Raw genomic sequence first — 46,848 nt, forward strand, 5'->3', positions numbered from 1 at the left:
CCGCAGCTCAACTCGTGACCTCAACCCCCCCCCGGTGACCGGCCCGGGGGCGTTGCGGGCTTCCACGAGCAGCCCGCAACGCCCCCTATCCACACCCCGCCCCCCAAAGGGCCGCGAGGAACTGCGCGACCAGCGACAACGGCGCCACAGCCGAGAGACAACACAACGCGGCACCGCCCCAAAGGGGCGCGGGGAACTGCGCGACCAGCCACGACGACGCCGCAGCCGGCCGACGGCATGGCACGGCACCGCCCCAAAGGGGCGCGGGGAACTGCGCGACCAGCCACGACGAGGCCGCAGTCGGCGGACGGCATGGCACGGCCCCCTGCTCACCGCCCCGCCCCGAAGGTCTCGACCGTCCACGGCATCCACGGCGTCCGGCGTGGCCGCGCGTCCGGCGTGGCGGCCCGGGGACCGGGCCGGACGGCTGCTTCGTCATGCCGGGCACGCTGCCCCGAGCCCGGACACGCCTCGTCCACCCTCTCACCGAATCCCGTCCCCGAACCTCTCCGCCGGGCCCGAATGCCCCGTATATCCTGCGACGAGATCCACCGATCACGTGTGCTCACCCGAGCCACGCGGATCACCCAGCTCACGCCGATGCAGGCTCCACGGAGAGGCGGCCGCGATGTCCGAGCGACGCCCCAGCCCGGCCGCGAAGAACTCCGCGAACGGCAGGAACGGCCGCGGCACCAGAAGGTCGGTCTGGCGCCGCGCGCTGCCGGCGGAGCCGGACACCGCCGAGCCGCCGGAGCCGGGCTCCGCGTCGGCGGCGGAGACCGGCGAGCCGCCCAGCATCGTGGAGGCGGCGCTGTACAGCGACGGGGTGCGCGTGTCGACACCGGCGACGCTCGCCGAGACCTACCGCGCACTGCGCGACACGCCCTCGGGCATGGCGTGGATCGGCCTGGCCCGCCCCACCTCCGACGAACTCCTCTCCCTGGCCGCCGAGTTCGACCTGCATCCGCTCGCGGTCGAGGATGCGATGGAGGCTCACCAGCGCCCGAAGCTGGAACGGTACGGCGACACGCTCTTCGTGGTCCTGCGGGCCGCCCGCTACCTGGACGCGCCGGAGGAGGTCGACTTCGCCGAGCTGCACGTGTTCGTCGGCCCGGACTTCGTGATCACGGTCCGGCACGGCGCGGCCCCGGACCTCTCGGCGGTCCGCCGCCGCATGGAGGACTCCCCCGACCTGCTCAAGCTCGGCCCGGAGGCGGTCCTCTACGCGATACTCGACGCGGTGGTCGACGGCTACGCCCCGGTCGTCGAGGGCGTCCAGAACGACATCGACGAGATCGAGACCGAGGTCTTCCGCGGTGACCCGTCGGTGTCCCGCCGCATCTACGAACTCTCCCGCGAGATGGTCGAGTTCCAGCGCGCGACCCGTCCGCTCGTCGGCATGCTGCACGGTCTGATGGCCGGCTTCACCAAGTACGAGACCGACGAGGAGCTCCAGCGCTACCTCCGCGACGTCGCCGACCACGTCACCCACATCAGCGAACGCGTGGACGGCTTCCGCCAGGCCCTCACGGAGATCCTCACGGTCAACGCGACCCTGGTCACCCAGCAACAGAACGCCGAGATGCGCGCGCTGGCCGAGGCTGGCTTCGAACAGAACGAGGAGATCAAGAAGATCTCCTCCTGGGCGGCCATCCTCTTCGCCCCGACCCTGGTCGGCACGATCTACGGCATGAACTTCCGGGAGATGCCGGAGCTGCACTGGGCACTCGGATACCCCTTCGCCATCGTCCTGATGGCGATCGTCTGCACCAGTCTCTACCTCATCTTCAAGCGGAAGGACTGGCTCTGAGCAACCGGCCGACGAGGGGCTGCGCCAGGGGAGTCCGGGCAGAGGGCACAGCCTGCCGGTCGCTCGCGACCTGCCTGGCACCGTCTCCTACCGCGCTGCGGAACCGTCGGGGATGTGGGCGGAGCTGATCGTCATCGGGGTGCCGGTGACGGCGATGAGATAGCTGCCCGGCCCATGGCCACGGGAGATCGCCCGGAAACCGCCCTCGGGCGCCACGCGATACTCGGCGGAGGCGTGCGGCGCCAGCACGGCCGGTCCCGAGGTGATCGTCCACCAGTTGGAGGCGCCCTGGCCGGTACGGCTCGCGAAGTGCGGCTGCAGTGCCGTACCGGTGGTGTTGACGGCCCGGACGTCGATGGCGGAGACACCGGCACGCGAGCCGCGCTGGGTGAAGTGCGGCGCGAGGCTCATGCGCAGCGGCGGCGGACTCCCGGCGGCGATCGCGACACAGGCGAGGGCGGGGGCGAGCAGGCCGGCCGCGACGACGGCCTTGGCGCGCCGGCCGGTGAGGCGGGGCAGGCGTGGCTGCCAGGCGGTGGCGAACGCGGCGGCCGGGACGGTCGCGGCGGCCGCCAGCCACAGCGGGGTCATCATCAGGAAGTAGCCGTCCTGGGAGCGGGTGGCGAGGTAGAACGCGAGCCACGGCAGGACGGTGAGAGCCGGGCCGAGCCGCCGGATGAACAGCAGGGTGGCCGCGAGCAGGCCGAACAGCAGCAGCTGGCTGCCGTACGAGTAGAAGTCGAGGCGGCTGCTGCCGTCGGTGAAGTAGTAGGAGATGCCCATCACGCCCTGGCCGTGCAGGATCGCCTTCTGGTCCAGTGGCAGCAGGATGCCGTGCAGCCAGCCGGAGAAGTCCTGGACGGCGAAGTACGCGTTGGCCGCGGCCCAGGTGAGAGCGGCGGTGGCCGTGTAGCGGGCGGTGACCGCCAGGGCTCGCCGGGGGCCGAGTTCGCCTCGTCGGACGGCGTACAGGCCGATCAGGAGGAACGGGGCGAGGAACCAGGCGAGTTGCTGGGCGGCGCAGGCGGCACCCAGGCAGGCGGCCCGCAGGACGCCCCCTGCCCCGAGGTGGCCACCCTCGCCGGTGCCGGGCCAGCGGACCACGACGGCGACGAGCAGGGCGAGGGCCGTGACGGCCGGGTAGCCGGCGTAGGCATAGTGGGGCAGCAGGCCGAAGCCGAGGCAGACGGCCGTACCGGCGGATCGCCAGGGTGCCGGCAGCAGGAACCACAGCAGGACCGAGGAGGCGAGCAGCGCGACGGTGGGGACCAGGGTCGCGGCCGCCGTCGAGTGGAGGACGGCGTGCACCGGTGCAGCCAGCAGGGCGGTCAGCGGCGGATAGCCGTACGTGTAGTCGGCGCCGCCGGACATGGTCTTGGTGATCCCGACGTCGTGCATGTCGAACAACCACGGCCATGCCTGGCCGTAGACCGGACGGCCGTGCAGGATCTGGGCGGCGGCCTGGGAGGTCAGCGCGGCTTCGTCCGTGCCCGTGTGGTCGAGCAGGTAGCCGCAGACCACCAGTGCGACGGCGGTGACGAGTACCGCCGCGTCGACCCTGATCAGTGCCGGTCGGCGCCGTACGAGGAGGGCGAGGACGGAACAGACGAGGATCGAGGCGTAGCAGACGGAGATGACGGCGGCGACCGGCGGACGCGACGCCATCGCGGTCGTCCATGCGTCGCGCGTGCCGATGAACAGGCTGATCGCGGCCAGCAGGGTCATCCCGCGGTGCCACTGCTGGGGTCCGGCGTCCGCGACGCCGACGGCCGAGGCCCGGGTCGGGGACGATGCCGCCAGGTGCGTCGCCGTACGACGACGGATCTCGACGCCCGTTCCGCCGCGATGGGTGTCAGCCAAGAAGTGCCTCCTCTGCCTGGCTCCCGCCGGGCGGCACCACAGGTGGTGGGCCGGCCGGTTCCGCCGGGCCGGAGGCTCGTCCGACCGCCCCGGCACGGAGTTCACGCTCCCGCCGTTCAGGACAGGGACGAACGCACGCCCCGTGTCGATCATCCCCAATTCACCTGGACGTCTACAAGGACGTAGTCGGTAAGCGGTTCGCGTGAAACCGCTCACCGAAGGGTCACCCGTCTCTTACCGCGGGCACGCGGGCGTGAGCGGTCAGGCCCGTCCGGACGCATTCGGTGCTCGTAGGCGAGGATCACGGCGTCGGACACGCCGACGCTCACTCCCTGCGCACTGCCCTTGAGCGGGCTCAGTGCGCGGCGCGGTAGCGGTGCTCGGGGCGTCCGGTGGCTCCGTAGCGCAGTTCGAGGCGGACCATGCCCTCCTTGACCAGGTAGGAGAGGTAACGCTGGGCCGTGGCGCGGGAGACGCCGGTGCGTTCGGCGGCCTCCGCGGCCGACAGGGCGTCGGGCGTGGTGCGCAGGGTCTGGTGCAGCAGGGCGAGCGTCGGCGCGGAGTGGCCCTTGGCGGGGACGCGGGGCACGGCCGGCGGCCGGGCGGCACTGAACAGGGCGTCCACATCGGCCTGGTCGGTCTCCGGGACCGCTCCGAGAGCGTCCATGCGGTGCTGGAGCTCGCGGTAGACGGTGAGCCGCTCGGCGAGGTCGGGCGCTCCGAAGGGCTTCACCAGGTAGCCGACGGCGCCGAGTTTCATCGCGCTCCGCACCGAGGTGATGTCCCGGTCGGCGGTGATCATGATGGCGTCGGGACGGTCGCCGCCCTCGTCGCCGCTCAGCCGGCGCAGCACGTCGAGTCCGCTGCCGTCCGGCAGGAAGATGTCGAGCAGCAGCAGGTCCGGGTGGAGGTCGTGCACCGCGTCCAGCGCCGCGTCCACGGTAGCCGCCTGGCCGACCACCTCGAAGCCCCTCACGCGGGAGGCGTAGTCGCAGTGGATGCGGCTGACCCGGAAGTCGTCGTCCACCACCAGGGTCCGGATCACCAGCGGTCACCCCCCGGGATACCGCCCGGCGCGCCGACCGGCACCGGCGGAACCGCGGTGAACAGGGCGCCCTGCGGGGCCGGGGCGGTGTCGGGCACGGGCAGCGTCACGGTGAAGACCGCGCCCGGCCCCTCGCTGACCGTGATCGCGCCGCCGTGCCGCTGCACGAGCCGGTGGACGAGGGCGAGTCCGAGGCCGCGCCGGGCGGTGCCCCGGTCCGGGCGGGTCGACCAGCCGTCCTCGAAGATCGACTCGGTGGCGCCCGACGGAATGCCCGGCCCGGTGTCGGCCACCTCCACCCGCACCACGTCGACGGCCTCGATCAGCTGCAGCCGCACCTCACAGCCGCCCGGCCGCGCCGGTCCGGTCGTCGAGGCGTCGATCGCGTTGTCCAGCAGGTTGCCGACGATGGTCAGCAGCCGGCGCAGATGCGGCGGGTCCTCGCCCAGCGCGGAGTCGTCGCTGAGGACGATGCGCACCCCGCGTTCCGCGGCCACCGTGGTCTTGGCGACGATCAGTCCCACGAGCAGCGGGTTGCCGATCCGTTCCCGTACCGACTCGGTCAGCGCCTGCTCGGCGCCGGCCGTCTCGACGGCGAACTCGTAGGCGGCGTCGTGGTCGCCGATGTCCAGCAGGCCGGCCACCGTGTGCATCCGGTTGGTGAACTCGTGCTGCTGGGCGCGCAGCGCGTCGGTGAGCCCGCGCACCGAGTCCAGTTCGCGCAGCAGCCCGATGAGCTCGGTCCGGTCGCGCACGGTGACCACGGCGCCCAGTTCACGGCCGTGCAGAGCCACGGGCATCCGGTTGACGACCAGGCAGTGGTCGTCGGTGAGCACACTGATGTCACTCCCCGTCAGGGTGCCGTCCAGGGCGCGGCGCAGCCGCCCGTCCGGCAGGACCTCGGCCAGCGTTCTGCCGAGCGCGGTGCCGAGGCCGAGCAGGTCGCGGGCCTCGTCGTTGACCACCGTGATCCGGCCGTCGGGGTCGAAGGCGACGACCCCCTCACGGATGCCGTGGAGCATCGCCTCCCGGTCCTGCAGCAAACCGGCGATCTCCTCCAGCTCCAGCCCGAACGTCGTCCGCTTGAGCCGCCTGGCCAGCAGGAAGGCGGCCGCCGCGCCGAGCGCGACGGCGATGGCGCTGTACAGGCCGAAGGTGGGCAGCTCGCGCCACAGCTCCCCCAGCACATAGTGCTCGGGAATACCCGCGGAGACCTCGCCGACCAGCTTGCCCGTGGGCCCGTACAGCGGAGCCTTGCCGTTGGCCGACCGCCCGGTCGCGCCCTGGTCGGTACCGACGTGGGGCCTGCCGTCCAGCACCACGATCGGGTCGCCCGTCGGGTCGCCGATCAGCTCCGGGTCGGGATGGGAATGGCGGATGCCGCGCAGGTCGAGCACGACCACGTACGACGCCCCGGACGCCTCGCGGATCCGTTCGGCCACGGCCTGCACCACGGCGCCGCCGCCCCCGAACTCCATGGCGTCCCGGATCTGCGGATCGGCGGCCGTGGTCTGCGCGATGTCCAGCGCCCGCTGCTCGTAGGCGCGGTCGATCTCGCCCCGCTGCGCGAAGGCGAACAGCACGAAACCGATCAGCCCGGTCAGCGCCAGGATGGCCAGCTGGTTGGCCAGAATGCGCGCGGAAAGCCGCCCCTTCCCGCCACGTCCGACCGTGATACGGATGGGTTTCACCAGCGTCCCTCGCGTCTCTCGCCTGTCGTACGGCTATCGGGCCCGGCCCCTGCGCCGTACCCGTGGTGGCGTGATTGTGCCCCCACCTTCGGCTCTCTGCCCAGCCCCGGATCGCTGAGCAGAACGAGCAGAAGTCCGGCTAACACGGCTTACGCGGGATACGGCCGAAACAGCGACGTAACACTCGGCGGCCCCTAGCGTCTGCCTTCCTCGACCCCCGAGGTCAGACCCCCCGAGGTCAGGAAGGAGACAACTCAGATGGCTTTGCGCAACGATGCCGCAGCGAGTCCGGTCGCCGCGAAAGCCGGCCAGGACAGCGCGCGAGTCGAGATTTCCGGACTCACCAAACGATTCCTGACTCCCGCGGGCGAGGTGTTCACGGCACTGCGGGACGTGTCGTTCACCGTGGAGCCCGGCCAGTTCTGCGCGGTGGTGGGCCCGACCGGCTGTGGCAAGTCGACGACGCTGAGCATGGTGTCCGGGCTCGACCGGCCCAGCGAGGGCTCGGTCAGGGTCGGTGGCCGTGCGGTGGACGGCGTCACCGACGGCGTCAGCTTCATGTTCCAGGCCGACGCCCTGCTGCCCTGGAAGACCGTGCTCGGCAACGTGCTGATGGGCCCCGTCTTCCGCGGGGTGCCCAAACAGCAGGCCCAGGTCTCGGCACGCGACTGGCTGCGCCGGGTGGGCCTCACGGGGTTCGAGGACCGCTACCCGCACCAGCTCTCCGGCGGTATGCGCAAGCGCGTGGCGATGGCCGCGGCGCTGATCAACGAACCCCGGATCCTCATCATGGACGAGCCGTTCGGCGCCCTGGACGTGCAGACCAAGGCGATCATGTCGACCGAGCTGCTCGGCCTGTGGGAGCAGATCCGGCCGTCGGTCATCTTCATCACCCACGACCTCGACGAGGCCGTGGCGCTCGCCGACCGGGTCGTGGTCATGACGTCCAGCCCCGGGTCGGTCAAGGCGGTCTTCGACATCGACCTGCCCCGCCCGCGCGGCTCGGTGCAGGAGATCCGCTTCCAGCCCCGCTTCATCGAACTTCAGCACCAGATCTGGGACTCGCTGCGCGAGGAGGTGGAGCGCGCCTACGCACGCACCGCAGGAGGTACGGCATGAGCACGGCGTCCGCAGTTTCCCCCGCTCCCGTCGAGGACGGCGCACAGCTTTCGGCCGCGGCCGCCGCCAGACGCGCTCGCCGGCGTCGCGTCGCCCTGGTGTGGGCCGGCCGGATCGGGCTCGCGGTCCTCGTCGTCGGCGGCTGGCAGGCGTTCACCGCCTGGGGGCTCGTCGACCCGTTCTTCTTCGGGCAGCCCTCCGGCATCGCCAAGCGGCTGGTCGACCTCTTCCGGCACGGCACCGAGTTCGGATCCTTCTACGCGAACATCTGGACGACGATCCAGGAGGCACTCGTCGGCTTCGCCGTCGGGGCGGTCACCGGAGTCGTGTTCGGTGTCGCGCTGGGCCAGAGCCGCTTCCTCGCCGACGTCCTCGGCCCCTATATCAAGATGGTCAACGCGATCCCGCGGATCGTCCTCGGCTCGATCTTCATCGTCGCGTTCGGCATCGGCGTGCTGCCGAAGATCCTGCTCGCCGCGGTGCTGGTGTTCTTCATCGTCTTCTTCAACGCCTTCCAGGGCGTGCGGGAGGTCGACCGCAACATCCTCGCCAACGCCAAGGTGCTCGGCGCCTCCCAGCTGCAGATCATCCGGCACGTCACCGTGCCCTCCGCGCTCACCTGGATCATCGCCAGCCTGCACAGCGCCTTCGGCTTCGCCATCGTCGGCGCACTGGTCGGCGAGGTGCTCGGCGCGCAGAGCGGCCTCGGCCTGGTCATCAAGACCGCGCAGAACAACTTCGACCCCAACGGCGTGTTCGCCACGATGCTCGTCATCTCGGTCATCGTGCTCGGCGCCGAGTGGGTGATCGGCAAGCTCGAACACCGGCTGCTGTCCTGGCGACCGCCGGCCCCCTCCGAGGCGTCCAACGCCCTCTGACCCGGCCCCGCCCTCCCCTCCCCCGCTCTTCCCCGCCTCACCGTCCCACCTCACCGAAGGAATGTGGCCTGCCATGTCCAGACGACCCGCCACCGTTGCCGCGTCTCTCCTCGCCGTCCTCGCTCTCGGCGCGGTCAGCGCCTGTTCCGGCAACTCCGGCAGCACCACCGCGAGCAGCGGCTCCGGCTCCACACCGACGGTCAAGCTCATGGTCGGCGGCATCGACAAGCAGATCTACCTGCCCTACCAGCTCGCCCAGAACCTCGGCTTCTACAAGAAGTACGGCGTCGACGTCCAGCTCAGCACCGAGCAGGACGGCGGTGTCGGCGCCGAGGAAGCCATGGCCTCCGGGCAGGTCGACATGGCCGGCGCCTGGTACAACCACACGATCGAGTTCCAGGCCAAGGGCAAAGCGGTCGAGGACGTCGTCCAGCTCTCCGGTGCACCGGGCGAGCGGGAGATGTGCACCAAGAAGTCGGGGGTCACCTCGGGCGCCGACTTCAAGGGCAAGACCCTCGGCGTCACCGACCTGGGCTCGGGCACCGACACGCTCACCCAGTTCCTGGCTGCCAAGAAGGGCGTCAAGACGAGCCAGTTCCACCGGATAGGCGTCGGTGCGGGCTCCACCGCCATCGCCGCTCTGCAGAACGGCAAGGTCGACTGCGTGATGACGACGCAGCCGACGGTCGCCGCGATCGAGAAGAAGGGGGTCGGCACCTCCGCGATCGACCTGGCCACCACGCAGGGTGCCACGGCCGCGATGGGCGGCGCCTTCCCCGCGGCCAGTGTGCTCGCCCGCACGGACTGGGTGGACGCGCACAAGGACACGGTGCAGAAGGTCGTCGACGCGCTCGTCGCCACCATGCACTGGATCAGCACGCACAGCGCGGCCGACATAGCCGACAAGTTGCCGGCGTCGTTCGTGTCGAACCAGCTGGTGACCAAGGCCGACTACATCACCGCCCTGACCGAGGACAAGGGCCAGTTCCTCCCGGACGGCATCATGCCGGCCGGCGGTCCGAAGACCTCCCTGGCCACGGAGCAGCTCGTCGGAAACGTGAAGGGCTCGGTGGACCTCGGCAAGACGTTCACCAACGACTTCGCCCTGCAGGCCAACAAGACGGAGGGCTTCACGACCACCACCACCCCGGCCGGGCCGACCGGCTGACCGCCACCGCACGGGGCCGCCCAGGTGACAGCACCGGGGCGGCCCCCGGCATGTAACGCGTCCTGACCGCCGTGCCACGTCCGCCGCCCCCGCCTCCCGCGTCAGTGGCGGTCGGGCGGGAGACCGCCGGGCCGCGACGACGATCATCGACGCGCGCCGGCCACAGCACCCTCGCACCGACCGTGACCGCCTGGGCCACCTCGGCTCGGCCGTCCTCTTCGCCGTCGCGATCTGCGTGCCCGCCACGGCCCACCGGGGCGGCGCCCTGGGTGCCGTGCCCGCGTTCTGGACGTCCGCCATCGCCTGCTTCGTCGGCTACCTGGCGGTCTCCCGCAAGGACACCTCCTACAACAAGTAGGACAGAGGCGGGTAGCCTGTACGCGACGACGGCGAGGGAAGGCGGACGGCGAGGTGACGGAGCAAGGAGACGAGGAAGCCCACGAGGCGTCCGGGAGGCGGGCTCGCGGCCAACTGGAGAGCGACGTACTCGCCGCGCTCTGGGCGGCGGACGGTCCCCGGACCGCGCGGGAAGTCCGGGAACGGCTGCCGGGCGACCTCGCCTACACGACCGTGCTCACCATCCTGTCCCGGCTGTACGACAAGGGCATGCTGGTGCGGCACCGCGAGGGCCGTGGCTATGCCTACGAGCCGGCTCGTGACGAGGCGTCGCACACCGCCCGGCGCATGCACTCCCTGCTGACGGGTGGCTCCGACCGTCAGGCGGTGCTGGCCCGCTTCGTCTCGGAGCTGTCCGAACAGGACGAGCACCTGCTGCAGCAGCTGCTGTCCGGGCACGACGACGTACCCCCCGAGAGCCGGCGCTCGCCCGGGAGGCGGTGAGCCGGTGCTGATCAGCGTCTACATCCCGTTCCTCGTCACGGCGGCGCTCGCCGTGCTCGCACCGCCCGTCGCGCACCGGCTGCCCCCGCGCGTGGCGGCCCTGGCGCTGGCCTGCGCCGCGCTGGTGACCGCGGCCGGATGGGCGGGATCCCTCGCCCTGCTGGCTTTCACCGGAGTGGCGCAGATCCCGCAGATCGCCGAGGAGGGCCGCTGGTCCGTCTCCGCGCTGCGCTCCCAGGATCCCGTCTACGCCGTGGTCGCGGCCGTCAGCACGCTGGTGCTCGCGGTGTGTGTCGTCTCCTTCGGCGTGGCCGCCGTCCGGCAGGGCCGCCACCTGCTCCGGGCCCGGCGGGAGTGCGCCGGCCTGCCCGGGGACACGGAGCTGGCCGTACTCGACGACGACGTCCCGCTGGCCTTCGCCCTGCCCGGTTCACCGGGCAGGATCGTCGTCTCCCGGGGGATGCTGCGCCGTCTCGGTGACGCCGAGCGCGAGGCACTGCTCGCCCACGAGCGGGCGCATCTGCGGGGGCGTCACCACGTGTTCCAGAGCGTGTGGCGGCTCACCGCCGCCCTGAACCCGTTGCTGCGGCCGGTGGCCGCCGCGGGCAGTTTCGTGCTGGAGCGCTGGGCGGACGAGGAGGCCGCCGAGCGGGTCGGTGACCGTACGGTCGTCGCCCACGCCGTGGGCCGCGCCGCTCTGGCGTCCGCTGGTGCGTCCCGTCCGGCGGCGCTGGCCGCGACCGGCGGGGTGGTGCCCCAGCGGGTACGGGCCCTGCTGGCCCCGCCGCCCGCCCGTCGCAGCCTGCCCTTGCTGGCGGGCATTCTGCTGCTGGCCGTCTGCTGCGCGAGCCTGGCGAACGCCGCCTCGGACAGCGACCGCATGCTGGACAGCGCGCAGTGGGCGCTGTGCAGGGCACACGCCGGTAGCGTCACCGCCGCCGCGCCGACCGGCCACGACGACGCGCCACGGCACGGACCGGACGGCTGCTCTGCCGCCCCTGATCGTCCGGAGCACGGAGAGCGGCACTTCTGATCCGCCCGGCGCGCCGGTTCTCACCCCGCCGGGCGAGAAGGCCGTTGCACGGGCGGGCGTGAGCCTGATGCCGGCGCCCGCTTCCGCGCGAGATGCCGGCAGGCCCCGCTGCCTGACGGGGGGTCACCGTGCGTCCCCGGCCGAGGCTGCCTGCCTGGCCGGCTCCGTCGTGGTGGTGAGGGGCTCGGTCGTCAGCAACGGGCGCAGCGGCCCATGAGTCAGGGAGCGGACCAGCGGGGTGGCCCAGCGGGCCAGTGCCGAGCTGACGAGGTAGGCGACCGGGAGGGCGACGGCGGCAGAGCCGAGGACGTCGTGCGGGTAGTGGGCGCCGACGTAGACCCGGCTGAAGCCCTCCAGTACGGCGAACATGGCGGCGACGGCGCTCAGCCGGCGGTCGAGCAAGAAGAGCGCTGCCACGGTCGCGGCGGCCACGGTGGCGTGCCCGCTGGGGAAGGCGTAGTCCGAGGGTGCCGGGCAGCTGTCGACCAGGTAGGCGTGCGGCATCGAACGGCAGGGCCGCACCTCCGCGACGAGCTTCTTGACGACCTCGGCGGCGGCGAAGGCCGTCAGAACGGCGACCGGCGCGGCCAGCGCGAGGGTCATCGCCCGCGGGCCGCGGCGCCGTGCGGTCCACCAGCCCGCGATCATGAGCATGGCGAAGACCCCGAGCCCGAGGTTGGTCCACACCTCCATGGGCGTGTTGAGCCACTTGGTGTCACGGGCGAAGTCGGTGACCGAGGTGAACAACGAGCCGTCGATGCCGGATCCGTCGAGGGCCAGTTGCGCGGTGGCGGCCGCGGCCATAAGGCAGAGGTCCTTCCGTCCTTGTGCGCGCGTCAGGTGCGCACGGGATGAGCGAGCGGCCACGGGGTTCGGGCTCTGTCACCGGTCGCCTCTCGCTCGCGAGGTGACGTGCGAATGACATGGCGGCGATGTCAGGGTGACCACCGGACCAATCTACTACATCTTGTAGGTGCGAGAAGGGCGGGCCGTCCGGCCGCACAGCGCGACCGAGGTCGGGCGCTGGCAGGTGACGCCCACAAAGCCCCTCCATCTGAACCTGATCCCCGGGAGGTCGCCCGGCCACCGACGCCGCACCCACACCCCGAACCCCGTCGGCATCGCCCGCGGATCCTGGGCCGCCGCACCGGCGAGGAGGGCTGCCGTCACCGGCGCCACGACTCGCCCGGCGACCGTCAACTTCCTCTACACGTTGTAGTAATTTGACCGGCACCCACCCGGACGGCGGCACTCGAAACGCCTCCGGACACCCGCCCCGCGGCGATCGTTTCCCAAGTCCTACATCATGTAGTAGCTTGCCTTCTCGGCACCACAGCGGTCGAGACGTGGTCCTGGGCCGCGCGCAGGCGCGGCCTCGGCCTGCCCGCAGCGCCGTCCGGGCCGGGCACTGCCCGGCGTGCCCCGTAGCCCATCAGGAGGCGATCCACCGTGGTCCACCGTCACGACATGGTGCCGGAGCCGACGCCCTCGCCGTCCGCCGCACCGCCGCAGGGCGGCGCCGGGCGGATCGCGATCATCTCGGCCGGTGTCGGCGCGGGACACGACGGTGCGGCAGCGGGGCTGGCCGAGCGGCTGACCGAGCACGGGTACCTGGTGGACCGGCACGACTTCCTCGACCTGCTGCCCACCGGTGCGGGCCGGCTGCTGTGCGGTACCTACCACCGCATGCTGACCTGGACGCCGGAGGGCTACCAGCGCCTGTACGCGGCCACCGACCGGGCCGCACGCCCCGGCGCGCTGTGGCGGGCCCTGTTTCGCGCGGCCGAGCAGCGCACCCTGCGGGCGCTCGCGCCGGACACCCGCGCGGTCGTCTCGACCTACCCCGGCGCCAGCCAGGTCCTCGGCGCACTGCGCCGGCGCGGCAAGCTGACGGTGCCGGCCTTCACCTACCTCACCGACTTCTCCGTCCACACCCTCTGGGTCGCCCCCGGCATCGACGCCCACCTGGCCGTGCACCCGGTGCCGGCGGCCCAGGCCCATCTCCAGGGCGCGGCCGCCGCCACGGTCGTCGGTCCGGTCACCGACGCGCGCTTCACCCCGGCCACCGCCGGGCAGCGGACCGCCGCCCGTGAGCGGTTCGCCCTGCCCGCGGACGCTCCCCTGGCCCTGCTGGTCGCCGGGTCGTGGGGTGTCGGACCGGTGCGACGGGCCGCAGCCGAGATACGGGAGACCGGAGCCGCGGTACCCGTGGTGGTGTGCGGCCGCAACGAGGGCCTCGCGGAGGAGCTGCGCCGGGACGGCGTCGCGCACACTTTCGCCTGGGTGGACGACATGGCCGGGCTGATGCACGCCTGCGACGTCCTGGTGCAGAACGCGGGCGGGCTGACCTCGTTGGAGGCGTTCGCCGCCGGGCTGCCGGTGGCCAGCTACCGCTGCATACCCGGCCACGGCCAGACGAACGCCGCCGCCCTGGCCGAGGCGGGCCTGGCGGCCTGGATCCGCGACCCGGCGGACCTCGGCCCGGTGCTGGCCGAGCTCCTCCACGGGCCGCGCGGCCGGGCCCAGCGGGCGGTGGGACTCGACCTGCACCGCCTGGCCCCCGGACCGGTGACCGCCATCGCCGCCAGAACCGGGCCGCCCCCCGCGCCGGACGCACAGCCCGTGGCGCGGCGCGTCACCGGCCGACGACGGATCGCCCTGACGGCCGTCACCGTGGCCGCCACGGCCTGCCTGGGCGTCGCCGCCCCGCTCGCCCACGCCTACACCGAGACGCCCGCCCGCTTCACCGCCGTCGCCCACTACCTGGACGGAGACGGACGATGACCCCGGCCCGCCTCGCCCGCGCCACCGCGCTCGCCTCCGCCGCGGCGGTGCCCGCGCTCGCCGCACTGCACGCGGCGCCCGTCATCTCCACGTTCGGGCCGCTGCGCAACGCGGCCATGCCGCGCCTGGCCGGCCGAGGCCGGCCGGATCACGTCGCGCTCACCTTCGACGACGGCCCCGACCACCTGTCCACCCCGCGCTTCCTCGACTTCCTCGACGCACGCGGGCTGCGGGTCACCTTCTTCCTGCTCGGCTCGATGCTGGCCCGCTCACCGGGGCTCGCCAAGGAGATGGCCGCGGCCGGGCACGAGGTCGCCGTCCACGGCTGGCACCACCGCCCGCTGCTGCTCCGCGGTCCCCGCGCCGCCTACGACGACCTCGCCCGCGCCCGCGACGCGGTGGCCGACGTCACCGGCAGGCCACCCGTGCTCTTCCGGCCGCCGTACGGGGTGATGAGCACGGCCGCTCATCTGGCCTGCCGACGCCTCGGCATGACCCCGGTGCTGTGGACCTGCTGGGGCGAGGACTGGCGCAGGCGGGCCACCCCGCGGTCCGTCGAGCGCACCGTCCTGAGTGACCTGCGCGGTGGCGGCACCATCCTGTTGCACGACTCCGACTGCACCTCCGCGACCGGCTCCTGGCGCACCACCCTCGCCGCGCTGCCGCGCATCCTGGGCACCTGCCAGGAACGCGGCTGGCAGGTCGGCCCCCTCCGCGAGCACGGTGTCCCCGGCCTGCACTGCGGCTGAACGCTCCCTGAGCCACACTCCGGGCCTCGGACGACCCGACGGCTCAGGGCCGCCCGCGGACGCCTGTCGGCGTCGGTGTGCTGCCCGTCGGCGTGGGTGTCGGTGAGGTGTTGCCGCCGGTCGTGCCGCCGAGGAGGCCGCCGCCGGTACCGGCGGTGGTTCCGGTCGTGTCGGTCGGGCTCGGGCCGACACAGTGCTTCCGGTGCCCATGACACGGTGCGGTGGTGGGGGTCGGAGTGACCGGTGCGGTCGGAGTGGCCGTGGGGGTGCTCGGGGCCGCGGAGGCGGAGGGCGTGGGCGAAGGGGCGCCGTGTTCGTCCGTGGACTGACCGAGCTCGGGTGCGGGCGGGAACTGCTGGACGGGTTGTCCCTGGAGGGCGGCGTTCATGTAGCCGGTCCACACCTCGGTGGGCATGTCGGCGCCGAAGACCTTGGCGTAGCCGCCGACGCCCTGCATCGACCGGAGGCCGGCGTTCTTCGGGTCCTCCTTGAACATACTGACGGCCGTGGTCAATTGCGGGGTGTAGCCGATGAACCAGGCGGACTTGTAGTCGTCGGTCGTGCCCGTCTTGCCGGCCGCCGGGCGGCCCAGGGCCTGGGCGTTGGTACCGGTGCCGTTCTTGACGACGTCCCGCAGGACGTCGGTGACGGTGTCGGCGGTCGAGGAGGGCATGGCCGTGGTGCCCTTGGGCTTGTCGAAGCCGGTCAGTTGCCGCCCGTCGGCGACGACCTTGGTCACCGAGTACGGCTCGTGCTGCACCCCGCCGTCGTCGAAGGTGGCGTACACGTCCGCCATCCGGATCGCCGACGGTGTGGAGGTACCGATGTAGAAGCCCGGGGTGTCGTACTGCAGGCTGGTGCGCAGGAGCCCCGCCTTCAGGGCCTCGTCCTCCACGTTGTGGTAGCCGACGTACTCGCCGAGCTGGACGTAGGGGGTGTTGACCGACTGCTCCATCGCCTTGCGCAGGGTGATGTAACCCCACTTCGTGGTCACGTCGTTGCGCTGGTGCAGGAGCCCCGTGGGGTCGTTCGCGTCCGGGAGCTCCTGGCCCTGCTGGTTCTTGATGGTGATGCCGTCGTCGCCGTCGAACTTCGAGGCCGGAGTGATCGGTGAGGCCGGCTGCCCCGGGGAGAGGACGGCGCCGTGGTCGAGGGCGGCGGCCAGGTCGACGGGTTTGAAGGTGGAGCCGACCGGCACGCCGGTCGCGTCCGCGTTGTCCGTCCAGTGCCCCTTGTTCCAGCCGGGGCCGCCGTACAGCGCGACGATCGCGCCGGTGGACGGATCGATCGACGCCGCGCCGACCTGGACGTCCTTGTCGGCCGTGCGGTGCTTCGGATCGAGATGCTTCCGCTCCATCGCCGCGACGGACATCGACAGGGCACTGACCTTCTTCTTGTCGAAAGTGGTGTAGATCTGGTAGCCGCCGTGGCCCAGCTGCTGGTCCGTGAGGGACGTGTGGGCCTCGACGTACTTCTCCGCGGTCTGCACCAGGTATCCGGTCTGCCCGGCCATGCCCGCCGACGGCGCATACGGCTTGGGCGTGGGGAACCCCGCCGCGAGGTACTGCTGCTCCTGGGCGGCGGTGATCTTGTGGATCTTGGCCATCCGGCTCAGCACGTAGGTCCAGCGGGCCTCGGCCTGGGCCTTGGCCCGGGGATCGGTGTCGGCGTGCATCAGCAGGCTCGGCTCGTTGACCGTGGCGGCGATGAAGGCCCCCTGGCTGACGCTCAGCTGGAAGGCGTGCACGTGGTAATAGGTACGGGCCGCGGCCTCGATGCCGTAGGCGTCCCGGCCGTAGTAGCAGGTGTTGAGGTAGCCCTGCAGTATCTGCTGCTTGGAGAGCTGGCCGCCGATCTTGAGGGAGATCATGATCTCCCTGAGTTTGCGGGTGACCGACTGGTCCTGGCTGAGGTAGGTGTTCTTCACGAACTGCTGGGTGATGGTGGACCCCGACTGCACCTCCCCGCCCGTGGCCATGTGGTAGACGGCGCGGAGCATGCCCTGCGTGTCGACGCCCGGGTCGGAGTAGAAGGTGGCGTTCTCCGCGGCCAGGAAGTCCCACTGCACCAGCTTCGGCACCTGGGCGAGGTCGACGTTCTGCCGGTCGGTCGCCCCCTGGGTGGTCATCACCGAGCCGTCCGACCAGTAGTAGGTGTTGCTCTGGGCCTGGGTACTGGGGTTCGCGCCGGGAATGGTCGTCGTGGCGTAGGCGTAGCCGAACAGGCCCAGCAGGCCGGTGACGAACACCAGGAAGGTGCCGGACACCAGCTTCCACGACGGCAGCCACCGGCGCAGGCCGCGTCTGCCCGTGCGCGGGTAGTCGATCAGGCGACGCCGGCCGGCCCGTCCGGCGTCCGTACCTCGCGCGCGCTCCGCGCGGCGGGCGCGCCCGCCGCGGGACTGCGCAGCCCTGCGCGCCGCGGCCCGGCCACCGTGGTGCATGCCGTCGGATCCTGACGGTGCGGTCCGCCCCGACGGTCGGCGCCGGTGTTCGCTCATTCTCGCCACTCCTCAGTCAGCACCCCGCCCCGAGGTCTCCTACATGTTGTAAGAGTAAGGTGCTCCGGCACCACGCACGCAGCCGCCCCCTGGTCCGGGGCGTGCGGCGGCGGGACGCCGTCAGAGGTCGGGCCGCCGCTGCCTCCTCGGCCGGACCGGAGTACCGGTCGAGCTGGTCACGGGTGCCCGTGCTGGGCCGCGGACGCCCCCTCGGGTTCGGCTCGCGAACCACACGGAGAGCGCGAGCGCGGTGATGAGCGAGACGCCGCCGCCCAGGCCCAGGGTGAAGCGGGCTCCGAGAGCGTCGGGCACCAGGCCGACCAGCGGTGCGCCGACGGGGGTGCCGCCGAGGAGCACGAGGAAGCAGACGGACAGCACGCGGCCCCGCAGCGGCGGGTCGGCATGGAGCTGGATCAGCGCGTTGGCGGTGGTGGTCACGGTCACCGCGGCGCATCCGTCAGACGCGAAGGCGGTGGAGCGGATCCGCCCGAAGGGATCAGAGGCGCCGCTGATCAGACACGTCCGCGGTCCACGGGGCCTGAGCCGACTCCGAGCCGGTCCAGGACCTGACAGGCCCGGGCAACCCCGTCCTCGGCTTCCAGGTCCCGGCCGAGCCGGCGCGCGGTCTCGGTGTAGGGGGCATGCTGGGTGAGGGCGTGCAGGCGATCGACGAGGGCGGCAACGGTGAGCCTACAGACCGGCAGAGGCGTGGGCCCCGCGCCGAGTTCGTGCACCCGTGCGGCCCAGTAGGGCTGGTCTCCGAAGAACGGGCAGACCAGGGAGGGTCTCCCGGCGCGCAGTGCCGAGGCCGTCGTGCCGGCTCCGCCATGGTGGACGACGGCGGCCATCCTGGGAAACAGCCAGTCGTGGGGGGTGTCGTCGACCACGAGGATGTCGTCCTCGCTGGTGGCGGGGTCCCCTGGCAGCACTCCACGCAGGTTCGCCCGACGCAGGGCCGTCCGTACGAGGGCGTCGGTCGCCTCGGGGTCGCCGGTTTTCATGCTGCCGAATCCGACGTAGACGGGCGGGGGGCCGTCGGAAAGAAAGGCAAGCAGTCGCCGTGGTGGGGTCCACAGCGGTTGATCATGGTGCCAGAAGCCGGTGACGTGGACGTTCCGTCCCCAGTCGGACGGCCTCGGCACGACAGTGGGGCTGAACGCACACAGCACGGGGGCTTGGCGAACCGGCCGGAAGGGGGCTGACAGGGACAGCTCCGGGAGGCCCAGACTCTCCCGGCGCCATGCGTTGACGAACCGTCGGAACACCATCCAGGACCCGAAGTCGACGGCACTGAAACTGAGCCGGTTGCCCACCCCGCCCAGCATCCGGGCAGCCGGCGCGAACGGATGCGGGAAGACCTTCGTGGGCTGGCTCGGCTGGAAGTGAATGACGGCGTGCGGGACCTGGAGGTACTCGCTCAGATGAAGACCGAGAAAGCTGAAGGTCGGTGCCAGAACCAGGTCGGCTCCCTTCGCGCCGACCTGCGTCTCCTCCAGCATCGACATCATGCGGGGTCGTAGGACCCGGTCCATATGCCGGATGAACGCCACCGGGTTCCGTCGTCCGGCGAGGAGTTCCTGCCCTTCGGCCGACTCGACGATCTCCACCGGGTCGACCGGAAGGGGATGAAGTTCGAGGCCCGCCTCAGCAATCAGACGCCGGTAGCGGAGACTGGCCAGGATCCTCACCGTGTCACCCCGACGGAGAAGTGCTCGCCCCAGGGCCAGGCAGGGCTGGACGTCGCCGCGGGATCCCGCGGCGAAAATCACCACTGTTCGCATGAAATCACAGCCCGATCGACTTCATGACGGACGGCCAGATGCTGTGCAACTCTGCCTCCCAGTACGGCCAGGAATGCGTCCCCGGCGTGTACAGATGCGTCGTGACGTCGACCCCTTCAGAGCGAAGCGACGTCGCGAATCTTTCGATCTGCCCCGACAGTGGTGCCTCTCCCAGGATGCTCACCAGCACGACATCGGCGGGGCGTCCCGTGTCCAGCGGTCCGGTCTGACTGCTGCCCGCGGAGAGATGGATGTGCACCCCGCGGAAGGCACGCGGCATTGCAGCAGGGTTGTGTGCCCGCCAGACGTCGGCGTTCTTCACCGGGTCGCCCCAGACACGTTTGATGTCGATACCTTCCCTCGCGGTACCAAGGGCGAGTTCCAGCCGCACGGCAGGGTCGTTCAGATCCACGTAAGAACTCATTGAGGCCACGTACCGGAACATCCTCGGGTTGTGCGCGGCGTAGTTGAGTGCGCCGAAGCCCCCCATTGACACTCCCACGGCGGCTCGTGAGCGGTTCGCCCGGAACTTCTCCTCCATGAGCCGCACGAGTTCGTGAGTGTGAAATGATTCCCAGCTGGCAGCACCGGCGAACCAGTTGCTGTAGTAACCGTTCTTTCCGGCATCCGGCATGACGACCAGCACGTCAGAGTTCTTCGTCAGCGCCTCCACGTCTGTCTCGCGTGTCCAGGACGTGTAGTCGTCGTCACCGCCGTGGAACATGTACACAACCGGAAAGGTGGCTGTCGGCTCTTCTCTCCAGTGCACGGGAAGAATGACGCGGACCGGGATGGACATTCCCATCGTCGGGGAACTGACCACGAGATCACGCATTCGCTCGTCAATGAATTTCATGTCAGTGACGCTGGCCTCCGCATGGGGAGGCGAGGGCGAGGCGCCCGGTTTCCACTCAGCCGCTTGCGCCTCGGTCGAGAGAAGAGCCGCGGCGAGCCCGAGGCAGACCAGATTCCTTTTCGCGTACTTCAGGAGAGTGACCCACACGGGTAGGATCATGGCTAAATATGTTGATCACCACCAGAAGACACCCCGGCCACCGAAGGGCAAGTGGCCCGAACAGCCGAGTGACATGCGGTTGCGCCTGTTCCACGGGGGAGGCTGCGGAACAGGCGCGGTGCGCCGATCACCGGGTGGGCCACCCCATGGCCCGGGTGACGTGCTGCGCGATGGTCCGGACGTGCGGGGGGTCGATGACGGACAGATGGTCGCCGTCGACCGGGACGATCTCGAGCCGGGGGCACAGGGGCGCCCACCCGAGGTCGGCGTCCTGTCGGAGGTAGCGCGGGTCCAGAGCGGCGGTGAGCTGTTGCGGTTGCTTGGCGCGATAGAGCACCACGTGGCCCTCCTGAGGGCGGGGGACGTATCGTTCGCCGACGCGGGCGTCGATGTACGAGGTCCGTTGGTGCTCCATGATCCCTGGGCTCATGTCGAGCCCCGCCTCGGCGACCAGACGCATGACGACGTCGATCTGCTGATCGTCCGGAGTGGCCTCCAGCTCTTCGTAGGGCAGATCGAGGCGGTGCCCGTACGTCTTCTCGATGTATTCGGCGAAACGACCGAAACGCTCGATGAGGAACTGCCGTGATTCCGGTTCCGGCAGAACGGGGGGCAGGACGGTGTCGATCATGCCGAGAGACCCGATGTCCTGTCCCTCTTCTCTCAGCTGAATCGCCACTTCGTAAGCGAGACACCCTCCGAAGGACCAGCCGAGCAGGTGGTAGGGCCCTTCCGGCTGGATGTCACGGATGAGTGCGCGGTAGCGGGCGGCCTTCTCCTCCACGGTGTTCAGCCCGTCGACGCGCTCCAGGCCGTACACGGGCTGTTCGGCCGGCAGCAGCCCCGTCAGTGGCAGGTAGACGGAGGTCGGGCCACCGGCGGGGTGGAAGGTGAACAGCGGGGGCCGTTCCGACCCGGGGAGGGGGGGACGCAGGGTGGTGAGTGCCGACCCGCCGGTTCGGTTGACGACGGGCCGGATCAGTTCGGCGACTGCTGCGACGGTGCGCTGGGCAAGGACGGCGTCGGCCGTCAGGCTCAACTCGGTGTCCTCGCCGAGGCGCCTGTGAATGACGTCCGCCATGGCTGCGGCGGCGTCGTGGTCTCCGCCGGCGGTGATGAAGTCCTCCCGGACGTCCCTCGGCCCTTGCCCCAGGACTTCGGCCCAGGAGCTCGCGACCAGCCGCTCCGCAGCGTCCCTGGGGTTGAGGACACTCGGCAGCGTGCATGTGGACGGCTCGGCCCGGCAATTGTCCACGGACGCCGTCGGCTGGGAATCGGCCGCCGGCTCCGTGCCGTCCAGCCCGAGTTGTTCGAGTACCGCGCGTCCGATGTCACGCAGGCTGGCGCCGCGCAGCAGCCGGGAGGCGGGCACGTCGACGCCGAAGTCCTGGCGGATCGTGTTCTGGACGCGTACCGCCACCAGGGAGTCCAGGCCCAGGTCGGTCAGCGGGACCGTCTCGCCGAGTTCTGCGGCCGCGAATCCCATGATGGCCGCCGTTCTTCTGACCAGGCGTGCGTAGACCGTGTCCGCGGCGGAACTGCCGAGAGCCTCGATGCCATGGGGGCCGGCCCAGTCGTCGGCGCCGGGTGAACCGTTGTCGAGGACGTCGGAGAAGAAGGGAATGGCGGACAGGCCGGGGAACGCCCCCAGCACGCGCTCCGCGTCGAGGTGGACGACACCCACGTGCGCACAGTTGAGGGTGACCAGTGCCTGAAGCACGTCCATTCCCTCGCTCATCTGGATGGGCTCCAGCACCAGCGCCTGGTTCCCGGCGGTCATGCCGACGTTCTCCCAGGGGCCCCACGCAATGGAGGTGGCGGGCAGGCCGCCGGCTCTGCGGCGGTGGGCCACGGCGTCGAGCCAGGCGTTGGCAGCCGCATAGGCGGACTGTCCGGGTGAGCCGAGCAGTGCCGCGGCGGAACTGTAGTTCACCCACCAGTCCAGATCGAGGTCGGCGACAGCCGACTCAAGGTTCTGGGCTCCTATGGCCTTCGGCCGCAGCACCGTGTCGATGTCCGCCGGTTCCAGGTCGGTGATCACACCGTCGTGCAGGACGCCGGCACAATGCGCGACGCCGCGCAGCGTGTGGCCCTCGGCCAGCGCGGCACGCACCAGGTCCGCGGCCACGTCGAGGTCCGCGATGTCCCCTTGGACCACCGCGACGGATGTCCCCCGTTCCCGCAGTTCCGCCAGGACGGCCTCCGCCTCGGGCCCCGGGACGCGGCGTCCGTTGAGGACGATGCGCCCGGCACCCTGCTCGGCGAGCCGGCCGGCTGTGGCCAAGCCCAGTCCCGTCAGGCCTCCGGTGATGACGTATGCGCCGTCGGGGCGGGTGAAAGCCACGGTGTCGTTGCGCTGCCCGCTGAGCTCTGCGCGGGCGAGATGCGCGGTGAGGCGCGTGCCGGCCCTCCAGGCGATCTCGTCCGCGTCGCTGCCCGCGAGGAGTTCGCGGGCGAGGTCGTCGATTGCTCCGGGCTGCTTGTCGATGTCGACCAGCGAGGCCCGCAGCTGGGGGTGTTCGAGCGCAAGAACCCGGACGAGTCCACGCAGGCAGGCGAGCGACGGCGTCCCTGGTTCCCCGGACCCCGTAGCCTGTGCCAGCACGGTGACCATCCACAGGCGTGGCGGTTGCCGGTGCGTTGCACTGGCCAGGCGACGCGCCAGCTGTGCCGCCCTGTGCAGTGACCGCGTGTCGTCGTCCTGTTCTTCCTGTTGGAAGAACAGGACCACCGCGCTCTGGCCGTCCTGTGGGCTCTCCAGCCAGGCGTCAAGTACGGCGTCGCAGGCGTCGTCCCGGGCATCCGTCGCCGTGACGTCGGTACCGCCGGCTTCCAGGGCTGCCGAGAGAGAGGCCGTGGCGTCCGATTCATCGCTGATGAGCAGGACACGCCGCAGACCCAGCGATGGCAGGGGAACAGTGGACTTCTCCCACTGGATATCGTACGTGCACGTCTCGAGGGACCGCGGCACTTCGTGGCGCTCGACGGGCCGCAACTGAACGAACCGGGCGACGATCTCGCTCGTGTCGCCCTGTGCAGAGACGTGCCACTGGTCGACGTCCGTTTCCGTCGGGTCGGCGCCGTCGGCGGGCGTGCAACTGATGTCATAGCCGGTGTCAAGGATGCCCGGCCCCTTGACGAGCAGGGACCCTATGCCGACTGGGACGCTGTGTGCGGTGGCTTGGACGGTCCGGTTCCGGTCCGCCGGCGTGACCGCAGCGCTCTGCGCCTCCAGCATCGCGGTCAGGAGGCGTGCGTAGGACGGTCGGTGAGGGGACCTGGAGTCCTCGAGGATGAAGTGCCGGGTGAGTGTCGGCTTCGATTCCTGCTCGGGGTGAGGCTCGTCCTGGGGTCCGGGGGCGCGGGTGACACGGGCCGAGGCGTAGCAATGCCAGACGGTCTCGGCGCCACGGGCGTGGAGGCTGATGGTTCCGTGTGTTCCGGAGTCCGGTTCCCACACCGTGGTCAGGGGGGTACTGCTGGAGACGGCGAGCCACCGGTGGATCTGCAGGTCCTCGATGCCGAGGTGGGTGATGCCCTCCCGAGCCCATAGGTCCAGAGCGGCTTCGATCATCAGCTCCGCGGCCTCGGCAAGGGTCAGCACCGCTCTGCCGTGGACCGTGCCGCGAGTGCCGTGCCAGTTCGAACCGATGTCTCCCTGCCACAGCACGGCGCCGGTTCTCGGGTCGTCGGTGCGCACCCCCAGCAGGGGATCGCCGCCGGTTTCGGTCGATCGGGCGGAGCGGGGGAACCAGAACCGTTCATGCCGCCAGGCGGGCGTGGGCAGTGCGGTGCGTGCACCGGCGGGCCACAGTCCGGGGTTCAGCGGGACGCCGGCGAAGTGGAGTCGTGCCAACGCGACTCGTACCTGGACGGTGTCGTCGGTGTTCTTGCGGAGGGTCGGAAGGACCAGCGCCTGGTCCCCCGCCGGGGTGGCCTCAAGGCTCTCCGCGAGGGGGACGACGACGATGGGGTGGGGTGAAATCTCCAGGAACAGGGTGTGACCGTCCTCGACTGCCGCTGTCACCGCCTGTTGCAGAAGCACCGGGCGGCGGGTGTTGGCGCACCAGTAGCCCCCATCGGCTGCCGCGCTTGCACGGGGATCATCAAGGACTGTGCTGTACCAGGGTGTGGTCGGTGGGCGCGGGCACAGGTCGGCAAGGTCCTCGCTCAGTGGTGCCAGGATGGGATCGACCAAGGCAGTATGAGTGGCTCCGCCCAGTTCGAACAGTCGGGCGAGCTGGTCCTGATCGGTCAGCTCGTCCACCAGGTCGCGCACCGCTTGGGCCGGGCCGGCCACCGTGCAGCGTCGGGGCGAGGAGTGAACGGCGACCTCGACACCGGGAAAGCGACTGAGCACGGCCGTCCGGGACTCTTCGGGCAGCTCCACCGCGGCCATCGCGCCTGCCCGGCCGGCTTCGAGGACGGCAAGGTGGGCCGACCGGCGGACGATGACGCGCACTCCGTCTCGGTCGTCGAGAGCACCGGCGACCACGGCGGCTGCGACCTCGCCCATCGAGTGTCCGATGACGGCGGCGGGTTCCACGCCGTGGGCCTGCATGGTCCGCGCCAGGGCCAGTTGGATTCCGAAGATCAGCGGCTGGATCCGGTCCGCTGTCTTGGTCAGATCGGCCATGAGCATATCGGTCAGGGAGAAACCGGTCTCCGCGAGGAAGAGCGGGTCGAGCTCGGATACGTGGGAGGCGAAGACGGCGTCGTCGGTCAACAGGCGCCGCCCCATGCCTTCCCACTGTGAGCCGTAACCGGAGAAGACGAAGACCGGTCGCTGCGCTGCGAACGACGGGGCCGCTCGTGCGTCCGTGCACGCGGGCACCACGCCGGGTGCCGTCTCGCCCTGGGCCAGTGCGGCCAGCCCGGCAGCCGCATCGGCGTGGGTCCGTGCGACGACGGCGGCGCAGGACGGGCCGCGGCGGTGCGAGGCGAGCGTGTGGGCGATGTCGGTGAGGGCGGGCGCGTCGTCGGCTGCAACCCATTGCGACAGGCTCGCGGCCACGTCGGCGAGCCGGTCCGAGGAACGGGCCGACACCACCAGGATGTGCGGGTCGCCGGCCTCCTCGTCGTCGGCGTGAGGGGGATGCGCGCAGGTCGGGGGCGCCTGCTCCAGCACGGCGTGAGCGTTCGTACCGCCGAAGCCGAAGGCCGACACACCGGCGCGCGCCAGGCGGTCTCCGGCGGTGGGCCATACGGTCGGTTCGGTGACCACGCGCAAACCCAACTCGGCGAAGTCGATGTGAGGGTTGGGGTTGTGGAAGTGCAGGCTGGCCGGGATGCGGCCGTGATGCAGGGCCAGCGCTGTCTTGATCAGGCCGACAATGCCGGCCGCACCTTCGAGATGGCCCAGATTGCTTTTGACCGATCCGATCAGCAGTGGCCGGTCGGGCTGCCTGCCACGTCCGACGACCGCCCCGAGCGCGGTGCCCTCGATGGGGTCTCCCAGGAGGGTGCCGGTCCCGTGTGCCTCGACGTAATCGATGTCGGTCGCGCTGATGTTTGCGTCGCGCAGGGCGTCGCGCAGCAGCGCTTCCTGCGCCGCCGGATTGGGTGCCATGAGACCTGCCGAGCGGCCGTCCTGGTTCACGGCGGTGCCCCTGATGACGGCGAGCACCCTGTCGCCGTCGCGGCGGGCGTCGGCGAGCCGCTTGAGCACGACGACGCCGCAGCCCTCACCGCGAGTGAATCCGTCCGCCGCGGCGTCGAAGGGTTTGCACCTGCCGTCCGCGGCCAGTGCGCCGGCTTGGTCGAACGTGGCCGTGACCGCCGGGGACAGGAGGAGGTTGACGCCTGCGGCCAGTGCCGTGTCGCACTCCCTGCTGCGCAGACTGCGGCAAGCCAGGTGCACTGCCACCAGAGACGACGAACAGGCAGTGTCGACGGTGATGCTGGGGCCCCGCAGGTCGAGCAGGTAGGAGACGCGGTTGGCGGCGATGCTGCCGGCGGCTCCGGTGCCGGTCCACGCGGTGAGCCGTGTGGGGTCCGAGGTGGTCAGATGCCCGTATTCGAGGGCGCTCAGGCCGACGAAGACGCCGGTGGATGTGCTCTGCAGGGCGGGGGCGGGTACGCCCGCATGGTCCAGTGCTTCGCAGACGACTTCGAGCAGCAGCCGTTGCTGGGGATCCATGACTTCGGCCTCGTGAGGGGTGATGCCGAAGAACTTGGCGTCGAAACCCTCGATGTCGTCGAGAAAGCCACCCCACTGCGTGGTGGATTCCATGAGGGCGGTGGCCTCGGGTGCCGTTCCGGCGAAGTCCGGCCAGCGTTTCTCGGGCACCTGGCCGACCGCGTCCATGCCCGCCATCAGCTGCTCCCAGAACGCGTCCGGCCCGTGCACGTTGCCGGGCAGGCGGCACCCGATGCCGACGACGGCGATGGCGCCGTCGTCGGTGCGGGCGGTGGCCGCCGTCTCATCCGGCGTGCAGGGCTGCCGGTCCGACTCCACGGCATCGGTTCGGGCGGTGTTCGTCAGGGCGGCAACGAGTTGTCCGATGGTGGGGTACTCCCACAGCAGCGTGGTGGACAGCGATCGGTCGAGGATCTTCTCCAGTTCGCCGGTCAGTCCGACGGCGTCGCGGGAGGTGAGGCCGTACTCCGCGAGTGGCCGGCCGTCGTCGAGTTGTTCCGGTGAGATGCCGCTGATGTCTGAGACCAACTGCAGCAGTGCACTCCGCAGATCGGCAGCGCCAGATGCGGAGCGGCCGTCCGTGATGGAGGCGGTGGCCTCGACGTTGTCCTCGACCGCCTCCTCGTGTTCATCTGGATGGTTCATGCGACGCTGGTCTCTTTCTGCACGAGCGTGTCGGAGGCCCAGGTACCCCGGAGGTAGCGCTCGCGGCAAGCGCTGCGGGCGACCTTCCCGCTGGTGGTGTGCGGTACGCTGCCGGGCGGGGCGAGGACGAAGTCGTGCATGGAGATGGCGTGACCGGTGGACACCGCCGCACGTACCGCGCGTGTCACCTCGTCCCGGACCTTGTGAGGTTCCGCGAGGTCACGGGCGTGCTCGGCTACGACGATCAGGCGTTCCCCGTCGTCGGTGGAGACGGAGAACGTCGCGGTGTGATGACGGCGGATCGCCGGGTGGGCGTTCTCGACGGTGTGCTCGATGTCCTGCGGATAATGATTGGTCCCGTCGATGATCACGAGATCCTTGAGGCGACCGGTGATGTAGAGGTGGTTGTCGTACCACACCCCGAGGTCTCCTGTGCGCAACCAGTGCTGCGTCCCCTGGCCCGGGTTGTCACCGTGAAGGGTGGCGCGGAAGGTCGTCTCGCTCTGTTCCGGCCTCCCCCAGTAGCCGCGTCCGACGTTGGGGCCGCTCAACCAGATCTCGCCCACACACCCGTCCTCCAACCGGACGAGGCTGACCGGGTCGACGATGACGGCCTCCTGGTCGGTGGGCCGTCCACAGCCGACCAGGCGGCTCACTGCCTGGCCTTCGGTGCCCTCGGCCGGCCGGGCGGTGCCGGCTGCCAGCGCGTCGCGGTCGAAGGAGGTGACGGTCGGTTCCTCACCGGCCGATGAGGCAGATACGAATACTGTCGCCTCAGCCAGCCCGTAGGACGGACGCATCACCGTGGGAACCGCACCGACTGAGGCGAAGGCCTGCTGGAACCGCAGGAGCGTCTGCTCCGCGATGGGCTCACTGCCGTTGATCATGGCGGTCACCGATCCCAGCGACAGCGTTGCGCGCTCCTCCTCGGTGACGCGGCGCACACAGTAGTCGTACGCGAAGTTGGGGGCGGCGGTGAGCGCACGCGGGTGTTTGCTGAGCAGTTGCAGCCACCGAACGGGCTGCTGAACGAAGGCCAGCGGATCCATGAACACGGAGTGGACGTTGCCGACGACGGGAAGCACGATCGCCAGCACGAGCCCCATGTCGTGGTACAGGGGGAGCCAGCCGACGGTGCAGTTGCGCCCGGCTTGGATGCCGTACGCCTTCTGCGCCTGGCGTGCATTGGCGCAGACGTTGGCATGGGTGATCTCCACGCCGGACGGCATGCGGGTGGAGCCCGAGGTGTACTGCAGGTAGGCGCAGTCCTGGGGGCGGGGATGAGGATATTCACCGTCCGCGCATTCGGCCCACGCCGTCGAACTCGAGAGCAGGTCCTCCTCGGTGGTCACACGCACGCGGAGGCCGTCCTGGTCGGCGATGAACTTCTCCGCGGCCGGAAGCGAGTCGGAGTCGGTGAGAGCGAGCACCGGGTCGGCGTCGGCGAGCGCGGCGGCCAGTTTCTCCGCATGGCCCGGCAGAGTCGGCGGGAACAGGGGAACGGCGATCGCACCAGCGCACGTGGCCGCGAGGAAGCCGACGACGTAGTCCAGGTTCTGCGGCCCCACGAGGGCCACCCGCTCACCGACCGCACCGCCGTGCCGCAGTACCGCCGCGAGGGTACGGACCCTTTTCTCCAGTTCGCGCCACGTCAGAGAGACGGGGACTCCTTCGCGAACGGCACTGAAGTCCACGAAAGTAAACGCGTTTTCGGCGGGGGCCCGCTCCGCGGCCCGGCTGAGATGATGGCTGATCGTGTCTTCCATGGCTTTCAGCATAAATTCACCGAACCTTCGTTCTCGACAGGCAGCGGGACCCCCCGGCCGTCAGTCAATCCGGAGAATTGACGACAGACGTCGACGCTCGCCATCCATCCCCAATGCATGATGGCAGCGATGGTGATCATCCCTACATATAGGGGCACCGCGGATGCGGCGCCACTCCGGGAGTCCCGTCCGGGTGACCCACCGGAAAACGAGCGGCGTTTTTGGCACACCAGATACCGCAATCAGGGCGCCACGCAGTCGCGCCCGCCATACCCACGGGGCAGAGTACGAAGAAGGGCCCGCGGAACGTGGCCGCCCTTTACCACTGTCGGCGCTACTCAAGGCAGGTATCGTGAGCCGACTACGTGTCCTCGCCCTCCTCGTGGCCGTACTGGTGCCGTCCTTCATGACCGCCTTGGACAACACTGTCGTCAATGTGACACTGCCTCAGATCCAGGCTGTACTCGCATTGAGTGAAGCCGATCTCAAATGGGTGGCGGCCATTTACCCTCTCGCTCTTGCGAGCCTCCTCCTGCTGGGCGGGCATCTGTCGGACACCGTCGGGCGGCATACCACTCTGTCGCTCGGTGTCGCACTCTTCACCGTCGCATCGGCCGGGTGCAGTGCGGCGTCCTCCGGGATGATGCTGATCGCCTGCCGGGGGCTGCAGGGAGCGGGCGCTGCGCTGATCCTGCCGGCCTCGCTGGCGGTCCAGTCGCACGATCTGCCGCCTCGAGTGCGCAATGCCGCCTTCAGTGCCACCACTGCCACGTTGGCGTCAGCGCTGGCTTGCGGCCCTGTGGTCTCTGGTGTCATGACACAACACTTGGGCTGGGAGTCCGTTTTCGCCATGAACCTGCCGCTGGGTTGCGTGAGTCTCCTCGTCGGCCTTCTCGTCCCCCGGCCCAAGCGCTCGACCCACGCCACGTCACCGGCCTCCGCCACACTCTCGCTGCGCGTCATCACGTTGGCCTGTTGCTCGCTGGCAGCCCTTGCCTACTGCTTGATCGAAGGGCCTGAACACGGCTTCGGCGCCGTTCCTGTCGCCGCGTCAGGGGGCGTCGTCGTCGCATCGGCCGTCGGCCTGTGGTGCGAACTGACATCGCGCCGGAACACCGTGCTGCGCCCCCTCTTCCGACAACGCCCTTTCGTCGGCGGAATCATTACCCAACTGCTGTGGGGCCTGAGCGTGAGCGGAGTCTATTTCTTCACGTCCCGATTTCTGCAGAACGGCCTCGGCCTCGCACCCACACCGGCCGGACTTACATTCATGCCGGTGGCCCTTTCCCTGATCGTCACCATCCCTTTCATTACGCGTATGGCGCGCCGCTGGGGAGAAGGCCGCATCTCCGCTGCGGGCCTGCTCCTGGTCGGCCTGGGGTTGCTGATGGTCACGCTGGGCAGTTCGGGAGGAAAACTCGTCGACATCCTTCCCGGACTTTCAGTTCTCGGTTTCGGCTCCGCGCTGGCCGTTCCGCTGACCACGCGCGCTCTGGAATCCTCACCGGATCACCTTTCCGGAATCGCGGCCGGATTGTTCAGCGCCGCCCGCGAGGCGTCCGGAGTCGTCGGAATCGGCCTGGTGGGCGCCATCGTGTCGTTCGTGGAACATGCCGCAGTCGCCGCCGGGGCCGATGACTCGGGTGCCTTTCTCTCCGGCTACCAAGCCGGTCTGTGTTTCGCTGCGGCGCTGGTCGCGGCGGGAGCTCCCGTCGCATTGTGGGCGCTGCGACACCGCAGGGGCACACCGGAAGGCGACAGGGGCGCTTCCACATGCACCGCGAAGCCAGGGCCGTGACGCAGCCCGGTCGGTCACGGACTCGCCCGGCGGCAGCGGTCGGCATGCAGGTGGACAGGGACATGCTGCCGCGGCTGGTCCGACGCATGGGCGGGCTCCTGCCGGGTTCACGTCCTGATGTCCCGCGACTGCTCCCATCCGGTAACGGCGTGGTGCAGTGCGTGGGGTCTGCCGCGCCTCTTACGGTGCGGTGCCGCGACTTTTCATACACGGAATGGCGTTCACGGCTGTCTTGACCCAGCAGCACGCTTCGTGGCAAGTGGATACGGAAATTGACCGTCAGCCGACGCCGGCCGACGCCGGCTGACGGATCCAACCCCTCATCGCGGGGGGCCCATCGTGGCAGCCCGCCGGTCAGCGGCCGGCACGAAGCCGGCGCGCTGAAGCCCGGACCGTCACTCCCCCGGAGAGGATGGGCAGCCCACCGTTGGATGGAACCGTTATCCACCGGAGCGGCATATGGCAGCAACACCTGCCTGACGACCAGCACCCGGACGGCCTAATGTAATGTGATAAAAATGCTCGCCCGAGTGTCCCGGGTACACGGAGACCAGACGGCTCGATCGAGTCGATCGCGCATTCTGTGTGACAGTAGGGATTTCGTGCATCGAGTCGGGGAGCTCGGCAATCCAGGAGCGAAAATACGCTGGCGCCGCGGTTATGTGTCGGCAGTCCGAGCAGCGAGGGCTGGGCGGGGGGACGGTTTCCGGCCATGGATTTGATCAGACCGGGCGGCTCCGGCTCGGCCGCGCAACTGACGGCGTGCTCCGGATAAAGCGCCGGAGTTCCGCCCGCGCGGCTCGTCGTGCAGGCGCGTCCGCTGCCGCGAAATCGTAGGCGCCCTTTCGGATACGCGACCTTTCCATGGTGTGAGAACCCCGACTCTTCCGGTGTCTCCCTGACGTACTGCTGCCTCTGGCGCGTCAAGGCGCATGCATATCGGACCGGCCCGTCGGCTCCTCCGTCCCTTCTCTCAACTCGCTTGATGACAGCCGAGTCAGGTGATTTCCTGCCCACCGGAGCGAGGGCACCGCACCCGTCAACACAGTGCTCACCTTCGACCGATTTGACGTGGTCAACACGTGATGCCCTACTCCGATCGGGTGACGTAGGCGTCCTTCTCTTGATGTGCCGCTCGTCCTTGCCGCATTACTGGAATACGAACCGGCGGGCTGCCCATCCCTTTCCGGGGATGTGGCTGCTACCCGTCCGGGTCGTCACTCCCAGCACGCGCAGTGCGCGGCGATCAGGTCGAGTTCGCTTTTCCAAGCAGCCAACTCCCGGGCAATGGGAAACAACCGTTCCCGCCGGCGTCGCAGCCAATGAGTGCACACGTCATGTCTTCAAGGGAGTGCCAGCATGTTCCGTTCTCGTCTTGCCGCCGCCACCGCCACCGCCACCATGGCGGCGGGCGCCATCGTCGGCATCGCCCCTCTGGCCACGGCGGCCCCCGCCGCCGCGGCCGTCTCATCCTGTGTCGCGGACCTGCAGTCCGCACAGACGGCCAACAACGCCGCCATCGCGGCCGACACCGCCAGCAACCCCGCAGGCGCACGCACCCACAACCTGGCCACCGCCACGTACCTGGTGGCTGCGATGGGCGACTGCCAGGGGCAGCCACAGGTGGTGGGGTCCAACATCCTCACGGCCAGCGCGACCAACGCGATCGCCCTCCTGCAGAACCTGTTCGGCAATGCGAATGCCGCCCTGGGCTCTGAGCAGGCGACCGCTTCGGCGATCAGCCAGGCGCTGGCCAACGCAACCTGACCGGTACACGGGCGGGTGGCCTCTGCGGCAACGCCCCCTGCCCCCGCACGTCCCGGCGTAAGCCGGGACGTGCCGCCCGCCGGGACCATCGCGCCCCGCCCTCACCCCGGCGGGCGGTACGCGGGCTGGGCACTCGCCGTCGGCGGCGAGTGCCCAGCCCATCCGGCGGCACACAGATCTTCTCCCCGCGTCCGCGGTACATGACTGCCCGCGAGATACCCGCTTGCGACCAAGGGCCATCGCTCTGTTCACGTCTGGCAGGTCATCATGTCGGTTTCCGCCTTCATCAACTCTCTGTGCAGATCCCTTTCCATGGCATCCCGGTGCTTTCTCCCTCCGTCTTCTTCCTTCCCCTCACTCAAGAGGGAACGAAGTCGCCGGACGTCGACGGGGAAGGAACACCGAGCACCGCAGGAAGGGCCGAGAAAGTGCCACATTCCGTTCGAGTAATGCTTTCCGGGGGCCCGGACTGGGTCACGGTTCCCGTCCTGTGGGAAGTCACTTCCCTGGAAACCGAACCCAAAGTGAAGATCCTGTGCGGCAACGCATACGAACACTTCGAGTTCTCGGGCTCGTACTCCGTTCACGGGGAGGAGCAGTTACCCGTCTACCGCTGGTGCCGTCGCACCTATGTGGCCGAATAGCCCACCGGCTGATCCTCAGGGGAATATCAATGATCGACTCACTGTCATGCGCGGGTGCCTCGTGAGGCGGCGCACCGGCGCACGCGCACGGGACGCGGTCGTCACCGGAATCGGACTGTGTCTTCCAGGCCTGAAAAATCCGGTGTTCACCGCCGACGACCTCTGGCAGGTCGCCTCCACCGGAAAGTGCTGCCTCGTCAAGAAGGGTGTCTACTACGGCAGCGTCAACCTCTCGCAAGCAGCGTTCGAGGAACGTGTACCGGGCATCCCGGAGTTCTTCGCACGTCACTACACCGACGCCCATCGCTTCGGGCTGGTGTCGCTCGGGCAGGCGTGCCTGGACGCCGGCCTCGAAGTGCAGCGCGACCTCGAAGAGGCCGCCGTCCTGGTGGGCCGGGGCGGAGTGGATGCCAACATCGACAGCTACCTCGCCGTGCTGCGGGCCGATCCGGCGACCTATCCCGTCGCCGAGGCACTGGAGATGTTCGTCGCGGCGGAGCAGTCCGTCACCCCGTCGGACGTCGCCCTGGTCCAAGGGGCGCTCACCCGGTCGAGGGGTGCCAATTTCACGGTGTCGTGCGGCTGCGCATCCTCGGCCCTCCAGGTCGGCAACGCCCTGAGAATGATCACCACTGGTGAGACCGACATGGCCGTGGTGACCGGAGTCGACGTCTTCAGCATCACGATGATCCGCAACATCCAGCGACTGCTGAGCGGAGCCCAGCACGCGTACGACGCCATGCGCGCCGAGGACATGCCCAGCCTCCTGCCGTCGTTCGACGCTCTCATGCGTCCGTACGACAGACGCGCCGACTGCATCAACCACGGCGAAGGATCCGCGACGATCGTCATCGAGAGCCGGGAGCATGCCTTCGGACGAGATGTTCGCCTTTACGGCCAGATCCTGGCGCAGGTCACCACACGGGACGGGCTCTCCAGCCCGCTGGCCTGTGATGAGACCGGGAAAGCACTGGTGTCCGCAGTGCGACAGTGCCTCGGTGACACCTGGGAGATCGGTCAGGTGCCGTACATCCACGGGGGCAGCGACGGCAATGCGGTCGTCACGGCGTTCGAGGCGAATGCCGTCAGGGAGCTGTACGGCTCCGCGTCACGCGACCTCCTGATGTCCTCGCAGGAGGGGTGCTTCGGGCACAACGGTGCTCCAGCCGGCTGTCTCGGGGTGGCAGAGACCCTGTTGATGATGCGGAACGGCCAAGTGTGTCCGACTGCCAATTGCGAGGAGCCGGCCGACCATCTGACCTTCGACCCGGTCCCGGGGACGGTGCCCCGTCCCCTCGACTTCGATTACGCATTCACCTTCAACTACCAGGTCGGCGGGGTGAAAAGCGCCATCCTGCTGGGCGGCCCGGACGTCTGATGCCACGCCCCTCACCGTCGCCCGGACTCGCTCACGGGAGCCCGCGGACGTGCGCGGAGGCCCTGTGCGTCCGCACGTGCCGACTCCGGAGCGCCGAGCCCGCCGCCGCATGGCCCGACCCGGGCCCCGCCCCTCCGGGCGCAGCCCGCGCTCCTCCCATCTCCCAGCGACAAGGAGATTTCCGTGGCCAACGACAAGCACGGCCCTCGTCCGGTGAGCGCGCCCATCGCCGTCATCGGCATGGGCTGCCGCCTCCCCGGAGACGTCGACTCCCCTGCGGCGTTCTGGCGCCTGCTGGTGGAGGAGCGTGACGCAGTCGGCGCTCCGCCTCCCGGCCGGGAGGCGGACGACCTCGGGCGCGGGTCGCTCGGCAATCCGCAACCCGCCCTGTACCGTGGCGGTTATCTGAAGGACGTCTCGCGGTTCGACGCGGACTTCTTCGGAGTCGCGGGTCGCGAGGCCGACGTTCTCGACCCCCAGCACCGGCTGCTGCTGGAGGTCGTCTGGGAGGCCCTGGAACACGCCGGGCTGCCCCGTGACCAGCTCGCCGACTCCCCGACCGGCGTCTTCACGGGGCTGAGTTACAACGACTACATGGACCGACTGGCTGGGCGGCCAGAAGAACTCGAAGGCTCCATCCTGACGAACGGCCACTGTGTCGCCGCAGGCCGGATCTCCTACCTCCTCGGTCTGCACGGCCCCAGTATCGCTCTCGACACCGCGTGCTCGTCCTCCCTGGTCGCCTTCCACCTGGCCTGCGACGCGCTGCACCGCGAGGAGTGCGACCTTGCCATCGCCGCCGGTGTCACTCTCATGCTCGCCCCCCGCATCACCCGCTCCTTCGCCCGGATGGGCATGCTCTCCCCGACCGGACGCTGCCACACCTTCGACGCTGCGGCGGACGGATTCGTCCGCGGTGAGGGCTGCGGCGTGGTCGTCCTCAAGCGCCTGTCCGAGGCCCGCAGGGACGGCGACCGCATCCTCGCAGTCGTCCGCGGGTCCGCGGTGAACCAGGACGGCCGCTCCGACGGCCTCGCCGCCCCCTCTGCCGCCGCCCAGCAGGCCCTCTACCGCGCCGCGCTCAGCCGAGCCGATGTCGACCCGGCCCGGATCTCACTGATCGAAACCCACGGCACGGGCACCCCCGTGGGCGACCCCGTGGAGTTCGCAAGTCTGGCCGCCGTGTACGGCCCTGGTCTCTCACCGTGCGCCCTCGGCTCGGTCAAGACCAACCTCGGCCACCTGGAGCCCGCCGCCGGAATCACCGGGCTGATCAAGACCGTCCTGTGTCTGCAGCGCGGAGTCATCCCTCCCAATCTGCATTTCACCCGCTGGAACCCGGCCATCGCCGCTGACGCGACCCGCCTGTTCATCCCGCTCCACAGCACCCCCTGGCCCCACAGGGAACCCGTCAGGCTGGCGGCCGTGTCCTCGTTCGGTTTCTCCGGCACCAACGCCCACGTGATCCTGCAGGAGCCACCGCATCCCGCCCGGAGGACCGGCCTGCCCGCCCCCCGCCGCCCCCGGACGGTACCGCCCGAGGTGATCCTGGTCGGGGCCGGATCCCACCGGGCTCTGCCGGAGGCCGCCCGCCGACTGGCCGACTGGCTGGACACAGACGGCGCGAACGTCCCGCTCCGGGACATCGCCCACACCCTGGCGCTGCGCCGCAGTCCCGGCCGGGGACGCCTCGCGGTCGTCGCCCGTTCCCGTACCGAGACCGCCGAAATGCTCCGGCTGTTCGCCGACGGCCTGCCGACGCCGGCCCTCGTGTCCGGCACGGCCGATGTCACCGCCCCTCGTCGTCCGGTGTGGGTGTTCTCCGGACACGGCTCCCAGTGGGCCGGCATGGGCCGCCAACTCCTGGCCACGGACAAGGCCTTCGACAAGGCTCTGACCAGGACGGACGCTCTCATTCGTCAGGAGGCGGGCTTCTCTGTCCTGGACATGGTCCGAGCCGGCGAGCCCGTCACCGGATGCCGACGGGTCCAACCGGTCCTGTTCGCCCTGCAGATCGCCCTGGCCGCAGCATGGCAGGCACACGGGGTCCAGCCCGCCGCTGTGATCGGCCACTCCATGGGAGAGGTCGCAGCCGCGGTCGTGGCCGGAGCCCTCAGCCTCGCCGACGGCGTCCGCGTCATCTGTCGTCGCTCGGCACTGCTGGAGCGGATCGCCGGGACCGGCGCCATGGCTTCCATCGGCCTGGACCGGGCCGCGGTGGAAGCCACCCTTGCCGACGCCGGTGCCGACGCGGTGTCCGTGGCTGTCCTGGCCGCGCCCGACACCACCGTCATCTCCGGCGATGCCGATCAGATCACCCGTCTGATCAGCCGGTGGGACGAGCGCGGAATCCCCGCCGTACCCATCGCGGTGGACGTCGCGTCGCACAGCCCTCACGTCGACCCGCTGCTGACCCATCTGCGCCAGGACCTCTCCGGCCTCGCCCCTCGCCCGCCCCACATCCCTTTCTACTCCACCGTGACCGAGGACCCGAGGGAGAACCCCCTCCTCGACGCCGCGTACTGGTGCGACAACCTGCGCCGGCCGGTTCGGTTCCACCCCGCCGTGGCTGCCGCCGCCCAGGACAGGCACCAGGTCTACATCGAGATCTCACCCCACCCCGTGGTCATCCAGTCCCTGACGGACAGCCTGACCCAGTTGGTCCCCACCGCCGTCGTCCTGCCCACTCTGCGTCGTGCGCAGGACGAAGTCACCACCTTCCGGACCCAGCTCGCCGCCCTCCACTGCAACGGCGGCACCGTCGACTGGACACCCCTGAACCGCGACGGCCTGCTGGCCGACGTGCCCACCACCACCTTCGACCGCACGCGGCACTGGGCGTCAGGCCGGGAGTCACCGGCCGACGACGGGGCTCTGCCCGGCCGGCACACCGAGGTCGCCGGCGCCCCGGTCCGCCACAGCTGGCACGCAGCCGCCCTCATCCGGCACCTGCCCTGGCTCGACGACCACCGCGTCCACGGCACCCCTGTCCTGCCGGGCGCCGGTTTCTGCGCCGTGCTCCACACCACGGCCCGTACCGCGCTGACCGGAGCCGCGCCCGACGCTGACGGTGCCGCCTGCGACGTCGACCTCGTCGACATCGCCTTCCACGACCTGCTGCCCCTGCACGACGACACGGAACTGAGCAGCACCGTCACGCACACCGGCGGCGGACAGGCAACCTGCGAGATCCACGCCCGTACCCCGGGCGGCTCATGGCAACTGCATGCCTCGGCCATCGCCCGCCGCACGCTCGCGTCCCCCGAGACCCGTGCCGCCTCCGTCTCCGGCCTGCACCGCAGACACCCCGTCTCTCTTGACCCGGGCCAGCTCTATGCCGGGCTGCGCGCCTGTGGACTGGAACACGGCCCCGCCTTCAGCGGCATCACCGAACTGTGGGCCACGAAGCAACGGGAGAGCTTCTGGGCCCGCATCGAAGTGCCGCCACTTGCCCTCACCCCGTCCGCCCCCCTGAGCGTCCACCCCGTACTCCTCGATCTGTGTCTGCAACTGCTGGTCGCGGGAGCGGGCCGGCAGAGCACCCCCGCACCGATCCTCCCGGTCGGGGTCGGCGCCCTCCGCGTTCTCGGCGACCCTGCACGAGCCGTGCACGCTCACGCGTTGATCACCGAGAACAGCGACGCGACGCTCGCCGGCCACGTCCGCGCCCTGGACGCCCGTGGCCGTCCGGTCCTCGTCCTCGACGACGTGCGTTTCCTGCGCGGGACACCTGCCGGAGAAACCCCCGTCGACCACTGGTTCATGGAACTCGGCTGGCACCGCGTCCCGCGGGCTCGCACCGAACAGCTCCCGCCCGGGAACTGGCTCATCCTCGGTGAGGGGGACGGCCGGGCCGAACGCCTCGCCGGCTTTCTGCGTTCCGCCTGCGCCCGGGTCGAGGTGCGGGAGATTCCTCTGGACTCGCGGGAACTCACCTCCCTGGCCGAGACCTTCGCCCGGCATCTGGCTGCCGGAATCGAACCCTGGCGCGCCGTCGTGCTGCTGTGCGGCGCGCCCTCCGCGGACAGCGCCGACCCCACCCAGGGCGCGCAGCAACGCGCGCGGCGGCTGCTCGCCCTGGCTCAGGCCGCCGACGAACACCGCGGAACATGGCGCCTTTACGCGGCCACCCAGCACGCGTACGCCGTCACGGCGGACGAAGCCGGTCACCCCGCCCATGCCACCGTACGCGGCGTGGCACGTGTCCTGGCGGTCGAGCAGCCCCGTATGCGTCCCACCCTCGTGGACACCGACCCCGACGAACACGGGCTGCACGCGCTGACCGCCGAGCTCCTCGCCGACGCGCCCGAGGACGAGGTCGCACTACGCGGTGACATCCGATATGTCGCACGCATCGACCGAGCTCCCGTCACACCCGCCGAAAGCACGGCCCGGACCACCCGAACGGTCCGGTTCGGACACGACGGATTCCGCCTCCGCGTCGGACGGCTCGGAGACCTCGACAGCCTCGAACCGGCCGCGGTCGACCGTCGCCGACCCGGCGAGGGCGAGGTCGAAGTACGCGTCCAGGCGGCGGGCGTCAACTTCCGTGATGTCCTGACCTCCCTGGGCATGCTCGGCTCCGATCCTGCCACGCCCTGCCGCATCGGTTTCGAGTGCGCGGGCGTGGTCAGTGCCGTGGGACCCGGTGCGGACCACCTCCGTGAGGGCGACGCCGTGCTCGCCGTTCAGCTGGAGGGCGGCGCCTTCGCCTCCTTCGTCACCCTCCCCGCCACCAGCGTCACCCCCATGCCCCAAGGTTTCACGCCCGCGACGGCGGCAGGGCTGCCCACGGCCTACCTCACGGCCTGGTACGCCCTGCGGCATGTCGCACGACTCGCTCCCGGCGAACGCGTGCTGATCCACGCCGCGACCGGAGGAACCGGCCGGGCCGCGATCGCGGTCGCCCGTCTCCTGCGGGCGGACGTCCTGGCGACGGCCGGCACGGAGGAGAAACGGCGCCAGTTGCGCGGGATGGGAGTTCGCTGCGTCATGGACTCCCGCACCTTGGACTTCGCCGAACAGACCCGTCGGGCCACCGACGGCCAAGGAGTCGACGTCGTCCTCAACTCGCTGGCCGGACCCGCCGTCCGCGCCGGACTCGAAAGCCTGCGTCCGTTCGGCCGCTTCGTCGAACTCGGCGTACGCGACATCATGGCCGACGCAGCTCTCAAGCTGGGCCCACTGCGCCACAACATCACCTTCAGCACGGTCGACCTCATCGAACTGCAGCAACGCCGGCCGGAGCTGTTCACCACGGTGTTGCGCGAGGTCATGGACCACATCGCCGCAGGAAGACTGAAACCGCTGCTGTGCACCGAGTACCCGCTCGACCGCGCGGCCGACGCCTTTCGGTTGATGGCCCGTGCCGGACACACCGGCAAGATCGTGCTGACTGTTCCCGACCGGGGAGAGACCACCGCCGTGGTGCCGGACGGCCCGCCCGTGGTGCACAGCGACGGCGCTTACATCATCACCGGGGGACTGGGAGGTCTGGGCATGGCCACCGCGTGCTGGCTGGCTGAGCAGGGCGCGGGCCGCATCGTCCTCAACGGCCGTCGGCCCCCGTCGCTGGACACCGCTCGCGTCATCAACGACCTGGGCGCCGACACGACGGTCGTGCTGGGCGACATCTCGCAGCACGGCACCTCGGAACGGCTGGTCGAGGCTGCCACCAAGGGGGGCGTACCACTGCGCGGCGTGGTGCACTGCGCCATGGTTCTCGACGACGCCGCGTTGACCACCGTCCGCGAGTACCAGCTCAGGCGCGTCTGGGCGCCCAAGGTCACCGGCGCGTGGCACCTCCACCGGGCCACGGCAGACCAGCCACTGGACTGGTTCGTCGTCTACTCCTCGATGAGTTCCCTGCTGGGCAACGCCGGTCAGGGAACGTACGCGGCGGCCAACGCCTGGCTCGACGCCTTCGCCACCTGGCGCACGCGCAACGGCCTGCCCACGCTGGCCGTCGACTGGGGCCCGTGGGGAGAAACGGGGCAGGCCGTCGACTTCGCCGAGCGCGGATACGAGACGATTCCCACCCGCAAGGGCTTGGAAGCGCTTCACTGCCTCCTCACCCACCACAGGGTCCAGACCGCCGTGATCCCCGGCAGGCCACAGACCTGGATCCCTCGCGCAGCCTCGGATTCCAGCCTGTTCGCTCTCCTCGCACCGGATGGCGTCCGCGCGGAGCAGAAGGAGACCGGGACCGGCTGCGCGGACATCCGCGCCCGCGTCGAGGCTCTGCCGCCAGGCACCGCGCGCCAGACCGCCCTGGAGAACTACCTGGCAGAGCACATTCGGACGACCCTGCGCACCGGCAGCACCACCCTCGACCCGCACACCCCCCTGAAGTCCCTCGGTTTCGACTCGCTCCTCGCCACCGAGCTGCGGATCCACCTCGACGCCGACCTCGCCGTCCGCCTCCCGAGCAACTTCGTCTGGCAGCACCCGACCATCGCCTCCCTGGCCGCTGCCCTGGCCGTGCACATGGGTCTGACGCAACAGGAGGACGTGTCACCTTCCGGAACTTGACCACCGCATCGGCCAGATCCCGTGTCCCGGTTGTGTCCCGCTCTCGTCGAGCAGCGGGACACAACCGTGTGGGCGCCGGCGGCGCGGTTCCGACACGGCTTCCCTGCACTCCACGGGGCACGTCATCAAAACCAGACGGCGCGTACGCCGGTGGCGCAACTCGACGACTTATGACAACGCGCTCGACCATACGGGTGACAGTCGCAGGAACGTCTTGCCCGCGGTTCGCCCGTATGGCGTACTTGAGGCAGTGAACCGGTGGGCCGCCCATCCCACAGCCGGGAGATCGCGGTAAGGGCGGTGTCCGCCGGTCTTTCCTTGTCGACACAAGGAACCACTTCCATGTGGGCGCCGGCCAAGCAGCAAGGCCCTCCCGTGCACACCTTCCGGGGATCATCGCTGCCTCAGCACACGCTTCGCCGGCGGTGCGTCGGTGCGACTCCGCCAACCGGGTGGTCCGGTTCAGCTCAGGTCTGTCCTCTGTCCCTGCTCTGCCAGCGAGGAGTCCGTCCATGCCCATCTCTCCGAATCAAGGATCCACAGGCGGTGGCACGTTGGTGACCATCACCGGTACGAACCTGTCCGGCACCACCGCGGTGACGTTCGGCACCAAGGCAGCCACCAACGTCACCAATGTCTCGGCGACCCAGGTCACGGCCGTGTCGCCCTCGGGCAGCGGCGAGGTCGGGGTGACCGTGAAGACCGCGGGCGGCACGAGCAACCCTGTGCCCTTCTACTACATCGGCGCTCCGTTCAAGTCGTCGCTCACTCCGGCCTCGGGTGCGCTGGCCGGCGGCAACACGGTCACCATCAACGGTGTGGGACTGGCGACCGCGACCAGTGTGGGCTTCGGCACGGCGACAGCCACGCCGACGGTCGTCTCGGACACCCAGATCACCGTCGCGGTTCCGGCCGGCACGGCGGCAGGTCCCGTCGGGGTGACCGTGACCACCGCGGGAGGAACCAACAACGGGCTGTCGTACACGTACATCGACGTGCCCACCATCACCTCCGTCGCCCCGTCCTCCGGGCCGACGTCCGGCGGTACCGGTGTGACGATCACCGGTACCAACCTCGACTCCACCGGATCGGTCACCTTCGGCGGCGTCGTGGCACCGTTCTCCGTGGTGAGCGCCACCACGCTGTCGGCGGTGACTCCGCCGGGTACCGCGGGTGCGGTGGACGTGGTGGTGACCAACCCGGCCGGCGCCGCGACCGACACCGGCGCCTTCACCTACGTGGCGTCTCCCGGTATCTGACCGTCGTCCACGCTGCCGCCCGGTCCACCACCGGGCGGCACTGTCGCGCTCCCGCGCAGAGGGCCGATGGCTCATCCGGCCTGCCGTCCGTCGACATCGGTCCAGGGCGCATGCCCTGACCTCAGCCGCCGTGCACCGCATGCGGTTGGTCACCCCGATCCGCACCGCCATCCGCGCAGACCCGGGTTCTGCCCAGGCTGCTCTAGGAGCATCCTCATGCCTCCCACACTCAGTACCGTCAATCCCTCGCAAGGGCCCACGACCGGGGGCACGACCGTCACCCTCACCGGCTCCGGACTCACCGGCGCGACCGCCGTGCGCTTCGGCAGCACGCCCGCCGCCTCCTACACGGTCAACTCGTCCACCCAGATCACCGCGGTCAGCCCGGCCGGAGCCGCGGGCGCCGTGGCAGTGACGGTCACCAGCCCGACCGGCACCAGCAACGCGGTGACCTTCACCTACGTCGCGGCTGCCGTACCGGTGATCACCGGCGTGGCGCCCACCAGCGGTCCGACCTCAGGCGGCACCAGCGTCACCATCACCGGAACCGGGTTCACCGGCGCCACGGCGGTGAACTTCGGCGCAACGCCGGCGGCGTCGTTCACGGTCATCTCAGCCGGCCAGATCACCGCCGTGACTCCTCCCGGCAGCCCCGGCGGTGCCGCGGTGACGGTCACCACGCCAGGGGGGACCAGCTCGGCTTCCGCGAACGCCTACTTCTTCTACGCCGCACCTCCGGTGCTGAACGCCGCCAGCCCTGCCCAAGGCCCGACTGCCGGGGGGACGTTGGTCACGCTGACCGGAAGCAGCCTGCTCAACGCCGGCGCCGTCCTCTTCGGCTCCACGAACGCGACCTCCTTCACGGTTGTGTCGTCGACACAGATCACGGTCACAGCACCACCCGGCACGGGCAGTTCACCGATCACGGTGATCACACCGGGTGGCACGAGCAACCCCGTCGGCTTCGCGTACGTCGCCCCGCCCACCCTGGCCGGTCTGGCGCCCAACAGCGGCCCGACGTCCGCGGGCACGGTGGTCACCCTCACCGGTGCCAATCTGGCCACCGCCACCACGGTCGCCTTCGGCACCGTGCCTGTCGCCTTCACCGTGGTCTCCGACACCCAGGTCACAGCCGTCGCGCCCGCTGGGGCCGCGGGGCCGGTCACCGTCACGGTCACCACAACGGGCGGCACCAGTGCGGGTCTGACGTACACCCGTGTCGCCACGCCCGGCATCTGACGCCTGTGCGGCCTGCTGACCCAACCGGGTTGCTTGTGCACATTGCCTGCTCACACCGCGGCATAGATCACCGTAGCGCAAAGATCCGCAGCCCTGTGACCCAGCGGACCCGTTGATCGACACAAGGAGCCGAACCAGTGAGCATCCCCACGCGCAGAGGAAAACTGGTCATCGCGACGGCGCTGACCGCCGTGCTCGGGTTGGCCACGCCCGCCGAGGCCGTGGCATCCAGCACCACCGTCGTGGCAGCGCCGCAATCCACCACAGTGGGCACACCCGTGCAACTGACAGCGACGGTGACCTGTACCGGTGATCCCAGCGGCGGTCTGGGGATGACGTTCTTCGACGGCGGCAACCTGCTCGACACCGTGCCCGTGGCGGCCGACGGCCAGGCCACCTACACCACCACATTCAGCACCGTCGGCCCGCACACCATCACCGCGGCATACAACGGCAACGGCGCGTGCGACGCCTCCAACGGCACCACGACCGTCCAGGTCGCGACCACCCCCACCCAGCCCCCTGGGCTCTGCCTGCTCACCTGCGGCGGGTTGATCGGCTTCAACGTCGGCGACATCAACAACACCGTCATCATCTCACCGCGCAAGCACGGGCACTGGGCACCGCCCATGCGGTAGGCCGCGGGCACACTGCGGCAAGTCCCTGGCGCCGTGGCGGACGCGGCCCGCGTCTGCCTGGCCTTTGACACCGAGTACCACCGGTCGGACGCCACCGAGCGTGACCTGCTGGAGATCCCGGCGGCGTACGCCGGCCTGAAAGAGCCCACCCAGCACGGCACGGACGAACCCACTGTCCGCTTGCGGGACTTCATGATGCGCCTGGGAGGCGAGCAGGGAGCCTGACGCCCCGGAGTTCGTCAGCTTCGCCCCGGCCCTGGTCGGCACGATCTACGGCATGAACTTCCGGGAGATTCCGGAGCTGCACCGGGCACTCGGATACCCCTTCGAGGCCCTGCCGGATGTCATCGGCGCCCTGTACTGATCTCCTTTCACGGCCGTGCAGCGACGGCCCCGGCACCCACGTCGGTCCCGTCCGGCCCCGCGCCAGGGCCGGACGGCCTCCTCCCCCGGCATCTCCGCACGGCCAGGATCGGCTTGCGCATCAGGAGAAGGGGAGGTGTGGCATGGCGGACACGGAGGCGTTACTTGCCTCTGCGGTGGGACCGCGGCACGTGCTGACGGGCGTGGCGGTCCCGCGCGAGTACGCCGGTGACGAGTCACTGTCAGCTGTACGGCAGGCGCCCGCCTATCTGGTACGGCCCGCGGCCACCGGTGAGGTCGCGGACGTGCTGCGGATCGCGGCCGAGGCCCGGCTCCCGGTCACCGCGCGCGGCTCGGGAACCGGGATGTCGGGCGCATGCGTACCGTGAGCCGGCCATCGCGACCGCGGATCCGGTGAAGGCGTTCAGCGTCGGCCGAGCACGGCGGGCGGCGGGGCCGAGGCGCCCGGTCACGTCACTTGTGGGGCACGACGGCCACCGGGCAGCCGACATGGTGGATCGCGGCGTGGGTGACCGGGCCGGTGCGCGGGCCCACGGGGCGCTCGGTCAGCCGATGGCCGACGACGAGCAGGCTCGCTCCGCCGGCGGCCCGGACCAGCACGGTCGAGGCCTTGTCCTCGGCCACGGTCTCCAGCACCGCGACGTCGGGGTACTTGTCGCGCCACACGCGCAGCACGGCCTTGAGGAAGCCCAGCCACTCCTCCGCCTGGGCCGGCTCGTCCACCAGGCCGATGTCTCCGGAGCCGAGACCGAGCGGACCCGGCGGATGCCAGGCGTGCACGGCGCGCAGCCGGGCATGCCGCATGCGGGCCGCCTCGAAAGCGAACTCGATGACCTCGTCGCAGGCGTCGGCGACGTCGACCGCGAGGACGACGTCCCGGTAGCCGGTGTCCGTCGAGGCGTCGCCGTCGGGCGCCGGGAGGTGTTCGTCCGCCGCGTCCTCGTCCGCCCGGATCAGCACGACGGGACAGGTGGCCTCGGCGACCACGCCCAGAGCGACCGAGCCGACCAGGAACCCGGTGAAGCCGCTCAGCCCGCGCGAGCCCAGCACCAGCAGCTCCGCCCGCCCGGCCTCCTCGACCAGGGCAGGGACGACAGGCCCCTCCACGACCTCGTTCTGGAGCCGGACGTCGGGGCATGCGGCCCGCACCCGCTCCTCCGCCCGCCGCACAGACCGCCGGGCCAGATGGCGCCCCGCGGCGGCGTCCGCGCCGTCCTGCCGGCGTGGACGCCAGTCCCAGACATGCACCAGACGCAGCGGCAGGCCGCGCCGCCCGGCCTCCCGTGCCGCCCACGCGGCGGCGGTCAGACTCTGCGCGGACCCGTCGACTCCGGCGACGACGTACGGCACCATGACGACACCTCCTGGTAAGGGGTTTCTCCCGGTACCAGCGTCACGCGGCGAACGTGCCGCGAGCAGGGGCCGCCAGGGCCTCACCGGGGGCCGACCGGCCCGGGTACGAGCCGCTGCGCCCCCAGGGCACCGCATCAGGCACGCCGGCTCGGCCGGCATGCTCCGGCCGGCCCCGGGAGCCATCGAAGTCCCGGTACGGGAGGGCGTGGTGACGCTCTCGGGTCAGTTGGAGCGGCGCGGTGAGATTCCCGTCGCGGTGGCACGGCACGCCGGCCGGACGGTGCCGTCGAGGGTCGACCGCCTCACCCGACGGCTCGACGACAGGCGGCTGCTCCCCGCCGAGCAGGCCGTGCACGGCGCGGCGGACGACTGGCTGCGCGAACGGTGACCGTGCCTTCCCCCTCCACAGCGCCGAAAGGGCCCGGCACCTCCCGCTCCAGGCGGGCGGTGCCGGGCCTCCTCGGATTCAGTGGTGTACGGGGATCCGTCGGTCTTCGCGCACCCGCGGGTGCGGGGTCCGTGGCGTGGTGCCGTGCGACCGGTGACCGCGCAGCCCGGCGGTGAGCCTGTCGAACAGCGCGGTGAACACTGCGGTGAGGATCGCCGTCATGGCCAGCGCCAGCACCAGCAGGACCGTGAAGCGCTCCCAGAACTCCGTCGTGAGACTCGTGCCCACTGTCCTCGCCCTCCCTCGTCGGGGTCGTTCCCCTCACTGAGAGCCAACTCCGTCGGTGCCGCGGGCGCTTGAGCCGAGCGGCCCGTACCCCGGCACGGACCGTCCCCGTCCCGGGGGCCAACCGGCCCAGGACCGCCCGGTACCTCACCGCGCACCGCCGGTCCGCTCTCATGGCGGCCGCCTTCACCGTCTCCTGGACGGGGGCCGATCGGCACTGGTGGCACACGACAGCGGTGGGGGGGGGCGGCGACCGGCGGGGGCGCCGCCCCCCCCCCCCCCCCGCCCCCCCCCCCCCCCCCCCCCCCCCCGCCGGGGTGGTGGTGGTGGGCGCCGGGTCCACCGGGGCCGGGGCCGCGGT

The 46,848-nt window shown here is 70.5% G+C and carries 32 protein-coding genes and 1 pseudogene; 21 read left to right on the top strand and 12 right to left on the bottom strand.

Annotation, left to right across the window (positions count from 1 at the left end; translation table 11 throughout):
• The first annotated feature begins 628 nt into the window (after positions 1 to 628).
• Positions 629 to 1,810 (top strand): magnesium and cobalt transport protein CorA, encoded by a 1,182-nt coding sequence (locus tag AB0M11_RS27855; RefSeq protein ID WP_365710160.1) that lies wholly within the window; start codon positions 629 to 631, stop codon positions 1,808 to 1,810.
• A gap of 87 nt (positions 1,811 to 1,897) precedes the next feature.
• On the opposite strand, the gene AB0M11_RS27860 is transcribed toward AB0M11_RS27855, so the two are convergent.
• From AB0M11_RS27860 to AB0M11_RS27870, 3 genes are all read right to left on the bottom strand, one after another.
• Positions 1,898 to 3,670, bottom strand: a complete 1,773-nt coding sequence (locus AB0M11_RS27860) for a hypothetical protein (RefSeq protein WP_365710162.1) — start codon at positions 3,668 to 3,670, stop codon at positions 1,898 to 1,900.
• 355 nt (positions 3,671 to 4,025) lie between these two features.
• A complete protein-coding gene (locus AB0M11_RS27865) occupies positions 4,026 to 4,715 on the bottom strand; it encodes a response regulator (RefSeq protein ID WP_365710164.1) in 690 nt (229 codons plus the stop codon).
• Positions 4,712 to 6,406: a sensor histidine kinase gene (locus AB0M11_RS27870; protein WP_365710166.1), complete on the bottom strand. Its 1,695-nt coding sequence runs from the start codon at positions 6,404 to 6,406 to the stop codon at positions 4,712 to 4,714. The genes AB0M11_RS27865 and AB0M11_RS27870 overlap by 4 nt, the downstream gene beginning before the upstream one ends.
• 258 nt (positions 6,407 to 6,664) lie before the next feature.
• Here AB0M11_RS27870 and AB0M11_RS27875 point away from each other — a divergent pair, with 258 nt between their 5' ends.
• The 6 genes from AB0M11_RS27875 (at position 6,665) to AB0M11_RS27900 (ending at position 11,444) form a co-directional block, all read left to right on the top strand.
• Positions 6,665 to 7,525 carry an ABC transporter ATP-binding protein gene (locus AB0M11_RS27875; protein ID WP_365710168.1) on the top strand — a complete coding sequence of 287 codons (861 nt, stop codon included), beginning with the start codon at positions 6,665 to 6,667 and terminating at the stop codon, positions 7,523 to 7,525.
• On the top strand, positions 7,522 to 8,403 hold the full coding sequence (locus AB0M11_RS27880; protein WP_365710170.1) for an ABC transporter permease: 882 nt from the start codon (positions 7,522 to 7,524) through the stop codon (positions 8,401 to 8,403). The genes AB0M11_RS27875 and AB0M11_RS27880 overlap by 4 nt, the downstream gene beginning before the upstream one ends.
• A 73-nt stretch (positions 8,404 to 8,476) precedes the next feature.
• Positions 8,477 to 9,571 carry an ABC transporter substrate-binding protein gene (locus AB0M11_RS27885; RefSeq protein ID WP_365710172.1) on the top strand — a complete coding sequence of 365 codons (1,095 nt, stop codon included), beginning with the start codon at positions 8,477 to 8,479 and terminating at the stop codon, positions 9,569 to 9,571.
• Between the two features lie 235 nt (positions 9,572 to 9,806).
• Positions 9,807 to 9,929, top strand: a complete 123-nt coding sequence (locus AB0M11_RS27890; protein WP_365710174.1) for a hypothetical protein — start codon at positions 9,807 to 9,809, stop codon at positions 9,927 to 9,929.
• 53 nt (positions 9,930 to 9,982) lie between these two features.
• Positions 9,983 to 10,411: a BlaI/MecI/CopY family transcriptional regulator gene (locus tag AB0M11_RS27895; RefSeq protein ID WP_365710176.1), complete on the top strand. Its 429-nt coding sequence runs from the start codon at positions 9,983 to 9,985 to the stop codon at positions 10,409 to 10,411.
• Positions 10,412 to 10,415: 4 nt separating this feature from the next.
• Positions 10,416 to 11,444 carry a M56 family metallopeptidase gene (locus AB0M11_RS27900; protein WP_365710178.1) on the top strand — a complete coding sequence of 343 codons (1,029 nt, stop codon included), beginning with the start codon at positions 10,416 to 10,418 and terminating at the stop codon, positions 11,442 to 11,444.
• A 123-nt stretch (positions 11,445 to 11,567) separates the two neighbouring features.
• On the opposite strand, the gene AB0M11_RS27905 is transcribed toward AB0M11_RS27900, so the two are convergent.
• Entirely contained in the window at positions 11,568 to 12,248 is a 681-nt protein-coding gene (locus AB0M11_RS27905) for a phosphatase PAP2 family protein (protein WP_365710180.1), read from the bottom strand.
• Positions 12,249 to 12,893: 645 nt separating this feature from the next.
• Between AB0M11_RS27905 and AB0M11_RS27910 the strand changes: the two genes are divergently transcribed.
• Both AB0M11_RS27910 and AB0M11_RS27915 read left to right on the top strand, forming a co-directional pair.
• On the top strand, positions 12,894 to 14,228 hold the full coding sequence (locus AB0M11_RS27910; protein ID WP_365710182.1) for a UDP-N-acetylglucosamine--N-acetylglucosamine transferase: 1,335 nt from the start codon (positions 12,894 to 12,896) through the stop codon (positions 14,226 to 14,228).
• The gene (locus AB0M11_RS27915; RefSeq protein ID WP_365710184.1) at positions 14,225 to 14,977 is read left to right on the top strand and encodes a polysaccharide deacetylase family protein; all 753 of its coding nucleotides are present in this window, start codon (positions 14,225 to 14,227) and stop codon (positions 14,975 to 14,977) included. The genes AB0M11_RS27910 and AB0M11_RS27915 overlap by 4 nt, the downstream gene beginning before the upstream one ends.
• A 43-nt stretch (positions 14,978 to 15,020) precedes the next feature.
• On the opposite strand, the gene AB0M11_RS27920 is transcribed toward AB0M11_RS27915, so the two are convergent.
• The 6 genes from AB0M11_RS27920 to AB0M11_RS27945 all read right to left on the bottom strand — a co-directional run bounded on the left by AB0M11_RS27920 (position 15,021) and on the right by AB0M11_RS27945 (position 28,823).
• Positions 15,021 to 17,477 (bottom strand): transglycosylase domain-containing protein, encoded by a 2,457-nt coding sequence (locus AB0M11_RS27920; RefSeq protein ID WP_365710188.1) that lies wholly within the window; start codon positions 17,475 to 17,477, stop codon positions 15,021 to 15,023.
• 120 nt (positions 17,478 to 17,597) lie between these two features.
• Positions 17,598 to 17,921 carry a hypothetical protein gene (locus AB0M11_RS27925; RefSeq protein ID WP_365710190.1) on the bottom strand — a complete coding sequence of 108 codons (324 nt, stop codon included), beginning with the start codon at positions 17,919 to 17,921 and terminating at the stop codon, positions 17,598 to 17,600.
• A gap of 68 nt (positions 17,922 to 17,989) precedes the next feature.
• Positions 17,990 to 19,258 carry a glycosyltransferase gene (locus AB0M11_RS27930; protein WP_365710191.1) on the bottom strand — a complete coding sequence of 423 codons (1,269 nt, stop codon included), beginning with the start codon at positions 19,256 to 19,258 and terminating at the stop codon, positions 17,990 to 17,992.
• A 4-nt stretch (positions 19,259 to 19,262) separates the two neighbouring features.
• Positions 19,263 to 20,261 (bottom strand): alpha/beta hydrolase family protein, encoded by a 999-nt coding sequence (locus AB0M11_RS27935; protein WP_365710192.1) that lies wholly within the window; start codon positions 20,259 to 20,261, stop codon positions 19,263 to 19,265.
• Positions 20,262 to 20,400: 139 nt separating this feature from the next.
• Positions 20,401 to 27,057 (bottom strand): SDR family NAD(P)-dependent oxidoreductase, encoded by a 6,657-nt coding sequence (locus AB0M11_RS27940; RefSeq protein WP_365710193.1) that lies wholly within the window; start codon positions 27,055 to 27,057, stop codon positions 20,401 to 20,403.
• Entirely contained in the window at positions 27,054 to 28,823 is a 1,770-nt protein-coding gene (locus tag AB0M11_RS27945) for a fatty acyl-AMP ligase (RefSeq protein WP_365710194.1), read from the bottom strand. The genes AB0M11_RS27940 and AB0M11_RS27945 overlap by 4 nt, the downstream gene beginning before the upstream one ends.
• Before the next feature lie 352 nt (positions 28,824 to 29,175).
• Here AB0M11_RS27945 and AB0M11_RS27950 point away from each other — a divergent pair, with 352 nt between their 5' ends.
• From AB0M11_RS27950 to AB0M11_RS28000, 11 genes and pseudogenes are all read left to right on the top strand, one after another.
• Positions 29,176 to 30,621 carry an MFS transporter gene (locus tag AB0M11_RS27950; RefSeq protein WP_365710196.1) on the top strand — a complete coding sequence of 482 codons (1,446 nt, stop codon included), beginning with the start codon at positions 29,176 to 29,178 and terminating at the stop codon, positions 30,619 to 30,621.
• A gap of 1,359 nt (positions 30,622 to 31,980) precedes the next feature.
• A complete protein-coding gene (locus AB0M11_RS27955) occupies positions 31,981 to 32,388 on the top strand; it encodes a hypothetical protein (protein ID WP_365710198.1) in 408 nt (135 codons plus the stop codon).
• 200 nt (positions 32,389 to 32,588) lie between these two features.
• The gene (locus tag AB0M11_RS27960; RefSeq protein WP_365710200.1) at positions 32,589 to 33,032 is read left to right on the top strand and encodes a DUF5988 family protein; all 444 of its coding nucleotides are present in this window, start codon (positions 32,589 to 32,591) and stop codon (positions 33,030 to 33,032) included.
• A 46-nt stretch (positions 33,033 to 33,078) separates the two neighbouring features.
• Positions 33,079 to 34,410, top strand: coding sequence for a beta-ketoacyl synthase N-terminal-like domain-containing protein (locus AB0M11_RS27965; protein WP_365710202.1), 1,332 nt, complete (start codon positions 33,079 to 33,081; stop codon positions 34,408 to 34,410).
• A gap of 183 nt (positions 34,411 to 34,593) precedes the next feature.
• The gene (locus AB0M11_RS27970) at positions 34,594 to 40,941 is read left to right on the top strand and encodes a type I polyketide synthase (RefSeq protein WP_365710204.1); all 6,348 of its coding nucleotides are present in this window, start codon (positions 34,594 to 34,596) and stop codon (positions 40,939 to 40,941) included.
• Positions 40,942 to 41,453: 512 nt separating this feature from the next.
• Positions 41,454 to 42,200 (top strand): IPT/TIG domain-containing protein, encoded by a 747-nt coding sequence (locus AB0M11_RS27975; RefSeq protein ID WP_365710206.1) that lies wholly within the window; start codon positions 41,454 to 41,456, stop codon positions 42,198 to 42,200.
• Positions 42,201 to 42,416: 216 nt separating this feature from the next.
• On the top strand, positions 42,417 to 43,439 hold the full coding sequence (locus AB0M11_RS27980; RefSeq protein WP_365710208.1) for an IPT/TIG domain-containing protein: 1,023 nt from the start codon (positions 42,417 to 42,419) through the stop codon (positions 43,437 to 43,439).
• 137 nt (positions 43,440 to 43,576) lie between these two features.
• Positions 43,577 to 44,077: an Ig-like domain-containing protein gene (locus tag AB0M11_RS27985; protein ID WP_365710210.1), complete on the top strand. Its 501-nt coding sequence runs from the start codon at positions 43,577 to 43,579 to the stop codon at positions 44,075 to 44,077.
• A gap of 33 nt (positions 44,078 to 44,110) precedes the next feature.
• Complete coding sequence (locus tag AB0M11_RS27990; RefSeq protein ID WP_365710212.1) at positions 44,111 to 44,302, top strand: hypothetical protein; 192 nt, start codon at positions 44,111 to 44,113, stop codon at positions 44,300 to 44,302.
• Positions 44,303 to 44,315: 13 nt separating this feature from the next.
• A pseudogene (locus tag AB0M11_RS27995) lies at positions 44,316 to 44,441 on the top strand (CorA family divalent cation transporter); the annotation flags it as partial.
• A gap of 142 nt (positions 44,442 to 44,583) precedes the next feature.
• A complete protein-coding gene (locus AB0M11_RS28000) occupies positions 44,584 to 44,829 on the top strand; it encodes an FAD-binding protein (protein ID WP_365710214.1) in 246 nt (81 codons plus the stop codon).
• A gap of 85 nt (positions 44,830 to 44,914) precedes the next feature.
• On the opposite strand, the gene AB0M11_RS28005 is transcribed toward AB0M11_RS28000, so the two are convergent.
• Positions 44,915 to 45,814 (bottom strand): universal stress protein, encoded by a 900-nt coding sequence (locus AB0M11_RS28005; RefSeq protein WP_365710218.1) that lies wholly within the window; start codon positions 45,812 to 45,814, stop codon positions 44,915 to 44,917.
• 208 nt (positions 45,815 to 46,022) lie between these two features.
• Between AB0M11_RS28005 and AB0M11_RS28010 the strand changes: the two genes are divergently transcribed.
• Positions 46,023 to 46,202 (top strand): hypothetical protein, encoded by a 180-nt coding sequence (locus AB0M11_RS28010; RefSeq protein ID WP_365710220.1) that lies wholly within the window; start codon positions 46,023 to 46,025, stop codon positions 46,200 to 46,202.
• A 78-nt stretch (positions 46,203 to 46,280) separates the two neighbouring features.
• Here the strand turns inward: AB0M11_RS28010 and AB0M11_RS28015 are convergent, their stop codons facing one another.
• Positions 46,281 to 46,490: a hypothetical protein gene (locus tag AB0M11_RS28015; RefSeq protein ID WP_365710222.1), complete on the bottom strand. Its 210-nt coding sequence runs from the start codon at positions 46,488 to 46,490 to the stop codon at positions 46,281 to 46,283.
• Positions 46,491 to 46,848 lie beyond the last annotated feature (358 nt).

The sequence above is a fragment of the Streptomyces sp. NPDC051987 genome, from assembly GCF_040680735.1.
Lineage (GTDB): Bacteria > Actinomycetota > Actinomycetes > Streptomycetales > Streptomycetaceae > Streptomyces.

Excerpts from the sequence above, each read along its gene's own strand:
- AB0M11_RS27855 (WP_365710160.1), top strand. The coding sequence starts at position 629 with ATGTCCGAGCGACGCCCCAGCCCGGCCGCGAAGAACTCCGCGAACGGC.
- AB0M11_RS27875 (WP_365710168.1), top strand. The coding sequence starts at position 6,665 with ATGGCTTTGCGCAACGATGCCGCAGCGAGTCCGGTCGCCGCGAAAGCC.
- AB0M11_RS27880 (WP_365710170.1), top strand. The coding sequence starts at position 7,522 with ATGAGCACGGCGTCCGCAGTTTCCCCCGCTCCCGTCGAGGACGGCGCA.
- AB0M11_RS27885 (WP_365710172.1), top strand. The coding sequence starts at position 8,477 with ATGTCCAGACGACCCGCCACCGTTGCCGCGTCTCTCCTCGCCGTCCTC.
- AB0M11_RS27905 (WP_365710180.1), bottom strand. The coding sequence starts at position 12,248 with ATGGCCGCGGCCGCCACCGCGCAACTGGCCCTCGACGGATCCGGCATC.
- AB0M11_RS27915 (WP_365710184.1), top strand. The coding sequence starts at position 14,225 with ATGACCCCGGCCCGCCTCGCCCGCGCCACCGCGCTCGCCTCCGCCGCG.
- AB0M11_RS27920 (WP_365710188.1), bottom strand. The coding sequence starts at position 17,477 with ATGAGCGAACACCGGCGCCGACCGTCGGGGCGGACCGCACCGTCAGGA.
- AB0M11_RS27930 (WP_365710191.1), bottom strand. The coding sequence starts at position 19,258 with ATGCGAACAGTGGTGATTTTCGCCGCGGGATCCCGCGGCGACGTCCAG.
- AB0M11_RS27940 (WP_365710193.1), bottom strand. The coding sequence starts at position 27,057 with ATGAACCATCCAGATGAACACGAGGAGGCGGTCGAGGACAACGTCGAG.
- AB0M11_RS27945 (WP_365710194.1), bottom strand. The coding sequence starts at position 28,823 with ATGGAAGACACGATCAGCCATCATCTCAGCCGGGCCGCGGAGCGGGCC.
- AB0M11_RS27955 (WP_365710198.1), top strand. The coding sequence starts at position 31,981 with ATGTTCCGTTCTCGTCTTGCCGCCGCCACCGCCACCGCCACCATGGCG.
- AB0M11_RS27960 (WP_365710200.1), top strand. The coding sequence starts at position 32,589 with ATGACTGCCCGCGAGATACCCGCTTGCGACCAAGGGCCATCGCTCTGT.
- AB0M11_RS27965 (WP_365710202.1), top strand. The coding sequence starts at position 33,079 with ATGCGCGGGTGCCTCGTGAGGCGGCGCACCGGCGCACGCGCACGGGAC.
- AB0M11_RS27975 (WP_365710206.1), top strand. The coding sequence starts at position 41,454 with ATGCCCATCTCTCCGAATCAAGGATCCACAGGCGGTGGCACGTTGGTG.
- AB0M11_RS27980 (WP_365710208.1), top strand. The coding sequence starts at position 42,417 with ATGCCTCCCACACTCAGTACCGTCAATCCCTCGCAAGGGCCCACGACC.
- AB0M11_RS28000 (WP_365710214.1), top strand. The coding sequence starts at position 44,584 with ATGGCGGACACGGAGGCGTTACTTGCCTCTGCGGTGGGACCGCGGCAC.
- AB0M11_RS28005 (WP_365710218.1), bottom strand. The coding sequence starts at position 45,814 with ATGGTGCCGTACGTCGTCGCCGGAGTCGACGGGTCCGCGCAGAGTCTG.